Source organism: Oceanospirillum multiglobuliferum, assembly GCF_900167095.1.
GTDB classification, from domain to species: domain Bacteria; phylum Pseudomonadota; class Gammaproteobacteria; order Pseudomonadales; family Halomonadaceae; genus Oceanospirillum; species Oceanospirillum multiglobuliferum.
Genome location: NZ_FUXG01000007.1, coordinates 57,672 through 115,342 on the forward strand (window position 1 = coordinate 57,672; position 57,671 = coordinate 115,342).

At 45.2% G+C, this 57,671-nt stretch carries 39 protein-coding genes, 1 pseudogene and 1 CRISPR repeat array (1 of these 41 only partly in view); of the genes and pseudogenes, 24 read left to right on the plus strand and 16 right to left on the minus strand.

Annotated features, from left to right (window positions below; genetic code table 11):
- Window positions 1-54: 54 nt before the first annotated feature.
- Window positions 55-618 carry an elongation factor P gene (efp, locus tag B5D26_RS06580; protein WP_078745005.1) on the minus strand — a complete coding sequence of 188 codons (564 nt, stop codon included), beginning with the start codon at window positions 616-618 and terminating at the stop codon, window positions 55-57.
- A gap of 55 nt (window positions 619-673) precedes the next feature.
- The gene (gene earP, locus B5D26_RS06585) at window positions 674-1,834 is read right to left on the minus strand and encodes an elongation factor P maturation arginine rhamnosyltransferase EarP (protein ID WP_078744943.1); all 1,161 of its coding nucleotides are present in this window, start codon (window positions 1,832-1,834) and stop codon (window positions 674-676) included.
- A 270-nt stretch (window positions 1,835-2,104) separates the two neighbouring features.
- Between earP and B5D26_RS06590 the strand changes: the two genes are divergently transcribed.
- The 9 genes from B5D26_RS06590 to B5D26_RS06630 all read left to right on the plus strand — a co-directional run bounded on the left by B5D26_RS06590 (window position 2,105) and on the right by B5D26_RS06630 (window position 17,530).
- Window positions 2,105-3,049, plus strand: a complete 945-nt coding sequence (locus tag B5D26_RS06590) for a DMT family transporter (RefSeq protein WP_078744944.1) — start codon at window positions 2,105-2,107, stop codon at window positions 3,047-3,049.
- 320 nt (window positions 3,050-3,369) lie between these two features.
- On the plus strand, window positions 3,370-4,206 hold the full coding sequence (locus B5D26_RS06595; RefSeq protein WP_200810628.1) for a BrxR family transcriptional regulator: 837 nt from the start codon (window positions 3,370-3,372) through the stop codon (window positions 4,204-4,206).
- Window positions 4,207-4,317: 111 nt separating this feature from the next.
- Window positions 4,318-5,295 carry a type I-F CRISPR-associated endonuclease Cas1f gene (cas1f, locus tag B5D26_RS06600; protein ID WP_078744945.1) on the plus strand — a complete coding sequence of 326 codons (978 nt, stop codon included), beginning with the start codon at window positions 4,318-4,320 and terminating at the stop codon, window positions 5,293-5,295.
- The gene (cas3f, locus tag B5D26_RS06605; RefSeq protein WP_078744946.1) at window positions 5,292-8,687 is read left to right on the plus strand and encodes a type I-F CRISPR-associated helicase Cas3f; all 3,396 of its coding nucleotides are present in this window, start codon (window positions 5,292-5,294) and stop codon (window positions 8,685-8,687) included. The genes cas1f and cas3f overlap by 4 nt, the downstream gene beginning before the upstream one ends.
- 19 nt (window positions 8,688-8,706) lie before the next feature.
- On the plus strand, window positions 8,707-9,969 hold the full coding sequence (gene csy1 / locus B5D26_RS06610) for a type I-F CRISPR-associated protein Csy1 (RefSeq protein ID WP_078744947.1): 1,263 nt from the start codon (window positions 8,707-8,709) through the stop codon (window positions 9,967-9,969).
- Complete coding sequence (csy2, locus tag B5D26_RS06615; RefSeq protein ID WP_078744948.1) at window positions 9,966-10,904, plus strand: type I-F CRISPR-associated protein Csy2; 939 nt, start codon at window positions 9,966-9,968, stop codon at window positions 10,902-10,904. Before csy1 ends, csy2 begins: the two co-directional genes overlap by 4 nt.
- Window positions 10,905-10,932: 28 nt before the next feature.
- Entirely contained in the window at window positions 10,933-11,958 is a 1,026-nt protein-coding gene (gene csy3 / locus B5D26_RS06620) for a type I-F CRISPR-associated protein Csy3 (protein ID WP_078744949.1), read from the plus strand.
- A gap of 9 nt (window positions 11,959-11,967) precedes the next feature.
- Window positions 11,968-12,600 carry a type I-F CRISPR-associated endoribonuclease Cas6/Csy4 gene (gene cas6f / locus B5D26_RS06625; RefSeq protein ID WP_078744950.1) on the plus strand — a complete coding sequence of 211 codons (633 nt, stop codon included), beginning with the start codon at window positions 11,968-11,970 and terminating at the stop codon, window positions 12,598-12,600.
- 128 nt (window positions 12,601-12,728) lie between these two features.
- Window positions 12,729-15,817: direct repeats of the CRISPR family, unit length 28 nt; unit sequence GTTCACCGCCACACAGGCGGCTTAGAAA.
- A gap of 234 nt (window positions 15,818-16,051) precedes the next feature.
- The gene (locus tag B5D26_RS06630) at window positions 16,052-17,530 is read left to right on the plus strand and encodes a hypothetical protein (RefSeq protein WP_078744951.1); all 1,479 of its coding nucleotides are present in this window, start codon (window positions 16,052-16,054) and stop codon (window positions 17,528-17,530) included.
- 77 nt (window positions 17,531-17,607) lie between these two features.
- Here the strand turns inward: B5D26_RS06630 and B5D26_RS06635 are convergent, their stop codons facing one another.
- Both B5D26_RS06635 and B5D26_RS06640 read right to left on the minus strand, forming a co-directional pair.
- Window positions 17,608-24,108 carry an AAA family ATPase gene (locus B5D26_RS06635; protein ID WP_078744952.1) on the minus strand — a complete coding sequence of 2,167 codons (6,501 nt, stop codon included), beginning with the start codon at window positions 24,106-24,108 and terminating at the stop codon, window positions 17,608-17,610.
- On the minus strand, window positions 24,071-24,811 hold the full coding sequence (locus tag B5D26_RS06640) for a response regulator (RefSeq protein ID WP_078744953.1): 741 nt from the start codon (window positions 24,809-24,811) through the stop codon (window positions 24,071-24,073). Before B5D26_RS06640 ends, B5D26_RS06635 begins: the two co-directional genes overlap by 38 nt.
- Before the next feature lie 308 nt (window positions 24,812-25,119).
- On the opposite strand from B5D26_RS06640, the gene peaA reads away from it, so the two are divergent.
- The 10 genes from peaA to B5D26_RS06685 all read left to right on the plus strand — a co-directional run bounded on the left by peaA (window position 25,120) and on the right by B5D26_RS06685 (window position 36,667).
- Complete coding sequence (gene peaA / locus B5D26_RS06645; protein WP_078744954.1) at window positions 25,120-26,718, plus strand: quinohemoprotein amine dehydrogenase subunit alpha; 1,599 nt, start codon at window positions 25,120-25,122, stop codon at window positions 26,716-26,718.
- 79 nt (window positions 26,719-26,797) lie between these two features.
- Entirely contained in the window at window positions 26,798-28,228 is a 1,431-nt protein-coding gene (gene peaB / locus B5D26_RS06650) for a quinohemoprotein amine dehydrogenase maturation protein (RefSeq protein ID WP_078744955.1), read from the plus strand.
- Window positions 28,228-28,548: a quinohemoprotein amine dehydrogenase subunit gamma gene (qhpC, locus tag B5D26_RS06655; protein ID WP_078744956.1), complete on the plus strand. Its 321-nt coding sequence runs from the start codon at window positions 28,228-28,230 to the stop codon at window positions 28,546-28,548. The genes peaB and qhpC overlap by 1 nt, the downstream gene beginning before the upstream one ends.
- Before the next feature lie 14 nt (window positions 28,549-28,562).
- Window positions 28,563-29,762, plus strand: coding sequence for a quinohemoprotein amine dehydrogenase subunit beta (peaD, locus tag B5D26_RS06660; protein ID WP_234985212.1), 1,200 nt, complete (start codon window positions 28,563-28,565; stop codon window positions 29,760-29,762).
- Window positions 29,763-29,929: 167 nt separating this feature from the next.
- Entirely contained in the window at window positions 29,930-31,255 is a 1,326-nt protein-coding gene (locus tag B5D26_RS06665) for an alginate export family protein (RefSeq protein ID WP_234985213.1), read from the plus strand.
- Between the two features lie 126 nt (window positions 31,256-31,381).
- A complete protein-coding gene (locus tag B5D26_RS06670; RefSeq protein ID WP_078744958.1) occupies window positions 31,382-33,142 on the plus strand; it encodes an ABC transporter ATP-binding protein in 1,761 nt (586 codons plus the stop codon).
- Window positions 33,139-33,831, plus strand: coding sequence for a subtilisin-like serine protease QhpE (gene qhpE / locus B5D26_RS06675; protein ID WP_078744959.1), 693 nt, complete (start codon window positions 33,139-33,141; stop codon window positions 33,829-33,831). Before B5D26_RS06670 ends, qhpE begins: the two co-directional genes overlap by 4 nt.
- 5 nt (window positions 33,832-33,836) lie before the next feature.
- Window positions 33,837-35,156: a flavin-dependent monooxygenase QhpG gene (qhpG, locus tag B5D26_RS06680; RefSeq protein ID WP_078744960.1), complete on the plus strand. Its 1,320-nt coding sequence runs from the start codon at window positions 33,837-33,839 to the stop codon at window positions 35,154-35,156.
- A gap of 108 nt (window positions 35,157-35,264) precedes the next feature.
- Window positions 35,265-35,450, plus strand: coding sequence for a hypothetical protein (locus B5D26_RS16035; protein ID WP_143833102.1), 186 nt, complete (start codon window positions 35,265-35,267; stop codon window positions 35,448-35,450).
- Between the two features lie 11 nt (window positions 35,451-35,461).
- Entirely contained in the window at window positions 35,462-36,667 is a 1,206-nt protein-coding gene (locus B5D26_RS06685) for a cyclic di-GMP phosphodiesterase (protein ID WP_078744961.1), read from the plus strand.
- Between the two features lie 57 nt (window positions 36,668-36,724).
- Here B5D26_RS06685 and cysS read toward each other — a convergent pair whose 3' ends face one another.
- Complete coding sequence (cysS, locus tag B5D26_RS06690) at window positions 36,725-38,110, minus strand: cysteine--tRNA ligase (protein WP_078744962.1); 1,386 nt, start codon at window positions 38,108-38,110, stop codon at window positions 36,725-36,727.
- Window positions 38,111-38,119: 9 nt separating this feature from the next.
- On the minus strand, window positions 38,120-39,802 hold the full coding sequence (locus B5D26_RS06695; protein ID WP_078744963.1) for a glutamine--tRNA ligase/YqeY domain fusion protein: 1,683 nt from the start codon (window positions 39,800-39,802) through the stop codon (window positions 38,120-38,122).
- 234 nt (window positions 39,803-40,036) lie between these two features.
- On the opposite strand from B5D26_RS06695, the gene B5D26_RS06700 reads away from it, so the two are divergent.
- Together B5D26_RS06700 and B5D26_RS06705 are read left to right on the plus strand one after the other, a co-directional pair.
- Window positions 40,037-40,543 (plus strand): peptidylprolyl isomerase, encoded by a 507-nt coding sequence (locus tag B5D26_RS06700; protein WP_078744964.1) that lies wholly within the window; start codon window positions 40,037-40,039, stop codon window positions 40,541-40,543.
- A gap of 124 nt (window positions 40,544-40,667) precedes the next feature.
- Entirely contained in the window at window positions 40,668-41,393 is a 726-nt protein-coding gene (locus B5D26_RS06705) for a UDP-2,3-diacylglucosamine diphosphatase (RefSeq protein WP_078744965.1), read from the plus strand.
- Between the two features lie 37 nt (window positions 41,394-41,430).
- On the opposite strand, the gene B5D26_RS06710 is transcribed toward B5D26_RS06705, so the two are convergent.
- The 5 genes from B5D26_RS06710 to gcvA form a co-directional block, all read right to left on the minus strand.
- Window positions 41,431-42,201 (minus strand): ABC transporter ATP-binding protein, encoded by a 771-nt coding sequence (locus tag B5D26_RS06710; protein WP_200810629.1) that lies wholly within the window; start codon window positions 42,199-42,201, stop codon window positions 41,431-41,433.
- A complete protein-coding gene (locus B5D26_RS06715) occupies window positions 42,198-43,217 on the minus strand; it encodes a FecCD family ABC transporter permease (RefSeq protein ID WP_078744966.1) in 1,020 nt (339 codons plus the stop codon). Before B5D26_RS06715 ends, B5D26_RS06710 begins: the two co-directional genes overlap by 4 nt.
- Window positions 43,210-44,115, minus strand: a complete 906-nt coding sequence (locus B5D26_RS06720) for a cobalamin-binding protein (protein WP_200810630.1) — start codon at window positions 44,113-44,115, stop codon at window positions 43,210-43,212. The genes B5D26_RS06715 and B5D26_RS06720 overlap by 8 nt, the downstream gene beginning before the upstream one ends.
- A gap of 249 nt (window positions 44,116-44,364) precedes the next feature.
- The gene (locus B5D26_RS06725) at window positions 44,365-45,432 is read right to left on the minus strand and encodes a porin (protein ID WP_078744968.1); all 1,068 of its coding nucleotides are present in this window, start codon (window positions 45,430-45,432) and stop codon (window positions 44,365-44,367) included.
- 194 nt (window positions 45,433-45,626) lie between these two features.
- A complete protein-coding gene (gcvA, locus tag B5D26_RS06730) occupies window positions 45,627-46,517 on the minus strand; it encodes a transcriptional regulator GcvA (RefSeq protein WP_078744969.1) in 891 nt (296 codons plus the stop codon).
- A 207-nt stretch (window positions 46,518-46,724) separates the two neighbouring features.
- Between gcvA and B5D26_RS06735 the strand changes: the two genes are divergently transcribed.
- Together B5D26_RS06735 and B5D26_RS06740 are read left to right on the plus strand one after the other, a co-directional pair.
- On the plus strand, window positions 46,725-46,910 hold the full coding sequence (locus B5D26_RS06735; RefSeq protein WP_078744970.1) for a hypothetical protein: 186 nt from the start codon (window positions 46,725-46,727) through the stop codon (window positions 46,908-46,910).
- A gap of 359 nt (window positions 46,911-47,269) precedes the next feature.
- Window positions 47,270-48,949: a methyl-accepting chemotaxis protein gene (locus B5D26_RS06740; protein WP_078744971.1), complete on the plus strand. Its 1,680-nt coding sequence runs from the start codon at window positions 47,270-47,272 to the stop codon at window positions 48,947-48,949.
- A gap of 53 nt (window positions 48,950-49,002) precedes the next feature.
- Here B5D26_RS06740 and B5D26_RS06745 read toward each other — a convergent pair whose 3' ends face one another.
- Window positions 49,003-50,418 carry an aminotransferase-like domain-containing protein gene (locus B5D26_RS06745; RefSeq protein ID WP_200810631.1) on the minus strand — a complete coding sequence of 472 codons (1,416 nt, stop codon included), beginning with the start codon at window positions 50,416-50,418 and terminating at the stop codon, window positions 49,003-49,005.
- 155 nt (window positions 50,419-50,573) lie between these two features.
- Between B5D26_RS06745 and B5D26_RS06750 the strand changes: the two genes are divergently transcribed.
- Window positions 50,574-51,455 carry an EamA family transporter gene (locus tag B5D26_RS06750; RefSeq protein WP_078744972.1) on the plus strand — a complete coding sequence of 294 codons (882 nt, stop codon included), beginning with the start codon at window positions 50,574-50,576 and terminating at the stop codon, window positions 51,453-51,455.
- Between the two features lie 137 nt (window positions 51,456-51,592).
- Here B5D26_RS06750 and B5D26_RS06755 read toward each other — a convergent pair whose 3' ends face one another.
- The 4 genes and pseudogenes from B5D26_RS06755 to B5D26_RS16725 all read right to left on the minus strand — a co-directional run.
- Window positions 51,593-53,635 (minus strand): methyl-accepting chemotaxis protein, encoded by a 2,043-nt coding sequence (locus B5D26_RS06755; RefSeq protein ID WP_159445606.1) that lies wholly within the window; start codon window positions 53,633-53,635, stop codon window positions 51,593-51,595.
- A gap of 247 nt (window positions 53,636-53,882) precedes the next feature.
- Window positions 53,883-56,135, minus strand: coding sequence for an Orn/Lys/Arg family decarboxylase (locus tag B5D26_RS06760; RefSeq protein ID WP_078744974.1), 2,253 nt, complete (start codon window positions 56,133-56,135; stop codon window positions 53,883-53,885).
- A 203-nt stretch (window positions 56,136-56,338) separates the two neighbouring features.
- Window positions 56,339-56,830 carry a CZB domain-containing protein gene (locus tag B5D26_RS16720; RefSeq protein WP_456152369.1) on the minus strand — a complete coding sequence of 164 codons (492 nt, stop codon included), beginning with the start codon at window positions 56,828-56,830 and terminating at the stop codon, window positions 56,339-56,341.
- Window positions 56,831-56,836: 6 nt separating this feature from the next.
- Window positions 56,837-57,671: pseudogene (locus B5D26_RS16725) on the minus strand (methyl-accepting chemotaxis protein); its annotated part runs 362 nt beyond the window's last position; the annotation flags it as partial.

Consider the following 57,671-nt stretch of genomic DNA (forward strand, 5'->3'; position numbering starts at 1 on the left):
ATTTGGGCTCGTTATGCACTTAGCTAAAAGTGCATAACGCTCATAACCTGAGTCTTACTTAGCGCGAGATTTGTACTCGTGAGTACGAGTATCAATAACAATCTTGTCACCGATCTCTACGAAAGCAGGAATCTGGATCTCTGTACCGTTAGGCAGGCGACCCACTTTCATCACTTTACCTGAAGTATCACCACGAACCGCAGGCTCAGTGTAAGCAATTTCACGCTCAATTGAGTTTGGAGGTGTGATAGAAATAACTTTTCCGTTGTAGAAAACAGCGTTGCAAACGTCTGCCATGCCATCTTCGATGTACATCATCAGATCGCCCAGATCGTCTTTTTCCAACTCATACTGCTCATAATCGCTGTCCATGAACACATACATTGGATCAGCTTGATAAGAATAGGTTACTTCTTTCTGATCCAGAACGATGTCTTCCATTTTATCTTCAGCTTTGAAAGCTGATTCAGTTTGTACGCCGTTTAGCAGGTTTTTCATTTTCATTTTAACAACGGCTGCGTTACGACCTGAACGGCTGAACTCAGACTTCTGAACCACCCAAGGAGAGCCGTTAATCATTACAACCTGACCTGCGCGTACTTCTTGTGCTGTTTTCATGCTTCTATCCAATTGAAAGAATACGGTTAAAATTGGCGCAATAATATACTGTTTTTTAGCCTTTTTCAGTAGCTCTTTTTTGACAAAAGTCGAAGAGCTGGCTTGACAAATCATTCTGCTGCGACAATTGCTTGCACCAGCTTTGGCTTTGCCGCTGCCATTGCGGCCATAATTTAAGACAAGTTTGCCAATGTTCACTGACATCGCCACCTTGATTCCAAACCTGCCAAAGATTAGACAAAGCAGATTGAAGCATAGGTTCTGTCTTTGCGAGGTAATGGGCTAGGAAGGCATTCAACTTAACCATATGGTAATCCTCATCTTGAGGGTAAATATGCCAGACCATAGGTTTTGCAGCCCATTGTGCGCGCACGAATGAATCCTCACCGCGAATAAAGTTAAGGTCACAGGCCCATAGCAAATGGTCATACTCTTGTTGGCTGACAAAAGGTATCGCGATTAACGTGAGTGCACCTATTTGTTGCGCTTGACCTACTTCAAGAGGCTTATTCAATAGAGGATTAAGGCTGGTTAGAATTTTGCCAAAAGGTACAAGGCACATAACTGGTGTTTTTGATTGTTGCCATGTGTGAATTAATGAGGCCACCGCGGTGTTTTCATAAGCAAATAAAGATACCAGCAATGTTTCTTTTGTTCGCTGGTTGACTTGATCTAAACCCAGCTGTGAAAAGAAGGCATCTTGTTTTGAGTAGTCACCCTGAAATGCTGCGCGGTGTTCAAGCAGTGTTTTCTCTCGTAATATGCCGCCTGTCTTTTCAGTAAAGCCAGGAAAGAAAAAGGTTTTATTCATGCCTGTACTAGGGTGCATCGAGAGCATTTTATGGCAACCTTCAACCCAATCCTCTGCGCTCAGATATTCTAAATTTAGCCAGACTGAGGGCTGTGCTTTTACCTGCATAGCAGCCAGATAAGTGGTGGGCAACTCACAGGCAAATGCCTCAATTACCACATCTGCAGGTTTAACCTCTGCTGGAAAGTTTTCGCTCCAAACACAAACCTCGACTTGCTCCAAGTATTGTTGGCTTTGCAACTGAGTCTCAGGCCAAATCTGTTTTAACGCTGCCAGTTCGTCGACCCACAGCCGTACTTTCACAGGATATTCTGCCGCTAACTGACGAGCCAAACGCCAACAGACACCGATATCACCATAGTTGTCGATCACCTGACAGAAAATATCCCAATGTGCTTTGTTCATTTTTTTCCCAAGGTTGGAGTAGTGTTTAGGCTTTGTTCGTGCCCAATGGTAAGTTAGCGCTCTGCTTTAGAAAATAGTTTCAGTGTGTTGCTATGTTGTTATTGGTGTATGAAAAGCAAGCAGCAGAGAATTCATGGTGATTAAATTGCTATATTTCTTTATTTGTAGTGAATTAAGTTAAATTCGCTGATAATCAGTTTGATTTTTGAGCAAAAAAGTTAGCGCCGATTAGCCATAATAGGCTCTGTTACCACCTCAGAGTTTAATATTATGTCGAGCTTCTCCTCTCAGCCTCCCAGCCCTTCTGTATTGCATGTTCAGCATATGATAGTTAACCCTAAAGTTAAGCTATTGGGCATAGGCGCTGCATTGCTGACGGTATTGATATGGTCAAGTTATTTTCTATCTTTGCGCTTTGGTGCACATTCTGCGTTGACTACTTATGAAATTGCACTATTTCGTTTTGCAATTCCAGGGCTTATTTTAGCGCCCCTGTTTTTCCGCAATTTAAATAAAATTGCACAAGTACCTAAACTTTATTTAGTGGGATTGTTAGTAGGAGGCGGTTTACCCTTTTTCCTACTGGGTGCATGGGGGATGCAGACAGGCCAAGTTGCTGAAGGTAGTACATTGATTCCAGGGGTAGCCCCTTTGTTTGTAACCGGTTTAGCGGTGCTTGTTTTTAAGCAACCTTTGTCTAAATGGCGGCTTCTTGGGCTGTTGTTGATTGCATCAGGAGTGTTCGCTTTTGTTGCCAACTCTGTATTAGGTGATGGTAACTTGAAAGCTCAAATGGTGTTTTTGTTGGCGAGTTTGTTTTGGGCGCTATTTGCAATTTCATTGCGCCAGTGTGGTTTAAAACCACTTATTGCAGCCTCTGTTGTAACACTGCCAACGGCTCTAGTTTTAATCTGCTATGGCCTTACTATGCAGCCAGCACTAGGATGGTCTGATGTATCAACCACTGAGTTGGTTGCTCAAATGTTGACGCAAGGTATTGCTGCGGGCTTGGCTTCAAGCTTCTTATTTGCCTTTGCTATTTCAAAGCTAGGTGCAGAAATGACGTCTGCTATAGGCTCATTAACACCTGTAGCAGCTTCTGCTATTGCGCTGGTTTGGTTAGGTGAACTACTAAGCAGTAGTGTTTTGCTGGGTATTACCTTGATTAGTTTTGGAGTGCTATTTGCGAGCGGTTTGGTGACAACAAAACGATAGTTTTAACCCAAATAAGCACTTATAACAGACGTTTTTTACAAATATTTCCCCATCGATAAAAACAGTAAGGGACTCTCATGCTGGAGGGTTTTAGTTATAAAGCGCTCAGGATATTTGCTCCATAAGCTCTGTTTGTAAAGCTGAAGGTAGACCTGCTCAGAACTAGTAGATGCTTAATAAAAGTTCTACTAGTTCTATTAAAATCATTGTGTTGATAGTGACCTGCAACCTGATAGATCAGGCCGAACGAAAGTTTATATTGTACAAATTATCCTAGTCGTTATGCTCAACTAAATAATTGAATTGACCAAGGATGATTAATGGCAACGGCCAATACTTTTGAACGCTATGCTTTTATAGAAATGCTGTGTTATTGGCAATCTTCTATTCGAAATAGCGACTTAATACAGCAGTTTGAAATTACCCGACAGCAGGCTTATAACGACTTAAAGAATTACCAGCAGCTTTATCCTAATCAACTGGTACAAGCTCAAGACAAACGTTATTCCTTCAGTACAGATGCTCTACTACATCACTTTTCCGGTGAAGTTGAACCCTATCTTGATTGGCTACTCACGCAGAACTTCAGCGCAGCCGTCAACCGCTCATCACAACCTATTGCCCATGCCCTTGTTTTGCCAACACGGCAGGTTTGTCGCCATACTATCGCCACACTAACAGACGCGATTAAAAACAAACACCGCATTGAAGTGGGTTACGTTTCACTGTCAAACCCTGAACAAGATGGCCGCATTTTTCACCCCCACAGCTTTATCAAAACGGGCTTACGTTGGCATGTGAGGGGCTATTGCGAAAAATCAGCGGGTTATCGAGACCTTGTGCTGAGCCGCTTCAGAGGTGAGGCAGAGTGTTTAGGGGCTTCACATCATCCCGTGGAGGATGACCTTGCATGGCAAACACCAATCACCCTTATTTTTGCCCCTGATCCTAGATTAACCGCAGCCCAACAAGAGGTGCTGGCACAGGATTACCAAATGGAGGGCGGCCAACTGTTAATCAAAACCCGAGCGGCCTTAGCGCAATACCTTTTAAAAGAGATGCAAGTGAATACTAAGTTTTTAGAAGGCACCCCAGAAGCGCAGCAACTGGTACTGGTCAATAAAAATGACATCAAACCTTGGTTGTTTGGTGATTAAGTCTCGAATTAGCCAGAATCGGTAAAGTTATTTTACCTGAGTGAAACCACAGTATTGGCAAATAAAATCAGGTGCATAGGATGACCTGCAACGAATATAAAGGAATATGTGATGGACGACTTTTCACCTTCAGATCTTAAAACCATTCTGCACTCCAAGCGTGCCAACCTGTATTACCTTGAATATTGCCGTGTGATGCAAAAAGATGGTCGCGTGTTGTATCTCACTGAAGCACAAAAAGAAAACCTCTATTTTAATATTCCCATCGCCAATACCACCGTACTGCTATTAGGTAACGGCACCTCAATTACACAGGCGGCTATGCGAATGCTGGCACAAGCAGGCGTATTAGTGGGCTTTTGTGGCGGTGGTGGTACACCTCTCTACATGGCCTGCGAGGTTGAGTGGCTAACCCCGCAAAGTGAATACCGCCCTACAGAATATCTACAAGGTTGGATGCAGTTCTGGTTTGAAGATGAAAAGCGCCTTGCCGCTGCCAAATATTTTCAGAACGCACGTATTCAATACCTGCAAACCGTCTGGCAAAAAGACCGTGATTTAAAGCAAGAAGGCTTTCAAATTAACACCCCTGAGATTGAAAAAGCCTTAGCAACCTTCCACACCCGCACCGATGCCGCAACCCAGTCCTCTGAGCTGTTGCTAACAGAAGCCCAACTGACCAAGGCGCTGTACAAATACGCAGCGAACAACACCCAGCTAAGTCATTTTAGCCGCCAACATCAATCACAGGACAAAGCCAACAACTTTTTAAACCACGGCAACTACCTTGCCTATGGCTTGGCGGCCAGTTGTTTATGGGTACTGGGCATCCCCCACGGTTTTGCCGTCATGCACGGCAAAACTCGACGTGGCGCTTTGGTGTTTGATGTGGCGGATTTGATTAAAGACGCCCTTGTACTGCCTTGGGCCTTTATCTGTGCCAAAGAAAATGCCACCGAGCAAGAGTTCCGCCAGCAGGTATTGCAAGCCTTTACCGACCATAAAGCGTTGGATTTTATGTTTGATACCGTCAAAGCCATTGCCCTGCAAAACCACTCAGCAGAAGCAATAGAGGCACAGCAACTATGATGGTCACCTTCGTCTCACAATGTGAGAAAAAAGCCCTACCCAGAACTCGCCGCGTGCTGGACGCCTTCGCCAACCGGATCGGCGACAACACTTGGCAAACTTTAATAACTGAAGATGGCCTGCTAACCGTCAAAAAAATGCTGCGCCAAACCGCCAGTAAAAGCACCGCCGTGAGCTGTCACTGGATACGGTCACGGTCAAGAAGCCAGTTGCTTTGGGTGGTGGGTAATAGAAAGAAATTTAATAGCGAGGGCGTAGTGCCTGTGAATAGAACCGAACAAGATCTACCCAGTAACGATAATGCAGACAATTGGCGCTACTTGCCGTTAATCAAAACCTTCACCGGACTAGCGGCGCTACTGCATGATTGGGGCAAAGCCACTAAGTTGTTTCAAGATAAGCTGAAGCCTAAGTCGAATAATAAATTTAAAGGTGATCCGCTACGCCATGAATGGATCTCCAGTTTATTGCTGATGTCACTGATCCGTTCCTGTGAACAACCGGAGCAGGATCAAAGCTGGTTAAAACCTCTAATTGAACAGAGCTTAGATGAAAGCCAATTGAAGGCTTTTTTATCAGCGCAAAAAGATCTACTTCAGCCGTTTTCTGATTTGCCAGACGCGGCAAGTCTAGTGCTTTGGTTGGTATTGTCTCATCACAGGTTGCCAAAGCCAAAAGAGAACGCGGCATATGGCGATAAAACCAATGACTCACCTCAGCAGTTACTCAAGCGGATAACTCAGCAATGGGGCTATGAAAACCGTTTTGACGATGATGAGTTTCAGAAACGTCTGCCAGATTGTTTTGTTTTCCAGAAGGGCTTGTTAAGTGACTCTTCCAAATGGAGGGAGGAGCTTAGCAACCGTGCTCGCCAACTAAGTGAGCAGCTCCCTCTGTTTTCGGCAGCGGTTAAAGATGGTAGCTGGCGCACTATTGCTCATCATGCTCGCCTGTGCCTGATGTTGGGCGACCACTATTATTCCTCAAAAGAGCAGGATAAAGCTTGGGACTCTCCTGTTGATTTGTATGCCAATACTGGGTTGGATCAAGATCACCAACGGCAACTAAAACAGAAACTGGATGAGCATCTGGTCAAAGTGGCTGAAGCAGCCGTTAAAACCTGTTGTTATCTACCAGATTTTGAGACTCAGCCTCCTGTGGCGCAGGATGTGGCGGAGCTTGCACCGAAAAAAGGTTTATCAGAGGAGCTGAAAAGTCAGTTTGGCTGGCAGGATAAAGCGGTAACAGTTCTCGAGAACTACAGGAAAAAAACAGAAGATAAAGTCAGCGGCTATTTTATCGTTAATATGGCCAGTACTGGGCGAGGAAAAACCTTGGCTAACGCCAAAATTATGCAGGCGCTTTCACCAGACCAACAAAGCCTGCGTTTTATTCTGGCATTAGGGTTGAGAACACTGACGCTACAGACGGGTGATGAATACCGGGAACGTATCGGCCTTAAAGATGATGAGCTAGCAGTGTTGATTGGATCGAAAGCGATTTTGGAGCTGCATCAAGGTTCATCGGTTGCTCATGATAAAGACGAGCAGTCATTAAACGAAGAAGACTCGGGTTCTGAATCAACGCAACCACTTTTAGATCCAGAAGAGCAAATCGACTGGTGTAGTGGCGATGAACACTGGCAAAACCTATTGCCGGAAGAAGAGCTAACCACGGTACTAACCGGTGCAAAAGAGCGGGCATTGCTGTACGCACCAGTATTAGCCTGCACCATTGACCATGTTATGGGTGCAACAGAAACCACCCGAGGTGGTCGTTATATTTTGCCTAGCTTACGCTTAATGTCATCAGATCTGGTCATTGATGAGATTGATGATTTTACAGGAGAGGATCTAGTCGCCATTGGCCGCCTGATTTATTTAGCAGGGATGTTGGGGCGGAAAGTGATGATCTCCTCTGCCACTATCCCTCCAGATCTTGCCTTGGGCTATTTTACCGCCTACCAAAAAGGTTGGGCGCTTTTTGCTACCAGCCGTTATCAGAATACTCAAATAGCCTCAGGCTGGGTGGACGAGTTTAAAACAGAGCTAGTTACGATCAATCAGAGCGATCTAGCCGTAAGCAGATATCAGGCTGCACATCAGAGTTTTGTTGAAAAACGTGTCACAAATTTGAGTCACCAACCTGTTAAACGCAGGGCTGATATTCTGACACTGCCTGATAAAAGTAGCGTTGGCTCTTTTGAGCGCAGTTTTTTCTCAGTGGTACAGAAAGGCATTATTGATAAACATCAGCAACATCATGAACAGGATAGTCAGACCGGACGCAAAATTTCTTTTGGTGTGGTGCGCTGCGCCAATATCAAGCCCTGTGTTGAGTTGACAGAATATTTATTAGATGCCGAATGGCCAGAGCATATACAAGTGCGCGTGATGGCTTATCACAGCCAACAGGTGCTGCTGTTACGTCATGCTCAAGAGCAACATTTGGATCAGGTACTGAAGCGCAAAATTCCTGTGAATGATCCAAAAGGCGCTTTCTATAACCCGTTAATCCGCCAACATATTGATAGCTGTGATAATCAAAATTTAATTTTTATTTTAGTCGCAACGCCCGTCGAAGAAGTGGGGCGTGATCATGATTTTGATTGGGCAGTAGTGGAGCCATCTTCATATCGCTCAATTATTCAGCTAGCAGGTCGAGTGCGGCGTCATCGTGCTGCGGCTGAAAACGAAGCGCCCAATATGGCGTTAATGCAATACAACCTAAAAGGCTATCGCGGAGAGAGTAAAGATGTTTTTAGCCGCCCTGGTTATGAACAGGGTAGGTGGCAGTTAACCCCCTCTAAATCTATGGATGATGTGCTGGACGTTAAGGTCATGCTGAACGGTGTTGATGCAGTGCCTCGAATTATGAAAGACACGGCAGCACCTTCTAAAAAGCTGGCTGCACTAGAGCACTTTGTGATCAGTCGTACCTTGGGATGTCATTACCTCACAGGTGAAGCCAAAGGGGAAAACCCTGCTGGCAGTCCAAAAAATATTTGGGGTTATACCGATGATTATTGGTGGATGACTGCATTGCCACAGCAGTTCAACCGCTTCCGTAACAGCGCGCCCAGCCTCAATCTTTATCGAGTGATAGATGATCGTGGCGGTGTGGTATTCAAGATTTATGACCAACGTAGCGGTTGGGTCACTATCGAAAAAACCTTAGGTATTCAGCATCAACCACTGAGCACTGAGAGAAGCGCTCGCCTTTGGCTTCAAAGGGATTATGAAGCGTTGGTTGCTGAACAATGTGAACAGTTAGGGGGCGATTTAGAGTACAGATCAAAGCAACTGGGCGAATTGAGCCTAAGTTTTCATAAAGACGGTAACCGCTATCGCTATAACGATCAGCTGGGGTTGCTTAGAGCAGATAACGTGTAAAGGATATTAGGAGAACACTATGTCAGATCCAGCAATAGAAGCCTTCTTTGCAGAACGCAAAGCAGGTTGGTTAAAGAAAAATCTGAAAGCCACAATGACCGAGGAAGAAGTCAGAAATGCAGAGTTAGAGTGTGAGGAAGTTTTTGCCCTCAAGAACTGGCTACCGAATGCTGCAAAACGTGCGGGGCAGATTTCGCTGTCTACGCACCCTTGCACTTTTAGTCACCCTAGTGCGCGTAAAAATAAAAATGGCTATGTCAGCTCTGTACTTGCACAGGCTGACTATAAGGCAGATGGTTTTTTTCGTAGTGGCAATCTAAAGGTTGAGCCAGATGCATTGGGCAATGCCGCAGCATTGGATGTCCATAAGTTTTTAACACTGGTGATGCATGATGGCAGCACTTTATTAGAGCACCTACAGAAAAACTCTGATCTGGCGGTGAACCTTTTAGCTGCTGCGGGTAATGTCGAGGACTTAAAAGAGGGTTTGCTTGCAATGGTTTCAGCAAGCCATGAAGTTGTCACCAGCTCTAAAATTAAACAAGTTTATTTTCCCGTCAGTGATGGATCTGCAAGTTACCATTTACTCTCTATCCTGAGTCATTCTGGTCATCTGTTTGAGATGCGCAAACGGTTAGATCATCTGCGCTTCTCAGAAGAAACTAAATCTGCTCGAGAACTTAGAAAGCATAATCATTTTTCTGAAAGGAGCTATCAAGAGATCTACAACCTGACGACCATCGGCTACGGTGGCACCAAACCGCAGAATATCAGCGTACTGAACAATCAGAATGCGGGAAAAGCGCATCTGTTACTTTCTATGCCACCTGAGCTGTCACCTAGAAGTGTTCGCTTACCTAGCCACAATTTCTTTGGTGATACGCTTTATCCGAAGCAACTACAGGAAACCTTTCAAGCGTTTCACCGTTTGATGAGTGCTGACTATAACAATCTTAATATTCGTAAAGGTCGAGATTATCGTATTCAGGAATATCTTGATCACCTTATTCTGAAAATGTGGCAAGTGCGTAAGGCATTTGCTGAGCAAACTCACAGTAGACCAGAGACATTGCCCAGCTATCAGAAAACATGGCTGCTCCCTGAATATGAGCAGGAACGGCTGGAAAGTCAGGGGTGGTTGAATGAACTGACTCAAGAGGCTACTCGCTACTTTTATGCTTGTTATAAACGCGTGATAGGTAATTCTGCGATTGTGCTTGGTGACACTGAATATATGGCTTTTGCTCGAATAATTGAACAGAACAAGGAGGCTCTGTTATGAGTACTCGTCGTTTTTTAGTGTTACCGCACTTAAAGGTGCATAACGCTAATGCACTGTCCAGCCCTTTTACCATCGGCTTCCCTGCTATGACCGCTTGGTTGGGGTTTGTCCACGCCTTGCAGCGTAACTTAACAGCCTGCTATCCATCTCTACAACTGATCGCAACAGGGGTTATCAGCCATCAATGTGATCTGCAAACCTATCAGGGGCCGGGAGATTTTGTACATTCTATTATCGGCACAGGTAACCCTTTAGATAAAGAGGGCAATCGATCCGCTTTCATCGAAGAGGCTCGCTGCCATCTGGACGTTTCTTTGTTAATTGAATATCAGGCTAATGAACACACTCAAGACCTAATGAACCAGCCTGATTTTTCGGTTGCTGTTTCGCAGCAGTTGATGCGAATGAAAGTGGCGGGTGGTGATCTACAACGCTTCAACCTCCCCATGTTGCAAGTGTTAGATGATAGTGATGAGCAAGCTCAAAGCAAACTGATGCGCTCATTTATGCCCGGGTTTGCCTTGATTGAACGGCGTGAGCTGCTTCAACACGAAATGGAACAAGGCCTTGATGCACTAGACGGGATACTGGAATACCTGACAGTGCACCATACCTGTACACAGGATGATGACGGCAATATCCATTGGAAAAGCCAACGTAAGGTTGACAGTAACGGTAAAAAGCCCGGCTGGATTGTGCCTATTGCAACAGGTTTTCAGGGTATTAGTGAGTTGGGTCAGGCCAAGAATCAGCGCGATTCAGACCTACCTCATCGATTTGCTGAAAGCATTGTTACCCTTGGTGAGTTTCGTATGGCGCACCGGATTAAACAGCTTGATGAAGTTTTATGGCACTACCACGCCGACCTCAGCCACAACCTTTACCTATGTCAACAAATTCAAACTACAGAAATCGATAACGATGGCTTTTACTAAGCCAGATTAAGGAAAATGGAGAAATAACATGGCTAAAACAAACGATATTGCATCAGTGCTGGCATTTGAGAAAAAACTGGTTCCATCAGATGGTTACTTTTATGGCACCACATGGGCGAATAAAGAAACTTGCATGCCTTTGGCTCTACAAGAGAAATCAGTGCGTGGCACCATTTCGAACCGTCTAAAAACAGCCGTTAAAAATGATCCGGCCAAACTGGATGCAGAAGTGGAGAAACCCAACCTGCAAACAGTAGATGCCTGTGCATTGGGCACCGATCAGGATACGTTGAAACATTACTTCACGCTGAAAGTGCTAGGTGGTGTTGAAACCCCATCGGCCTGCAATAATGCCATTTTCAAAGCTAGCTATCAGCAAGCTGCAAGAGCCTACATTGAAAAAGAGGGCTTTAAAGAACTGGCGCGTCGCTATGCAATCAATATTGCCAACGCTCGATTTTTATGGCGCAACCGAGTAGGTGCAGAACAAATTGAGGTTCAGGTAAAAGCGCTCAACAAAGGTCAGGAGCAAAGCTGGACATTCAATGCCGCAAGTTACAGTACCCGTCACTTTGATTATGGTGATCAACAACTTCAGGAGTTAAGTAATCAGATTGCCCAAGCACTGTCTGGTGGTGATAGTTATTTAATACTAGAAATCACCACCTACGCTCAGTTGGGTAAAGCGCAAGAGGTCTATCCATCGGAAGAGCTGGTGTTAGACAAAGGCAAAAGTAAAAAGAGTAAAGTGCTGTATCAGGTACAGGGATATGCCGCGATGCACTCACAAAAAATTGGCAATGCGCTGCGCTCTATTGATACTTGGTATCCCGCTTTTGACGATGAAACCGTTTCTGCTGGACCTATCGCCATTGAACCCTATGGCGCAGTGACCAACTTGGGCACAGCTTTTCGTACACCAAAAGAGAAGCAGGACTTTTATACCCACTTTGATAAATGGGCACGTGGTGAAGCATTACCACGAGTTGAAGATGAGCATTACGTGATGGCCATTCTGATACGTGGTGGCGTCTTCGGTGAAAGCGACAAGTAGGCGTTAACTATGAACTACTACCAAGACATCACGTTGTTACCCGACACTGATATTGCACTGGGTTTTCTCTGGCAAAAAATCTATCAGCAAGTGCATATTGCTCTGGTTGAAAATAAAGTAGATCAACACCACAGTGTCATTGCGGTTAGCTTTCCAGCTTATGGCGGCAAGGGCTTCCCGTTGGGCAATAAGCTACGAGTGTTGGCTAAAGAAAAAGCGCAACTGGAAAAGCTTAATCTGGCGGGCTTTCTGGCTCGATTTGAAGATTACACCCATCTTAAGTCGATTCAGCCAGTGCCTGAGGACGTGCCTCATATCGCTTTTGTGCGTCAGCGAGTAAAAGGACAGACCCGTATAGATCAAGATATGGCGTCTAAGGCTAAACGCTGGGCAGAAAAGTCTGGGCAAACAGTGGAGGAATGCTTGCAACAGCTTGCAAAAACCAAACCTTTTCCCCACTCAAGCAACGCTTTTATCTGGATGGAAAGCTTACAAACCAAAGCAAGCAACCCAGAAGGTTCTGCCAAGTTTCCGCTTTTTATCGAAAAGGTAGAGGTGAATGCAGCAAATCAGGGGCTTTTTAACTGTTACGGGTTAAGTGCAGCGAAGGGCGACAATATCGCAACAGTACCTAACTTTTGACCTAAAAATTAGCTCTTTAAAAATAATAAATAAAAACAGATAGTTACAACACGGCTAAAAATAAAGGTATTTTTCGATATTTTTATCTAACAGCTTGTTGTAACTATTTTTTATGGTAAATTCTTACTGTTCACCGCCACACAGGCGGCTTAGAAATGCGAGAGCTGTAACATTGTTATTAGCTCCGGGTTCACCGCCACACAGGCGGCTTAGAAATCAATCAGTGCATTAGACTTCCAGACCATTCCGTTCACCGCCACACAGGCGGCTTAGAAAACATAAATAAGTAACATCTGCATACCAGAAGCGTTCACCGCCACACAGGCGGCTTAGAAAGATTGTGTGCTCCGGTGTTTTCATCACGTAAGGTTCACCGCCACACAGGCGGCTTAGAAAAGAAGGCGAAGTAATCGGAGATTGGCGCGACAGTTCACCGCCACACAGGCGGCTTAGAAATAGAGCTTGCCAAGCTTGAGCCGTCAAACCGCGTTCACCGCCACACAGGCGGCTTAGAAAATGACGCAAGCCACGAAATATAAACTCTGTGCGTTCACCGCCACACAGGCGGCTTAGAAAAGCACGAAGTAAAGCGCATCACGCTGCGCGTTGTTCACCGCCACACAGGCGGCTTAGAAACACCAAGCGAACCAAAGTGCAAACCGAAACAAGTTCACCGCCACACAGGCGGCTTAGAAAGGAATGTTACCGACTGACATTGAGTCAGTTTTGTTCACCGCCACACAGGCGGCTTAGAAAAACAGCCTACAGCAGACATGTTCACTTCTGCTGTTCACCGCCACACAGGCGGCTTAGAAATACAACGGTGTGATGAGCAGCGTTAGCGATAAGTTCACCGCCACACAGGCGGCTTAGAAAAGTCGCTCTAGTTTGCCGTCGTGCAGCGTCTCGTTCACCGCCACACAGGCGGCTTAGAAATTAACTCAGGCCAAGTCTGATTTATCTAGACTGTTCACCGCCACACAGGCGGCTTAGAAAATTGACGACAATATTAGACCAACCTTGTGTGAGTTCACCGCCACACAGGCGGCTTAGAAAGAGCGCATCAGACATGGCCACCAGCTCTTTGGGTTCACCGCCACACAGGCGGCTTAGAAATGCTCCAGAAGGCCGCGCAAGTATCGCGGCTCGTTCACCGCCACACAGGCGGCTTAGAAAATCCGTACGCGCAGGTTAGCTGTCTACGCACAGTTCACCGCCACACAGGCGGCTTAGAAAAGATTTGATCTTTTCTATATCTATGTTCATAAGTTCACCGCCACACAGGCGGCTTAGAAACTAGTTGACTAAAATTGAAAACAAAAAAAACCGTTCACCGCCACACAGGCGGCTTAGAAAATAGTCCAGCCATTTTTCTGCGACGCCACCGAGTTCACCGCCACACAGGCGGCTTAGAAATGACGTAGGCGACGGAACGACTTGGCTAAAACGTTCACCGCCACACAGGCGGCTTAGAAAAAGCAAATCAACATCATAGTGCTGTTGTCTAAGTTCACCGCCACACAGGCGGCTTAGAAAGATCAAAGCGGCTCGGATTGCCTGAAAATTCAGTTCACCGCCACACAGGCGGCTTAGAAAAGCTCTTGCGCTCAGGTCGTTCGGTGTCGGATGTTCACCGCCACACAGGCGGCTTAGAAATGAAGGCTGCTATCAGCCTTCTCTCTTCCTCAGTTCACCGCCACACAGGCGGCTTAGAAAGCTTAGATAGTCTTCGATCAGTTCTTGCAGTCGTTCACCGCCACACAGGCGGCTTAGAAACGTTGTAGTCAAGCAATACAAAGCGATTGCAAGTTCACCGCCACACAGGCGGCTTAGAAATATCTCAAGTTAGCGAGCTTACAGGGCAAAGCGTTCACCGCCACACAGGCGGCTTAGAAACATAGAAAGCAAAAGTAAACACATTTTTAGGTGTTCACCGCCACACAGGCGGCTTAGAAAAATTAAAGCCATAATGCCACCTGCTCAAAACTGTTCACCGCCACACAGGCGGCTTAGAAATTCATAAACCATTCAAAAACTTCTTTTGTATCGTTCACCGCCACACAGGCGGCTTAGAAAACCGACCGATTCATGTCGCCAGTTGATCAGGCGTTCACCGCCACACAGGCGGCTTAGAAATCTGCGACTTATAGAAATAAGTTGCCTAAAGAGTTCACCGCCACACAGGCGGCTTAGAAATTAATGTGAACGACCGCAGGTCACAAAAAGAAGTTCACCGCCACACAGGCGGCTTAGAAAGCTTGCTTGTCTCAAATCAAAGGTGGGGCTAAGTTCACCGCCACACAGGCGGCTTAGAAACGAAAAGTCTCATACATAAGACAAAGTAACGGGTTCACCGCCACACAGGCGGCTTAGAAAGCTTGCATCCCATTCTCGAATTACTTCTTTATGTTCACCGCCACACAGGCGGCTTAGAAAAACTCTCGCCGTGCTCACAGATCAAAGCCGTTGTTCACCGCCACACAGGCGGCTTAGAAATCTTGGATCGCCCGGGTAACGCAGCCTTTCACGTTCACCGCCACACAGGCGGCTTAGAAAAGCATGGAGCGCTGGCACTTATAGCAGAGGTTGTTCACCGCCACACAGGCGGCTTAGAAATTAATGTAGTTGAACGGATATTCAGTAGCAGGGTTCACCGCCACACAGGCGGCTTAGAAATATAATACCTTTTTTGTTATCTATACTATCCTGTTCACCGCCACACAGGCGGCTTAGAAAATCAACCTGTCGGCTGTCGGTTGCAGCTTGTCGTTCACCGCCACACAGGCGGCTTAGAAACCTGATGCAGCTAAACAACAAGTGATCAATAACGTTCACCGCCACACAGGCGGCTTAGAAAAGATGATTTTAAAGCTGGGCGCTGCGCTTGAAGTTCACCGCCACACAGGCGGCTTAGAAAGATTATGGTTTCAACTGGCTCAGTTACGCACCGTTCACCGCCACACAGGCGGCTTAGAAATACAGTATTTCAAAGCACCGCAACGAATACTAGTTCACCGCCACACAGGCGGCTTAGAAAATAAAGAAGTTTTCAATAAAAAATAAGGTTGAGTTCACCGCCACACAGGCGGCTTAGAAATTCATGTCCGCGCTCTACAGTCCACTGATCATGTTCACCGCCACACAGGCGGCTTAGAAATTACGATGAAATTCGATACTTAAAGCAGAGCCGTTCACCGCCACACAGGCGGCTTAAGTTCTTAGTGAAACCACTCAAATACCTAGGGTTTTTACTAGTTGTTATGCAAACAAATAATATGTAGTTTTAAGAGCAGTTTGATAATTATCCCAAATATATTTTTGGCAAGTAAACTAGTGTTTTTTTGTATGTTTTTCCATAGAAATGCTGTTCTACAATGCAGGGTTTTTTATTTATTTTTGGTTCTATTTAACTTATTAAGTGAAAGTTGTATTTTAATATAAAGGTGTTGGCATGATTGAAATTGAAATGACTACATTGTCTTCTGCATCAAAAGCTATAGATCATAATGCTGAGCTGTCAACGCAGTTGTTAAGTAAGTGTACAGATATAGAGAAAGCAGTTAAGGCGCTTAAGCCTGGGGCGCTGAGCAAGATAGTAACTGCTATGAAGGGGGTAGGTACAGCAATTAGTATTATTACATTTTTCATGGAGTTAGGGCAGGAAAGTGATACGGACAGAATATTGAAAGAAATTTCTGTGCTCAGTGGGAAAATAGACAGACTTCAAACCCTTATGATTAATAGGTTTGATAGAACTGAAAACTATATTTCTGAGGTTGCTGCCAAACAAACTCTTTCTTCTGCAATAGCTAATATCAGCTCTGCGTACACTGCGGTTGATACTCTCAGAAAGGCAAAAAATAAGCTTGAGAGGGAGTTTGCATTAAGAAATATAATGGAAATTAATTTGCAGTCGATACGAACCTCTGTTCAAGAGATTAATTCGACTATCAATACAAGTAGTACAGGTAATAAAATTTTCAAAAGTATTCTTGCAACATCTTATGGTAACGCTGACACAATCAATGGTATCGGGATGAAAGTTTATAGTGTGTTGCAAGAGGCATATTTGGTTGACATTGTGGTTTCTATACTTAGATCTTGCCATGGAAAAAATGTTTTTTCTAAGCTGGATGTGAATATGAGTATAGAAAGTCAAATAGAAAAGTTAGAGTTAACACCTTTGCTAGAGGCCGCTCATAATAATTCATCAGACCACTATATCCCAACGATTGATATTCTTAATGAAGAGTGGTTTGCTGCACTTAAATCTTGCAAAGACGACTCTAGAAAATATATCTGTAGTTATTTTGAAACAGAGGCATTGAATAATATTGAGCCAAATGAAAAGCAGAAATCGGCTTCTATTCTTGTAGAGTCTCTTAAAAATAGATGGGGTTGGATAGATTTTTTCTCGGTTATATATGAGAATGTTAAAGGGTTTAATAATCATATATTGCATGCATCAAGTAACAATAAGATAGTGTGCTTTAGGAAAAATATTAAAAATGTAGAGTGCAATATTATTGTAGTATGGGTAGAAAGTACAGAAGATGAAAAAGGAAGTCAGTATAGTGACAGGGTTAATTATTCTGTTAAAGAAAGAAAAAAACTTTATGACTTAAGTTATTTTTATAGTCCGGGTTTTATTCATAGTCTTGTTAATAGAATGGAGGCTGAAAAGAAGGATAGGCATACGATCTCAGATACACCTCATTCTGATCTAAGGGATATGGTAAAAGCTCTAGATGGAGCTGTTAGACAAAGTAATAAGTTGTTTATATTTGCATTTAAATCAAAAACATTCAATCCATTATCTCCAGTGAAAAATATGGTGTTCACCCAAAGAGATATAGGTCATTCATGCAGTAATCCAAATCGCTTAAAATGGGAAGATGGGAAATATTTTGCTTATGGCTTATTTGAGTAAAGAATAGGGTTCATAGATAATGAGCCTCTTTAGCTTCTAAAGAGGCTCATTTTTTAGCTTTGTGTGCTGCAATGTGATTACAATCGGGGAGACTTTTTTCGTTCATCAATCTGCTCACTAGGCTTCAATTCAATCACGCTCTGTAAATAGCTTTGTTGTACTTGTAGTTGCAGTGCTTGTAGTTCTGAAACTGAAGTGTTGTTTTGCTCCGCTTGTTCTATGGTTTTACAGCAGCTACTTAGGTTTTCTAAGCCGAAGTTTGCAGCTGAGCCACTCATTCTATGGGCAAGCTCAATAATTTGGCTCCAGTTTTGCGCCTGTATGGCTTGGTCTAGGTTCTGTTGTAGTTGTTGGAATTGTTGCTCAAATCCTTGCACTAATTGGGTAAATTTCTCAGCACCTAACATGCTGACATGCTGTTGAATTAAGCGGTGGTTGATTAAGGCTGTTTGGGGCTGGTTTGCTTCTGTCTCGCTGTTTAAGGCATCAATCTTCAGGCTATCAGTTGCTGCTGTGGTAAAGGCTGTGGATTGGGGGTGATGTCCTGCTAAGGATAAAAGCAGTGCTTGAAGTTGTTCAAACTGCAAGGGTTTAGCCAATATACCGTTAATGCCTGCGTCTTGATATTGCTGCACCTCTTTGGGCGTTAATGCTGCGGTTAATGCGATTATGGGTACGGTGGCCTTTTCAGTTTGGTGATGTTGTCGCATACGGCGTGTGGTTTCCATGCCGTCCATATCGGGCAGGTGGATGTCCATTAATACTAAGTCATAATGATTGTCATGGTGTAGCGACAGTGCGGTATAACCGTCTTCTGCTATGTTGACCTGATGGCCGTCACTTTCTAATAAGCCAGCTGCGACCTGTTGGTTAATTTCGGTGTCTTCAACTAGTAAAATATTAAGGCTTGGCAGTTTGCTGCTTTGTTGGCTAAGAATAGGTAGCATTCGCTCAGGGCTAGCAATAGCCTGATCTATAATCGGATACTGAAGCTCAAACCAAAACAAGCAGCCGATACCTGTATCACTACTGAATCCGATTTGACCGCCTTGTAATTCAACCAACTGCTTGCAGATCGCCAAACCTAAACCTGTGCCACCATAGCGGCGGGTAATTGAGCTATCCGCTTGGCTAAATTGTTGGAAAATGCGTTGATGCAGGGCTTTGTCGATACCAATACCGCTGTCTTCCACTTCAATACGCAGGTAGGCCGTCTGATCGTTATGCCTTTGGCAGAATAGGCGTAAGCTGATAAAACCTTGATGGGTGAATTTAACGGCATTGGCGCAAAGATTCAGTAGTATTTGGTGCAGCACTCGCTGATCACCGAGTATCAGCGCGGGTAAGTTATCTGGTAGTTCAACGCTAAAATGTAGTGCTTTTTCATCGGTTAAAGGTTGAATAACGCCTTGCACAGTGTGCAAGGCTTCGGTAATGGAAAAGGGCTTTTGCTCTAGTTCTACTTGTCCCGTTTCGACCTTGGTGAAGTCGAGCACATCATTCAAAATGGCCAGCAAAGATTGACCTGATTGATAGAGCATTTTGATCTGGCGTTGCTGTTCAGCATTAAGCGAGCTGCGCATCAGCAGTTGTGCCATACCTAAAATACCGTTCATCGGTGTACGAATTTCATGGCTCATAGTGGCTAAGAACTGTGATTTTGCTTCGCTGGAGGCTTCTGCTTTTTCGCGATTTTTACGCTCGCTAATATCTGCGATAGAGCCTTCGTAGTATAAAATTTGCCCTTGTTCATCTAGTACTGGGCGAGCGGATAGGCTCACTTCAACCTGTTGGGCATCTGCCTTTAGCCAAGTGGTTTCAAAGGCTCTAACCTGAGCCTGTTCTACTAAGCTCTGCATAAACTGTTGCTGCTGTGGTTTATACTTGAAGCAGCCTTGTGAAAGCATTTTAACTTGTGCCAAAAAGTCAGCGGCAGACTCATAGCCTAATAGCTGGCTAAACGCAGGGTTGACCGATAGAAACACGCCCTCTGGATTGGTGCGAAAGATGCCTTCTATGGCATTTTCAAACAGTGATCTAAAGGCTTGTTCAGATTTTTGTAAGCTAAGATAAAGCTTGGCATTTTCGATGGAGATAGCCGCCTGTGCCGATAATATCTGCAAAGTTTCAAGGCGCTCTCGGGTAAAAATGTCGCTGCTCTCTTTGTTTTCAAGGTAAAGCACTGCCGTTAGCTCGCCGTGGTACAAAATGGGCATACAAAGCAACGATTTGGGTTGATGCAAGCGTATATAGCTGTCATGCATAAACATTTCATGTTCTAGTGCATTGCTGAGCACAACGGTTTCTTTGGTGCGATAAACATAATGCACAATATTCACAGGCAACTTCTGATTTTCACCTTCTATGGGCAATCCCGTTATAAAGTGCTCTGAACGATGAAGGTCGGCTTCTGCTTCTATAAATAAGGTGCCCTCTCGCTGTAAGGCTAAAATGCCTCTTTGTCCACCTGCATTTTCCAGCGCTAGAGTCATCAAACGGCTTAATAGGCGTTCTAAGACAATTTCATCCGCAATGGCGTGAGAGGCTCGAATAACCGATAGAATGTCTAAGGATTGGTTATTGTGGCGTTGGTCTGTTTTATGGTGATGCTGCTCTGATAGAGAGAGGGGTTCTGCTTTACTTTCTCTTAGCTGATATTGATTAATCAGTTGCTCGGCTTTGGCGTGTGCGCCTAAATTGCGATAACGCTGCAAGGCTATTTTCAGATAGCTTTCGGCGATTAAAGGTTTTTGCCAATCTAAATAGAGCTGGGCGGTTAGTTCATAGGCTAGGGCTTGTTCAAGCACAATTTCAGAGTCTAACGCGGCACTGATTGCTTGCTCAAAAAGTGACATTGCTTTGTGGTAACGCTTTTGCACTCGGGCACTTTCAGCTTGAATCAAGAGTACTCGATGCTGATGATTTTTAGGGCAGTGTTGTGCCCAGCGTTGCACCTGCTTCAAACAGCCTTTCACACGGTGTAAGCGGGTGGGCTGTTGCAAAATACTGGTATTGGGCAGCAGCGCCAGTTGGGTCATGGCCGCAATAAACTGAAACCAAGCAGAGGTATAAGTTGCGCCAATAGAGGGTAAGTCTTTCTCGCAGGCGAAATTGTGGCGCTCTGCACGGTTGTAGTCACCAAAAAGATAGCTCAGCAGGGCTTTATAAAAATGATGAATACAAACCGCAGTGCGGTGGTTGTTGCGAATATGCAGTGCCAACATAGGGGCTTCTTGATTGTAACGACCATCTAACAACAGTGGATTGTGGTTCAGCCCTCTTAAGTTATCTAAGGTTTGTAACGCATAACGTGAGTAGTACTCAGACTGTTTTTGCCCTGTATTGCTGATCTGTTTAAGAAAAGCGTCTAAGCGAGGTTGCGCCTCTTCAAGATTATGTGCCAAAGGGAGCTGATATTGAATATAAGCCGCTAGGCAGTAGGCCGCCCACTCAATATCTCCGCAATCAAGACCTGCATGATAACCTTGTAATAAAGGAGCTAAGGTTGCTGATAATGGCTCCTTCCAGTGCCTAATATAAGTGTTAAACAAAGACAGCGTTTTATGGTGAGTGAGTTTTGACGGTTGCTGTTGGTCAACCGAAAGCGCCACTAATCCAAGCTGATAACCTTGATTGATACGCCCATATTGCCCACAAAGTACACCGCCATAACCTGCAAAGGCCTGTGCTGAGGCAGGCATTAAACCGTATTGCAACGTTAGCTCGACTTGTTTTGCCATCACTAAAGGCCGTAGGCCGGAGCTAGAGAATTTAATCACGCCGAACATACTGGCCATTATAGGTAGGGCTGCTTTGATGTAGGGGTCAGTGATGTCTGCAATTTTACGGCTGCGCTGTACGGAGAGGGGTTTGATCAACCATTGGGTTTTCAAATAGCTGTACCAGCATTTGAGCTTATTGGGCTGCTCAGGCAGATTAATACCTAACAGTGACAGAACTTGCAGTGAGGTTTGCAAGGCCGCCTCAAACTGATTCTGTGATACTTGAGCTTGTATCTGTAGCTCATACACCCTGACTTGATCTAGTAATGAGCGGGCGTTGGTTTTGACCTGCTCAATCATCTGTTCCATCAATGTAAATTCAGACTGAATATAAGCAGCTTCTGCGGCATTTACGGTTAAGGCTAACGTCAGCGCATAGCGCGACTGCCAACCTTGGTTGAGCATCTGCAAACCATTCTGAAAATAATCGAAGGCAGCACCAAAAGCCGCAGAATCCCGAGAACGCTCGCCCGCTTCAAGGTTAAGCTCAGCCAGCGCCTCCCGCTGTTGAGGTGTTTGTAAGCCTGACTGCGCTTGATTGAGGTGGTTGGTAATTTCAAAAATATGCTGATGGCGCTCAGTCGCTGACAAGTGATGTTGTAGCAGTTCGCCTATTTGCAGATGTAGCCCCTGCCGTTCATGAATCGACAATAAGCTATAAGCGGCCTGTTGAACTCGGTCATGAACAAAGCGATATTGAATCAGTGTTGTCTCATCTTCTTGCTCAAGTAGCTGTAAATCAAGCTGTCTTATCAAACGGTAGTTGTCGTTTACAGGTGTAATCAGATGCTCTGAAAGAGCCTGCCACAGATCATTCGCACTTTCTTTAGGGGTTTGTTGATTAACAATGGCAAGGGTGCGCAGACTAAAAATATTACCGATACAAGCGGCCAAACGCAGCACCTGTTGTGTTGCAGGCTTTAATCGCTGAATTTTACTGATCATCAAATCAATCACATCAGCGGATAAGCTTTGTGCTTGAATCGCTGCTAGATCCCAATACCAACCATCTTGATTGAAGTAGATCAAACCATCTTCTTGTAACGTGCGTAAAAACTGGCTTAAGAAAAAAGGATTGCCTTGGGTTTTTTCCAAACAGATCGTTGCCAGATCTAAACAACCATTCTCTGTCGTATGCAAGGTATCAGAAAGTAGTTGTGTTACTTGCGCTAGGTTCAGCGCCTGTAACTGTAGCTCACATAGAGTGCTAGACTGCTGCCTTAACTGATCAATGGTGAAACGCAGCGGATGGTTATTACGCACTTCCTCATCACGATAACTGCCAATCAGCATTAGGTGCGCCAAGCTATTATCATCACCTGTTTTGTTTTGTGCAAAGGACTCTATAAGGGCAAGTGAAGAGAGATCTGCCCACTGTAGATCATCTAGAAACAGCACTAACGGTCGATGATGGGTGGCAAAAACACCGAGCAAACGCTGAAAGAGGCGAGCAAAACGGTTTTTTTCTTCCGCAGGCGATAGCTTGGCTGCCTCTGGTGGCCTGCCAATGATCAGCTCTAGCTCAGGAATCAAACGTGTCATGACCTGTGCATGCCCTGCGAGGGCTTTTAAAATCAAGGTCTTGCAGTGTTTGACATTGGCTTCAGGCTCTGTGAGCAGTTGGCGTACTAAGCTTTGCAGTGCTTGAATGATGGCCGCGTAAGGTCTGTTACGATCAAACTGGCCAAACTTGCCACTGATAAACAGCCCTTTTTTCTCTGTAATATACTGGCGAACCTCATGCACTAAGCTGGATTTTCCAACCCCAGCATAGCCTGAAATCAACAGTATTTGTTGTTGACCTTGTGCCACTTGATCATAGCGTTGTATTAAGGTTTGGATGGTATCTTGCCGTCCGTAAAGCTTTTGCGGTAAGACAAAACGCTCTGCTATATCTGCTTCAGCCAACGTAAAAGTCTTGATGTTGGATTGCTGCTGTAGCTGCACTAAGCACCGCTTTAAATCATGGCTTAAGCCGTAGCTAGATTGATAGCGCTGTGAAGCATCTTTGGCCAATAGCTTTAAAACAACATTGGACACCACCTCTGGAATAGCTGGATTGATCTGGTTCAGTGGTCGTGGCAGTTTGGCAATATGGGCATGAATTAACGCCAGAGGATCCTGTAAACAGAAGGGCGGTTGACTTGTGAATAGCTCGTATAAAGTAGCACCCAAGGTGTAAAAGTCGGTGCGGTAATCAACATTACGGTTAATACGCCCCGTTTGTTCTGGTGCGATATAAGCCAGCTCAGCCAGTTTAAACTGAGGGGGATGCCAACGGGGTTGTTCACTTTCTAGCAAAGTGGCTTGTGTAAAGTCGATCAGCACCACTTTGTTAGTCTCTGTATTTAACAGTATATTACTGGGCGTGATCTGCTTATGAATCACTCTTTTTTGATGCAGCAACCCTAATAAATGGCTCAACTGTTCTGCAATGGCTAAGCCTTGCTGCCAGCTTATGGCTTGTGCCTTAAGCAGTTGATTTAAACTGGTGCTCTGGTCATCTTGAAACAGGCTGATTAGCCCCTCATCCGTTTGTTGTAAAGCGATTGGACGAGGTATGCCTGCGATATCGAGCGACTTTAAAATTTCATATTCATGTTGTAATAGGCGTTGCGCTTCGGTGCTGAGTGTGGAATCTACAGGCTGTTTAATAATAACAGAGCCGACACCGTCTAATTCAGCACGAGTCACCAAATAACGTTCACCATTATGCAACCGCTTCAGCGGTGTTAATCCTTGAATACCCACCACAGGGCTAATCCAACTTGCCAGCGAATAAGTAACCTGCGCCATGCGCGGTCAAAATAAGTCGAGGGTTTGAGGGGTTATCCCGCAGCTTTCGGCGTATTCTACCAATCAGCACATCTACAGAGCGATCGTTGGGAGTCCACTCTCTACCATGAATCTCATCCATCAACTGATCTCGGGATAAAATCTGTCCTGCATGGCGTAACAGCGCATATAGCAAACGATATTCGCCCTCAGGTAGGCGCTCTTGTACTTGGTCAGGGGCTTGTAGTAATCGCTTGTTGCCATCTAACAGCCAACCTTCGAAATGCAACAAGATTCGATCTGGTGTAATTAAAGCCGCACTTTGGCTATGTACATTTTGGTCACGTACTCGCCAAAGTAAATTTTTCGCACGCACCAGTAGCTCACGGGGGTTAAAAGGTTTGGTGACATAGTCATCAGCCCCTAGTTCTAAACCCACAATTTTATCGATCTCATCAACTTTGCTGGTGACTAAGATTATGCCCACCTTTGAGTGCGCCCTTAGTTCTCGAGTCAAGGTCAAGCCATCTTTACCGGGCAGGTTGATATCCAGCAGTACCAGATCAATTTGCTGCGCCTGTACTTGCTGCACAAGATTATCCGCTTGTGCGGTTTCGCTGACCTTGTAGCCCTCTTTTTGCAAATAACTGGCTAACAGTGAGCGCGAAGCCAAATCATCTTCAACGATCAGGATATGTGCATTATTTGTTGTTTTTATAGACATGGTGGTATCACGTAATGGGGATGAGATGAGTCTAGCAAAAAATGCGGTGGAGAAAACTACAAGTGAATAATCTATTTTTACAAGATTAACTCTATGTTTATCAATTGGTTACGCTACATTTTTGCAAGTTTGTTACATCTGAATACAACTTTGCACAAATGATTAGAACTCTATTTACACCTTAGGCGTAGTTTAAAGCTGTCTCTGGTTTTTGCAGTACCTGTTGGGCGACCAAGAATCCCCTATAAAGTAATCCCAGTTATGGCGACCAGTGCAGGTCAATACCTGAAAAGCAAATTGTAGGAGTGATGGCTTTGAAGAAAAAAAATAATATGACACGGGCGCTACTGAGCACAGGTGCCTTGGCCTTTATGGGCATGGCGACCTCTTCTGCACAAGCAGCAAGTGGCGAGTCTATCATTAAAGATCGCTGTTTAATCTGTCACACCGAAACAGGTGATGCCGCTGCGCCATTTTCACGGATCAGCCAGCAGCGTAAAACCCCTGAAGGTTGGTTGATGACCATCAGCCGTATGCAACAACAACGGGGCTTGGTAATTTCACCCGATGAAAAACGCGAGCTGGTGAAATATCTTGCGGACAAGCAAGGTCTAGCACCTTCAGAAACTGAAAACCTGCGCTATGTGCTAGAAAAAGAGCCCAATGTGGTGGAGTCGTTTGAACCTCTGCTACAAGAAACCTGTGTGCGTTGCCACTCTGGTGCGCGTATCGCGTTACAGCGTAGAACAGAGGATGAGTGGAAATGGTTGGTACATTTTCACATGGGACAGCAACCGACCGCAGAACTGCATGCCGGTGCCCGTGATCGTGCTTGGTTTGATATCGCATTAAATCAAGTTGCGCCTTATTTAGGCCAGAAATTCAATTTCGATACCGACGCTTGGCAACAATGGCAGGCACAAGCAAAACAACCACTGTCAGGTCGTTGGGCAGTACATGGCTTCTTACCTGAGAAAGGTAATTTTGACGCCACCATGCAAGTCACTATGCAGAGTAAAGACCACTACCAAATCAGCCTAGAGGGTAACTATGCCGACGGCTCACCTTTAGCTGGTCAAGGTAAAGCAGTGGTTTATACAGGTTATGAGTGGCGCGGTACTGTAACGGTTGGTGGCGTTCAAATGCGTCAGGTGTTTGCAGCCTCTGCCGACGGTCAAAGCCTTGTAGGACGTATGTATCCTAACGAAGATGATGTGATGGGTGGCCAGATCAAAGCGGTTAAAAAAACGGCCATCACTGCGATTACGCCCTCCTATATTAAGCAAGGTGAGCAAGCCCTGTTGACTGTTTCTGGTTATCAGCTGAACGGTAAAGTGAACCTAGGCTCAGGCTTAAAACTGCTTGAGGTGGTTTCTAAAAATGACAACCGTTGGGTGCTGAAAGTTCAAGCCAGCCCTAAAGCCAGTGTGGGTACTCGTCATATTAAGATTGGTAATACCTCTGCATCAGAGCCACTGGCAGTTTACGATCAATTGGCGCGTGTTGAGATTACACCCAATGATTCTATTGCCCGTGTAGGCGGCGGTGGCGGCAAAATTCCAAAACAAAAATCAGTGTATCGAGCAGTCGGTTATGCCGCAGGGGCTGATGGCAAAGTAGGAACTTTAGACGACTTACGTTTGGGCTATATGACGGCTAACTGGTCACTGAAGCCTTTTGATGAAACCGCCGTACATGACAACGACATCCAATACGCAGGCCAGATTGATGCCCGTGGCATCTTTACCCCAGGAGATGCAGGCCCCAATCCTGCGCGCAAAATGTCGACCAATAACGTGGGTAACTTAGGCGTGGTTGGCACTGTGCAGGAAGACGGTAAAAGTATCAGCGGTGAGAGTCACCTATTGGTTACGGTACAGAAGTTTGTACGCGCTGTTATTGAATAGTCTTGATCAGCAATACCTCAAAGCCCGTCACAACAACCTGTGTTGATGGCTGGGAATAACAAAATTAAGTGAGGTGATTATGGGTGCTTTATCTTTGGTAAAACCCAATGTGCATTTGGTGAACGTGGCATCACGGCAGATGATGTTTCACGTTCCAACCAGCAGTTTATTTGAGCTGGAAGGAGTAAGCCGAGAGCTGATTGAGTTATTCAGTACTCAAGGCCAAGTAACGGCTCATATGATTCGTGACCGCTTTCAGGGGCGTTATGCCGCTGACGATGTGATGGAAACCATTGAAGAGTTGAAATCACTGAAAGTGCTATCTGATGGCGGTGTGGTACAAATCAATCACAGCCCGCAAGCGGTGAAAAACTTTCCGTTAACCACCATCGTATTGAATACCAATACAGGGTGTAATTTGAGCTGTACTTACTGCTACAAAGAAGATCTGACTACGCCGTCGAAAGGCGACAAAATGTCTTACGAAACCGCCGTACAGTCGGTGGAGATGCTGTTAAAAGAGTCACCCAATCAACGCCAATACAATGTGGTGTTTTTTGGTGGAGAGCCGCTGACCAATATGCCACTGATTCGTGAAGTGGTGGCCTACTGTGAAGCGCGTTTTGCTGACCTTGAGTCGGATGTCAGCTTCACCATGACCACCAATGCCACGTTGCTGACAGAAGAGTTAATTGAGTGGTTTAACGAACACCGTTTCGGCATCACCATATCGATGGATGGACCAAAGGCGATGCACGATAAAAACCGCATCACCGTGGGCGGCCAAGGCACTTATGAGGTGGTTAAACATAAAGTAGGTTTGCTGCTTTCTCGCTATAACGCGCGCCCTGTGGGTTGTCGAGTCACGCTGACCAGTGGCATTACCGATGTTGAAGCGATTTTTAAGCATTTACACCATGACCTAGGCTTTGCAGAGGTCGGCTTTGGCCCGGTTACTTCTGGTGATATCACGGCCTTCAATCTTAGTGCAGATGAGATGCTTGAAGTTTTTGCAGGCATGAAGCGCTTAGGGCGCGAATACCTAAAAGCGGCGCTTGAACATCGCAACTTTGGCTTTGGCAATATGCATCAGTTGATGACTGACCTGCATGAAGGCAATAAAAAACAGCTGCCCTGTGGTGCCGGAGTGGGCTTGTTAGCGGTTGACACTAAAGGGGGTATTAACCTTTGTCACCGCTTTACAGGTTCAGAGTTACCTACTTTTGGTGATGTAACAGAAGGCATCAACAAACCTCAATTGTCGGCTTTTGTCGAGCAGCGTCTAGATCGCAGTAATACTGGCTGCGAAACCTGTCGTATTCGCAACATCTGCTCAGGTGGCTGCTATCACGAAAGCTATGCCAAATACGGTGATGCTTCAGTGCCGTCTTATCACTACTGTGACTTACTACGTGACTGGATCGATTTTGGCGTTGAAGTCTATTCGCACATTATGCTGGAGAACCCTGCGTTCTTTGATACCTACGTATCTCCCAGAAGGAGTTCCTAATGAAATATCTCAAGTCATTGAATAAAAAAGCCAAAATGTTAGATCAAGCACTCTCCCCAAGTGACGTGGAAGAAGTGGTTGCGATGCAATCTATCGTAGGTTGCACCTCGGTGAATGATCCTGGTTGGGAGGTTGATCCTTTTGGGGGCTTAGGCTCCTTATGTCAACCCATGGAGTCTGATCTGTATGGTTGTGCAGATGCCTGTTGGTGGCCTGCACAAGTGCCCGACACTATGAGCAGCCATTCAACTTGGTCAAGCGATGTTTCAAAAGCTGATGCTGACTGGCGCAAACTTGACAGTATATTCCCTGAAGAGTAACGGAGCAGAGTGTAATGATGATCACGGATAAAATAACAGCACCCCTCTCTCAACTGAGTCAATCGAAGGGCTGGAAAGGTTTAGCCTGTGCAGGCTTGTTAACGGTTGGTGCAGTGTTGGCTGGTTGCTCTGCAAACTCTTCTCAGCCTATGAGCCAAAACGCATTACCTAATGGTATGCAAGGCAATGGGCATGAATATCTACTGACCGTCACGCGGCCTAATCAGCTACATGTGATTGATACAGAAACGAATAAACTACTTAGAAGCTGCGATATTCCCGGTAGTTTTGGTAATGGCAGTATTGCGATCTCTCCAGATGGCCGCACGGCGTTTGTGCTCAGCAACAAGATGGAAGATGTTTATGGTATCGACATCACCAACTGTGAAACCACTTTTTCAGCCTTACAGTCATACGACAATGTACAAGTGAAAACCTTTATCTCTATGGCGATCAGCCCAGATGGTAAAGAGCTGTACACCATACAAAACCCAGTCAGAAAACTGCGTGACCGTTTTGAAACCATGGCACCACGCTTAGCGGCGTTTAATATTGCCGATGGTTTAAATGCAAAGCCGATACGTACCTTTCCTGTCGATCGTCGTATTACCAAAATTGCTACCCAGCAAAATGGTGAGGTGATCTTAGGGGGCGGTGATATTAAAGCCATTAATCCTAAAACAGGTGAAACGCGTTTGATTACAGCGTTGCAAAACTGGGAGCGTGCCCCTGATAAGTGGGTACCGCCTGATGCTTTTGCCATGCACACCATGGGGGAACATATCGGTGAATTTGTGATGCCTTACTTCACTATTCGTTGGAATGGCGAACCGGGTGACGAATCAAAAGCGGATTTTCTCTGGGGACATGTGCGTATTGACCTGAAAACAGGAGCGGTCGAAAACTTTGAGACAGTACCTTTTGAGTTCATCGTTTTCAACTGGGTGACTGATCCGAAAGACAAAGATGTGATGTATGGGTCATTTAACCAACTATCGAAACATAACCTGAAAACGGGTGAAACACTGAATGTACTCGGCATGGACCACACCTACTACAACCTGAATATGACCACTGATGGCAAGAAGCTGTATGTAGGCGGAGCGGGTAACAATATCTCCATTCATGATCCCGACACTTTAGCCAAGCTGGGCAGTATCCCACTGGTAGGCGATATGTCGACTGCTGATCTACGTCTGGCGGTTTTGAAATAACAGCGTCAGACGACAGAAAGTTTTGGGGTTAGTCAATAACCCCATTTTCCCCAACTGAACAATAGAAGCGACAAGGCTTCATAGGTTTTTTGCGCTCAAATTTCGGCTGTTAACCCTTTGAGCAGAACGAATAACAATAAAATTATACGATGAGAGTAGGTGAAAATATGTTCAAAATAACGATCAAACCAATCTGTGCCGCACTCTTTTTGGCAAGCTTACCCGCTGTAAGCCAAGCCGTAATGTTATCTGAAGCAGATAACAGCAGTGTTGCCTTTAACCTTGAGGCTGCCGCCTCTGCTATGTCCTTAGGCGAGAATTACTCTGGTACGCCCGGCTCAAAAAAATGGCAAGAGTTTTATCTTAAAGGCGATTTAGTGGCGACCCGACAGCTGAATGCTGAGCACAGTTTTTACGGCAATTTAGGGTTAATCACTCAAGGTACACTAGGAGATGGAGATGGTGCAGGCTTTACTGATGGCACCGAACGCAAAACTCAGCTTGAAAACGCCTCTATAGGTTGGGTGTATCAAGGCGGTTTGGTTGATCTGTCTATTGGTAAACAAAAGTTTGTACTGGGTGATGGGTTTCTGATTGCTGGAGACTCACTGAATGTAGGTAAAGGGTTTGACAGTTTTTCTAATGGCAGCCTAAACCGAGGTGGTGCCTACTACCTTGCGGCGAGCAAAAGCTTTGAGAATTCAGTGGTGCTGAAAGTTGATCCAGAAGGTCCACTGCGAGGCGACCTATTCTGGTTAAAATCGAATAACCAAATTCAGCAAAATACGGCCTTGGCTGGGGCGAATATTGAGTATGTGAATGAGCAACTAGGCACTGTTGGCCTTTCAGTGTTAAAAGTGACCGACGTTGATCTAGGTGCAGGCTTGGCACTATACGATAACCGCAAAGGTATGGATGTTGTCAGTCTAAGAGGCCAAGGCAGCGCAGGGGTTGAAAATTTATTTCTAAGTTTTGAATACGTCAAAGAAAGTGGTGGCGATCAAACCAAAAAAGATGCCAATGCATGGACTGCTGAGGCAGGCTGGACTTTTGCGGATAGCCCTTGGACACCTATTATCAACTTCCGTCATGCACAGTTCTCTGGCAATAAAACAGGCACGAGCAAAGACGAAAGCTTTGACCCGCTCTTCTTTGGTGTCACGCGCGGTTTCGGTACTTGGTTCCAAGGTGAGATTGCAGCGAACTATGCAGGGCCGTTCAACTCAGGCAATGATGTGAATCGCCTTGATCTGACCTTGTCACCACAAGAAAACATCGCCATTGGTGTGCAATACTGGCAGTTTGGCGCTAAAGACAGCAGCGACTTTAAAGCCACAGAGATGGATATTTATGCGTTCTGGGGGGTGAATGACAATCTAAGTTTGATCCCATTGATCGGTGTTTATAAACCTAAAGGTGTGAATAACCTTGCCAGCCAAGGTAACGACAACAGCAACACCTATTTGCAAATGATGGCCGTGATGACTTACTGAGTTTGATGGCTAAATTGATCTAATGCTGCGTCCACAGCAAGACCGCAACCTGTTTATCTGTTGATACAGATAAACAGGTTGTTGAGTTTTTTATTTTTATGTCCTGTGTCGAGTATGGAGTTTTGAATGATCAAATGGCTTAAGTGGATGATTGATCGCTCTAATGCCAGCCCCGATAATGAGGCGAATCGAGAAGCAGGCTTACGCTGGTTATTCAGTTTTATTCGTCCGCAGCGCAACGCCATTATTCTAGTTCTACTGCTGTCCGTACTGGCTTCGGCTATGGTGTTACTACAGCCTTGGCTGACCAAAATGCTGATTGATGATGGACTGCTGGCAAAAGATTACAGCATGTTGTTACAGCTCTCAGGGTTGATGATCGCCATTGGTATCTTTAACACAGGGCTATCAGGCTTCAATCGCTACTGTCATACCAAATTGTCAGGCCAGATCTTATTTGCCCTGCGTGAAGATCTGTACCAGCATCTGCAAAAACTCTCTCCTACTTTTTACGCACAACGTCGAATCGGTGATTTATTGTCCCGTATGGATGTCGATGTCGCCCAAATTCAACGCTTTGCTGTTGATGCACTGTTTGCCTCGGTTTCCTCTGTTTTGGGTTTGCTAGGCGCGATTAGCATGATGCTAATATTGTCTTGGCAGCTGTCGCTAATGGTTGTGGTGTTAATTCCCTTAGAGGTGATTTGGCTACGCTGGATGCGACGTAAAGTTGAACAGCAGGCGAGGGGATTAAGAGAGCGCTCTGCGGATCTCTCCTCTTTCTTGGTTGAAACGCTACCTGTGATGAAGTTTATTCAATCAGTTGGGCAAGAGCCCCGTGAATCACATCGCTTGCAGCAGTTTGGCGGACAGTACCTAGACCAGCTGTTAATACTACAAGTGGTCGAATTTTTCACCCATGCACTGCCCAGCACTTTAACCTCTTGCGCCCGTGCAGGGGTATTTTTAATCGGTGGTTATTGGGTGATTGAAGGGCAATGGCAGTTAGGGGCTTTAATTGCCTTTTCAACTTATTTGGGCATGGCGCTAGGGCCAGTGCAAAGCCTGTTAGGTTTATATGTGGCGATTCAAAAAATGGTGGTCAGCCTAGATCGGGTGGCCGAGTTAAGACAGCAGCCTGTTGTGGTCGACAGCCTAACCGATACAGTCCCACTGTCTGAACATGGCGTAGGGACATTGAAGTTAGAACAGGTCAGCTTTTGCCATCACAACCGTACAGAGGCGATTCTTAGAGAGGTCTCTCTTGAGATAAAAGCAGGCTTAAAGGTTGCAATTTCTGGAGCATCTGGTGCAGGCAAGTCGACCTTTATTGATTTACTACAGCGCCATTATGACCCTGACACGGGGCGAATCTTATTCGACGGGGTTGATCTGCGACGCTGTCATCTTGCTGAGCTGCGTCGTCGTATTGCTGTGGTCAGCCAAGATATTGTGCTGTTTAGAGGCTCTTTACTCGACAACCTGCGCTATGCCTGCCCAAGCGCTACTGATGAGCAGGTGAAAGCTGCCGCTATTCAAGCCCAATTAGGCGAGTTAATCGCTGCGCTACCTCAAGGCTTGCTTACACCTTTAGGCGAGAGAGGGCAGCAGCTTTCAGGTGGACAAAAGCAACGTATCGCCATTGCTCGGGCGCTATTGCAGCAACCTAAAATCCTTATCTTGGATGAGGCAACCTCTGCCGTTGATGAGCATACAGAGCAAGAGATTATACAAGCCGTTGATCAGCTGTTCTCTGGGCGTACACGCATTTTAATCAGCCACCGTCAAAGCACATTACAAGATGCAGATCTGTACCTAAAATTAGAGCAAGGGCAGTTAACGGAATACCAAAACTGGCCACAGGCCCAGCAAAGGCCAGCTGTATGAGCCAAAAAACAATTAAGGTAGGCGTAGTAGACAGTGGCTTTTCACCCGCTCAACAGGCGCTAGTGCAAGACAGTGCCGCGTTTATCATCGCAGATGGCCAACTTTGGCAGAGTGAAGCCGACTGGGATCAACTCGGTCATGGTAGTCATGTGATCTCCACTATTTATGCCAGTGCACCTGAAGCAAGGTTCTATGTTGCTCAAGTCTTTCATGACCGCTTGAGCACTACTGCCGTACAAGTTGCTGCTGCTATTGACTGGTTAGTTGAGCAAAATGTTGACGTGATCAACCTAAGCCTTGGGCTACGCAGCGATCAAGACAGTTTGAAATCAGCCGTTGCTCGCGCCATCAAGCAAGGAATTGTGCTTTGTGCCGCCTCTCCCGCTAAAGGTGATCCGGTTTATCCTGCAGCTTACTTTGGGGTGTTTCGTATGACGGGAGACGCTCGCTGTACAGCACAACAGTGGTCTTATTTAGAAACTGCCTACGCTGATTTTGGGGCAGAGGTTAAAAGTGCCGATGGTCAGCAAGCAGGCTCTAGCATGGGGTGTGCAAGAATGACCGGACATATTTGTCACTATTTGGCTCAGCATGAAGCCACCGCTGCTAAGCCTGTAGCCTCAATTCTTGCCATACGGCAATATTTACAGCAAAACGCCCACTACTTCGGTGCCGAACACAGAGGATAAACAGTATGCCGCACTCTATTGTCGTTTTAGGGGCAGGGCCTGCGGGCGCTGCTGTGGCATTGGGCTTAAAAGCTTTGGGCTATCAGGTGACTGTGGTGTACACCGCTCGCGCTTTTGCATCGGTAGAAGGTATATCGAGTCGAGTCGTCGAAGGCTTAAAGCATGCAGGCTTTAAACGTGCTTTAACCGCACTGTCCGTTGCATCTCCCAGAAACGCCCATTGGAATAACCAGTTTAACCAAGCGAATACAGAGTATTTGATTGACCGCCAGATATTTGATCAACTGATCATAGAAGACTTACACGCAGCGGGTATCAGGCTTATTAATACATCCGCCAGCCAAGTAAAAACCCCTGATAATGGCGACGTAGTAGGTATCACCTTGCAAGATGGGCAACAGATTGAAGCCGATTTCTTAGTTGAAGCCAGAGGCCGTTCAGCGCCATCTGCTCATCTGCCACGCATTCGAGGCCCCGAGACGCTGTCATTGCTACAGCGCTGGTCGGGTGATCAGAACCTAGAAAACTGCGCGCCCAGTTCAGCCGCTGTCAGTTTGTCAGAGGGCTGGGCATGGATGGCAAAACTCAACAATGGCCAACGCTACTTGCAACTCACCCTAGATGTTGCCAGTACGCAGCTTCCGCCAAAAGCGGAACTCACAGAATATTGCCGTCAAAGGTTTTTAGCCTTAAAACAAGCGCAGCCCTTTACCCACAATGCACAGCCTGTTGGCACCGCTTATGGCCGTACCAGCACGGCTATTTTGTGCCAAAAAACAGTTGGCCCTAACTGGATTCGTGTGGGGGACGCGGCAATGGCCGTTGACCCTTTATCAGGTAACGGTATCTTTCAAGCACTTTCATCTGCTCTGCAAGCACCGGCTGTGATTAATACTTTATTGCAGCACCCTGAACGGCGCGCATTGGCAGAAAGCTTTTATCACAGCCGCGTCGAAGGGCTTTTTTATCGCTTTGCCCGTATCGGGCGTGATTTTTATCGAATGGAAACACAGTGGCCAGAACAAGCGTTTTGGCAACATCGACAAAGCTGGCCAGACGATGAGCCCATGCATCAAACACAGCATCTGCACCAACTGACCATCAAAACCATGCCCGTTGTAAATAATGGGTTTATCGAAGCAAAAGAGGTAGTGGTTAGCCCTGATCAACCTCTAGGGATATGGCATCTCGCGGGGGTTGAACTGGCATCTATAGTTCAGCAGATACAAGCAGGGCAACCTTTGGACAAGGTACTTGAGAGCAAACTATTACCACCTGCTGTACAGCAAATTATTGGCGGTTGGTTTGCGGCGTTTAATTTATAACATAGGGTGTAGCGCTTAAGTTTAACCAGCATTTTTAAAAAGGTAAGATTACAATCGGTAAAACAAGTAGTTACGATAATTGGTTTTACTCGTTTGAAGGTCTTTTTGATGTTATTGTCTATCACTCGTATGGCATATCAATCTGATGCTAAGCTTGTTGTAGTGTGCGGACTGTGCGCACGAAGAAATCGAATGCAGCACCATTATCAAAATGCGATCCAATGGAGTGATCGTTTGATTAACACCTTTACTACACAGGATGATAGCGTGGTACAAAGCGAAGCATTGGGCTGATCTAATCACTTATGAGACAACGGATTCCGGTCAGTGACCTACGAGTAGGAATGCGAGTGGTTGAGCTAGATATCAGCTGGCTTAAATCACCCTTTTGGCGGCATGCATTTACAATTCAAACGCAGAATGAAATTACACTGTTAAGACAGCACTGCCAGCATGTTGAAATTAGTGTCAGCACCAAGATCAAAGGTGCTAAGAGCGCTAAACAGTTACCCAGTTCAACGCAAGGAAATAGCACCCAGAAAGCTGTAGACGTGCCACAGCAAGGTATGTCTAAACCTAATGCATCTATCGTAACACATCAAAAAATAGCGCAAGCACAGCAACACTTACAACAAGTTGCTGGAAAGATCACCGATGTTTTTGATGATGCCAGAACAGGCCATGCGTTAGATGCGCCAAAGCTTCAGAATTCTGTAGAACTGCTCACCCAAGATGTATTAACCGATACCAACTCACTGTTATTACTAAGTCAGCTACAAAATAAAGATCAGTCTCTATCAGAGAAATCAATTAACGTCTGTATTTTAACCTTAACTTTTGCAAAACATCTAGGGATTAAAAAAGACCAACTTCATCAGTTGGGCCTAGGTGCGCTGCTGCATGATATTGGAATGTTACGGGTTCCAGCTTCTTTATTGAACCATAAAGGCACTTTGAACGCTTCTCAGAAAGCTATTATTCAGCAGCATGTTATTGATGGTGTTAGCATGGTTGCTCACCACGATAATCTTGCTGATATCAAAGATATGATTGCTTACCACCACGAACGTTATGATGGCTCTGGCTACCCATACGGTTTGAAAGGGCGCGCGATACCACTTTTTGCCCGTATTCTTGGTATTACAACCACTTATGAAGCGATGACTCGCGAACGTTTTTTTAGCTCAAAAACAACACCAACCCATGCATTATCAAAACTCTATGCATGGCGACATCAGCTTTTTGATGGGCGTTTGGTTGAAAAGTTTATACAGGCACTCGGCGTTTATCCTCCAGGCTGTATAGTTCAGCTCAATACAGGGCAAATCGCAATAGTGACAGAGATAAACCCTGAAAAACGCACTCGTCCTGTGGTAAGACTTTTAATGTCTGAAGATAAGGTGTTGTTAAAAGAGCAGCCAGAGATCAATCTGATTATGAGTGAATATGAGTGGATCAAAGTTCAAAAAATTCTAGACACCCAAGAACTTGAACTCACCAAGCTAATCTAAATCTGCCAACTCGTTAGTACCTGAAAGGGGCACTAAGACCCTTTCAGGCACTAGAGGTTATTCACGCACCCAAGAAGTCCCTTCACGGGTGTCTTTCAAGGTGATGCCTTGGCTGAGCAGCTCATCACGAATGCGATCAGACTCTGCAAAGTCTTTATTTAAACGCGCTTGTTTACGCGCCTCAATCATCGCCTCGATCTGATCTGCTGTTAAAGCGCCTTCTTGTTCAACCCCTTTTAGGAACTCTGTAGGGTCTTGGTCGAATAAGCCCAGCACTGAACCAAACAGTTTTAAGTAACCTGCCAACTGTGCAGCTAAGCCGGTATAACCCTCTTTTTTGGCGATATTCAGTTGCTTGGCAAGGTCAAACAGCATGGCGAAGGCTTCAGCAGTGTTGAAGTCGTCATCCATTGCGGTTTTAAAGCGTTCAACCCATTCACCTTCTGCAACCACTTCCGCCGCTTGCACACCTTCTAAAGCCGTATAAAAACGCTCTAAAGATTGGCGTGCCGCTTTAAGGCCATCTTCTGAATAGTTGATTGGGCTACGGTATTGGCTGGCGAGTAGGAAATAACGCACCACCTCTGGGTTATACTTTTCCAGTACATCACGAATGGTGAAGAAGTTGCCCAAAGATTTTGACATCTTCTCTTGGTCAACCCGTACTGCACCTGCGTGCATCCAAGTGTTAACGTATTTCTCACCAGTTGCGGCTTCTGATTGGGCAATCTCGTTTTCATGGTGTGGGAAAGGCAGATCTGGCCCACCGCCATGAATATCAAAGGTGTTGCCTAAGCAGCAAGTCGACATGGCAGAGCACTCAATATGCCAGCCCGGACGACCTGCACCCCAAGGGGATTCCCAACTGACTTCGTCGGCTTTTGCTGATTTCCACAGCACGAAATCCATTGGGTTTTCTTTGGCTTCTTCAATGCCAATACGCGCACCCGCTTGCATATCTTCAAGGTTGCGATTGGTCAGTGCGCCGTAGTTTTCAAACTTGGTGACGCGGTAATACACATCGCCATTGCTGGCAACGTAGGCATAGCCTTTGTCGATCAACGTTTGCACCATATTGATAATGTCTTGAATATGGTGTGTGGCACGCGGCTCATGGTCTGGACGTAATACGTTCAGCGAGGCTTCGTCGTCGTGCATCGCTTGAATCATACGCTCGGTGAGTGCATCAACAGGTTCGTTGTTTTCTGCGGCACGGCGGATAATTTTGTCGTCTACGTCGGTGATGTTGCGAATGTAGTTCACCTCATACCCGCGATGGCGCAGGTAACGGGTGATCACATCAAAGGCCACCATGACACGCGCATGGCCGATGTGGCAAAGGTCATAAACCGTTACCCCACAGACATACATTTTGATCTTACCCGCTTCTATAGGTGTAAAGACCTCTTTCTTACGCGTCATTGTGTTGTAAATATGAAGCATGGCTTTGGCTTATCCTTTGTTCTGAATCTTGGCCCAGCTGTCTTTCAGACCTACTGTTTTGTTGAATACTAATTTGCCGTCAACACCGTGATCATAACGGTCTGCACAGAAGTAACCGATGCGCTCAAACTGGAACACCGTTTCAGGTGCTGCGGTTAATAGGCTAGGCTCACAGTAACCAGTGGTCACGGCCAGAGACTCAGGGTTGATGTGCGCTAAAAAGTTCACTTCTTTGTTTGAGTCTGGGTTTGGATCAGTAAACAGATTTTCATACAAGCGCACTTCAGCTGGCACTGCATGAGGCTCAGACACCCAGTGAATCACGCCTTTCACTTTGCGACCTTCAGGGTTTTTACCCAGTGTGTCGGCATCATAAGTGCAGAGTAACTCAATGATTTTGCCGTTGGCGTCTTTGATCACTTCTTCGCACTTGATCACATATGAGTTACGCAGGCGCACTTCACCACCGTTGGTCAGGCGGAAGAATTTCTTCGGTGCATCTTCCATAAAGTCTTCCGCTTCAATCAGCAGGTTTTTGCTGAACGGAATCACACGCTCACCCATGCTTTCATCGGCAGGGTGCGAAGGCACTACGTACTCTTCAACCTGATCATCTGGGTAGTTAGTGATGGTGACTTTAATCGGGTCTAGCACGCACATGGCTCGTGGCGCATTTTGCTCAAGATCTGCACGCAGTGCGTGATACAGCATACCCACATCCACCACGCCATCACTACGGGTTACACCCACCAAGTCACAAAAGTGGCGCAAAGAAGCTGGCGTGTAGCCACGACGACGCATACCGGAAATAGTCGGCATACGAGGATCATCCCAACCTGACACAAAACCTTCATCAACCAGTTGCTTCAGCTTACGCTTGCTGGTCACGGTGTAGTTCAAGTTCAAACGTGAAAACTCAATCTGTTTAGGTTTTGCAGGTACTGGCAAGTTGTCAATAAACCAGTTGTACAGCGGGCGGTGATCTTCAAACTCTAAAGTACAAACAGAGTGCGTAATACCTTCAAGGGCATCAGACTGACCATGTGCAAAGTCATAGCTCGGGTAGATGCACCATTTGTCGCCCGTTTGGTGGTGTGGCACGCTGCGAATACGATACAAAATTGGGTCACGCAGATTGATATTCGGCGCAGACATGTCAATTTTAGCGCGCAGCACCTTAGTGCCATCGGCAAATTCACCCGCACGCATACGGTTAAACTGGTCGAGGTTTTCTTCTACGCTACGGTCACGGAATGGACTGTTTTTGCCCGCTTCAGTTAAAGTGCCACGATATTCGCGCATCTGCTCGGCATTTAATTCGCAGACATAAGCTTTGCCAGCCTTGATCAATTCAACCGCATAATCAAAGAGTTGATCGAAATACTCAGAGGTGTAGCGCACCTTGCCAGACCACTCGAAGCCCAACCAACGCACATCTTCTTGAATAGAATCAATGTACTCTTGGCTCTCTTTCTCTGGATTAGTGTCATCAAAGCGTAGGTTACATTCGCCGTTGAAATATTCCGCTAAGCCAAAGTTCAAACAGATAGACTTAGCATGACCAATGTGCAAATAACCGTTTGGTTCTGGCGGAAAACGGGTGATGACCTGCTGAACCTGGCCTTCAGCCAGTTCCTCTTTAATCAGGTTACGGATAAAATTCGGGGCAACAGTTGCTTCGGTATTGCTCATAGTCTTTGGCAAATCTCTAAAAAGTAATCGTGTGAATTTAAGCAGGCTTTAGCCCATCCACTGGGGTATTTGGCGAATATTAAAAAAGCAAAATAGCACTCAACTATTTGAGTCCTCTCCCTTTTCTTTTGCCAAGCACACAAAAGCGGTATTATAGCGCGAGGGCAGCCCATTAAGCCATCCTGTATATCATTAACTCTCACTGACTTTTCAGTTTATATTTGAGGATCACTCATGATCGTTTTACACACCAACCACGGCGACATCAAGATCGAACTGAACTACGAAAAAGCGCCGGTTACTGCGAAAAACTTTGAAGAATATGTCACAAGTGGTCACTACAACGGCACTATTTTTCACCGTGTAATTGGTAATTTCATGATTCAAGGCGGTGGCTTTGATGCGGGCATGAACCAAAAGCCAACCCGTGATCCAATTGAAAACGAAGCAGATAACGGCCTTTCAAACGAAATCGGCACCATTGCAATGGCACGTACAATGGACCCACACTCTGCAAGCGCGCAGTTCTTCATCAACGTGGCAAACAACGCATTCCTAGACCACTCTGGCAAAAACATGCAAGGTTGGGGCTACTGCGTATTTGGTAAAGTAGTAGATGGCATGGATGTGGTGAACATCATCAAAGAAGTGAAAACCACTTCTAAAGCAGGTCATCAGGATGTACCTGTTGAAGATGTGATCATCGAGTCAGCAGAAGTGGTAGCCGCAGAAGCAGAATAAGCTTAACTGCTTATTGAGCGTTACCATATCGTCAAAAAGGTCGGTTATCCGGCCTTTTTATTGCCTTTAGCTTATTAATCACTGTCGACCTGCGTGTTGGCGATAGCGATTGTTGCCGTGATTTATGAAACAGATTTTTATCTCAGACCTGCATCTTAAAACCTTAGACGATCCTATTACCGAGCGCTTTTTCACTTTTCTAGACCAAGTGGCGATCCGTGCCGATCAGCTGTATATCTTGGGCGATTTCTTTGAATATTGGCTGGGTGACGATTACCAAACACCCCTCAGTATTGCGGTTGCTGAACGCCTGTCTTATTTGAGTCAACAGGGTGTCGCGCTGTTTTTTATGGCAGGTAACCGAGATTTTCTATTAAAAGACGACTACGCCAAGCAATGTGGCATGACTTTATTGCCCGATCCTTACGCGTTACCCGCCCCGCAGCAGCACATTTTACTCAGTCATGGTGATCGCTTATGTACGGATGATGTTGAGTATCAAAAGATTCGTCCGATGCTACGCAACCCCCAGTGGCAAAGTGAGTTTATTGCCAAGTCGATCCCTGAGCGAATCGCTTTTGCCTCTCAAGCGCGTCAACAAAGCCAAAGTAGCCAACAGCAAGCACAAGACAGTGGCTATGGTTTGGTGGATGTTAATTTAGAGGCGGTAGATCAACTCATGCGTGAATATCAGTGCAACCTTTTAATTCACGGTCATACCCATAGACCAAAACAGCACACTGCTTGTGATGGACAAGCTTTGCGATTGGTTTTAAGCGACTGGGATAATCAAGTGTTCTATATAGAAATCAATGCCAACCAAACACCAGAACTTAAGCACTGGCATTAATAAAGTCTGCAGTATTAGAGAGAGAGAAGGCTTGCAGCTAGCCTGCAATAAAAACACGCCCAGCATCTGTTTCTAAGCAACGAATAGGATGCTGATAAAGCTGGCTGAGTTTTTCTTCGACTAATAGGTCAGCGACACAACCTTGCTCAGGGGGTTGATCGGGATACAGCAGAATCAGTTTATCGCAGAAACGCTGCGCTAAATTCAGATCGTGCAAACTCATTAATAAACAACCTTGCACCACTTTGATCTGAGCAGTAAGTAGGCTTAAGAGTTCTATTTGGTGATGTAGATCAAGATGGTTTGCAGGTTCATCTAATAACCAAACTTTAGGTTGCTGCACCAATAGGGTCGCAATTTTTAGGCGTTGGCGCTCCCCCCCTGAAAGTTGCTCTATGGGCCTGTGAGCATAGTCAGCCAACCCAACTTTAAGTAGTGCTTGTTCAGCTAGCAGATAGTCTTCTGGGGACTCCCATTGCCAAAAACCTAAGTGAGGATGACGCCCTTGCAACACGGTTTCTAATACCGTAGCAGGGAATTGCGCTTGATCATCTTGCAGTAAGAACCCCATCTGCTGAGCGCGTGTACGCGGTTTAAGCTGAGCAATGGCTTGGTCAAAAAGCCTGATTTCTCCCTGATCAGCTGCTCGAAAACCCGCTAAAGTGTGCAGCAATGTTGTTTTGCCTGCACCATTACCACCTAGAATGCCCCAGACTTCACCTGCATTCAGCTGAAGATCAAACTGCTGGCAGATAGTTTTGCCACTGATACTGATTTTGAGTTGTTTTGCCGTTAAACAGTTCATCATAACTGGCCTCGATTACTCTTTTGCAGTACCCACAAAAACATTGGCACGCCGATAAAAGCTGTAATAACCCCTACAGGTAACTGCTGCGGTGCTATTAAGGTACGCGCCAGTGTGTCTGCCAGTAGCAATAAAGTACCTCCGGCGAGAGCCGCAGCAGGCAGTAAAACACGATGATCTGTTCCTATACTCAAGCGTAAAATATGCGGCACAACCAAGCCTAAAAACCCTACGCTACCCGCCTGAGTAACCGCCGATGCTGTTAAAGCAGAGGCTAATAGATAGAGTGTTAGTTGTATTGGATAAACCGAAACGCCTAAAGCCTTAGCCTGCAACTCGCCCCGTAGCATTAAGTTTAAAGGGCGAGCTAATGCCCAACTCAGCGCCAAACAGATCAGTAAAACCGTTAAATTCACACCCGCTAAACTGGCACGCGATAGGTCACCCATTAACCAGAACAACATGCCACGGAGATGGCTATCCTCACCTATTGATAGTAAAAAGCTTACTACAGCTCCCCAACCTGAAGCGGTGACAACCCCCGTTAATAACAAACGTGTGGGCGACCAACTGCCTTGCCCATGCGCCAAACCAAAAACGAGTAACAGGTTTACCAACGCCCCTACAAAAGCACTGCCTGATATCCAAAAAGCTCCCAAACCTAATGAGATACTGCACAGCGCACCCACCGCAGCGCCACCAGAAACCCCTAAGACATAAGGGTCTGCCAGTGGATTACGCAATAACACCTGCATTAAACAGCCTGCTACAGCCAGCTCTGCGCCTACAATCAGTGCAGCTAAGGTTCGTGGCAAACGCAACTCCATCACCACTGTGCGCGTTAACGTCGGCTGATCATGGCTCAGTAGTTGCCACAAATCGGCAAAAGTCACTGAAATACTGCCTGACAGCAACGAGAGTGCCACGCTTCCCATGGCAGCCACACTAAGTAAGAGCAACACATAAAGTGCTTGTTTACGCTGTAAAGCAGGTTTAAATGTGGGCTGCTGGTTACTCATTAGATGCCTTAGATAAACGTTGGCGGGTTTGCGCCAACTGCTGACACATCAAAATGGCTCCCTGAAGCACTCTTGGCGTTTGACGTTGAATTAAATCAGGTGGAATAAAGTGCAGCTGTTGCTGTTTTACCGCGTTTAAACTCGGCCAATACTGCCAAGCATCTAGCCACTCGGGTCGCTGCTCTTCCATACCACTGGCGATAATTACATCGGGATTGGCTTGTAATACCGCCTCAACACTGATACGAGGGGCTATGCTATTCAAATCGGCAAAGACATTTTGACCACCACAAAGCTCTATCACTTGTGATATCAAGTTTTCCTGATTGATGGTAATTAAAGGCTCATCCCAGACTTGATAAAACACCCGCACAGGTCGCTGTTGACTATACTGCTGTTTGAGCGTGACAAGACCTTGATGAAGCTGTTCAGCTATTTTTTCTGCACTATCAGCATGCCCTGTTAGCAGTCCTAGCTTTCGCACCGTAACAGGTAGCTGCTCTAAATACCGGGTTTCAGTCAGATAAACAGGCATGCCTAAACGCTTTAATTGCTCAATAGCTGCTGGACTATTACCACTATACCATGCCACAACAAGATCAGGGTTAAGTGCCAATACAGACTCTAGATCAACTTGATTATAGCTTCCAACCGATGTGATTCTCTGCGCTTCTTCTGGGAAGTTACTATAACTCACCACCCCTACCACTTGCTTGCCAGCGCCAGCACTAAACAGTAGCTCAGTCGTACTGGGCGCTAAGCTAACAATACGCTGCGCGGGTTGACTGAGTTTAACCTTATGCCCCCTATCATCTTGCACCTCTATCACAACAGTGCTTGCAATCGCCTGCGTGATGGACAAATAAGCAAGCAGAAAAGCGGATAAAAGATGATTCAAGGCTGGCATTCTCTTTTAAAGCAGATGTTATGAGTGAACATTTCTGTCATACAGTAATGTTTGGGGTGGCAAATTCTGAGTGCTCAAGATAGGTTTGTAAAGCTAAAGGGTGTCTGCTTTGAATACAAAATAATATCTGAGACACAGCACTATTTGCACTGCGCCCCAGATACTTGGTTTCTCACCAAGGTAGAATGCGATTGACCTTGGTGAGTAGTACGCAGAGAGAGAAATCTATTTCAATGTAACTTACCAGCTAAATGAAGCACCTAGTGCTAACTGTGTTGTATCTTTAGATGCTGTTAATGACATCACGTCATACTCAGCAACTAATTTTAGGCTTTCGTTAACATCATAGAATACTGCCGCCGCATCCAACTCTTTCTTAGAACCGCTAAAGTCAGTCTCACCGTGAGACAGCACTAATTTTGTTGCCCCCATAACATAAGAGCCTTGAACTAACATGCCATCACTTTTAGCTTCTGTTGCCAAAACCTGATCAGCAAGCGCAGTGCTGATACCTTTTTGATCGAAGCCTGAAACTGTGACTTGGAAACCAGACATCGCCACACGCACACCATAAGCAACACCTGATGCGTCAACATCTGTCGCATCATTTTTCCCTGATGCTACACCTACCCATGCAGATAGCTTCGCACCTTCAATCTCTTTTGCATAAGTTGCTTCTGCTTCTACGCGCAGTGAGTTATCGGTATTGGCTGCAGTCTGTTCTCCCGATTGAGGGTCTAACAGAGATACCGCAACCTTTAAGCCACTCATATCGTTAGTACGGTAAGTCAACTGCGCTTTAGGCACAGCATAAGGGTAACCTGTTGAAATATTACCAAAAGTCACGCCGCCTGTGTTCTGCATAGGTAGACCTGTGCCAAACAACAGTTCATCATTGAAGACATTAGAGCGCGCATAGATACCAAAATCTTTACCAAATAGTACCTGACCAAAGCTGCCATCAACTGTTGCGTAGAACTGGCGAACATCAATCGCTGTATCGGTAACATTATTGCTACCATCATTAATGGTCACCCAGAATGAAGAACGACCACCCAATGTTAGGTCGCCCGCTTGCTTGCTGACATTAAAGCCGATGTAGTTAGGCAAAAAACCCATACGCACTCGGGTTTGCGTTTCTTGAGTCTGCTTATCATCAGTGTGTGTCAGAAAAGTGTTGAAATGGCCATCTGCAGAAAAGCTAGTGCCATTTTGATCATACAGAGACACCGCAGCCTGAGCCTGAGAGGCAACCGCGATGGATAAGGCGATAGGAGATAGTGCTAAAAGGATTCTGTTACGTTGCATAATACGCTCACTGTATATTGTTATTTTTGTTCACATTGCCCTGAGGCAAGATGATTATTTGCAATAACCGTTGGGCGGCATATCAAGCTTTGAGTCTAATTATCTTGTACTTTACGATATAGCTATTTAGGTGATAAAAGGACTACATCTAATAGCCATAGTAAGTGGCTTCTCGGCCTATTTTCCTGAAATAACTACAGTCCACTTTGCATTTCAGCAATCATCCAGTCTTTGAACACCTTCATACCATAAGAGAGTGGGCGCTGCTTTTGATACACCAAATAAAAAGATTTATGTGTATCCAGCTTAATATCAAATGGCATGATCAATTTCCCCTGCTCAATTTCACGAGAGGTCAGTGTACTGTCTGCTAGCGCAACACCTAAACTTTCCTGAGCGGCACCTGTTGCAAGCTGGCTACTAGATAACTGCAATCCTCTGCTGAAGCCTTTATATTCTACCCCTGCCAGTTGCAGCCATTCCGGCCATTCATAGGCCCGCTTGCTAACATGGATTAATGTATGGTGGCGTAAATCTGCAGGCTCGTTCAGTGGATGTCGCCCTTTTAATAACGCTGGACTACAGACAGGCACTAGCCAAACATTTCTCAGAAAATGTACTTCAATGTCATGCCAATCACCATGACCAAAATACACTGCCATATCGGTATTTTGCTTATTGAAGTCGATCAAGCCAGAAGATGCACTGATTTGCAGCTCAACATCTGGATAGAGTGCCTGAAATCTTGTCATACGAGGCATCAACCAACGAATCAAAAAGTTGGGTGCAACGCTAATGGTCACAGTATCGCGCTCAGGATTCGCTGTTAACCTATAAGTAGCGGCTTCAATTTCATCTAAAGCACTTCGTACAGATTGTAAGTATTGAGCGCCTGCCGCGGTTAGCTCAACTTTGCGTTTATTACGGCGAAATAAACTTAAGCCCAGATAAGTTTCTAAGCTTTTTATTTGATGACTGACAGCTGACGCAGTGAGAAATAGCTCTTCAGCAGCTATTGCAAAGCTTTCATTGCGGGCTGCGGCTTCAAAGATACGAATGGCATTCATTGGGGGGAGTCGGCGCATACTAGTCTGTCGCTTTTAGGGTCAGGCTTAATAGTAAATGACAAATTAATGATTGGTTAGTTTTTTTCATCAATCAGGTTAAAAAAGGTCGTTTGTTTCCCTATAAGAATCGCTCTACCATAGCGACATACTTTAGATCGACCACAAATAAGTAAGTGCTCGAAACTAGCTAAAGCCCTTATTCTATCGGATATACAGGACAATATTATGAACCACGAAATCAAAAAAGACAGCCTTGGCAATGTTGATGTTGAATTTTATATTGCAAAGGCAAAAGCAGAGCGTGATGCTGCCATTTCAACTTTTTTCACCAATCTGCAAGCGGATATTATGCGCAAAGTGAGCTTTAAACTGCCTAAAATCAACTTGAACTTTGGCCGTCATGCACACTAATTATTAAGCTAGACAATAACGGCAATGCAGTAAAATATTTCTAGAAGAGTGTACCGCCTGATGGCAGAGCAATAACAAGCAAGATACTTCTGTCAGATACAACCGCTATACTTACAGCTGTAAATGGGTTGCTTTCTTTTGATACAAGCAACCCATCATGTTCTATCCCTCACTATGATTCCTTTTCCCCATCCTTTTTCATCTTGAAATTACTATTCTAGCTTGAAAAAACTAGGGTTTACCCTAGTAACGAAAATCATTTCCATTGTCTATGTTTACTTCAGATGCGCCATAAATAGTATTTTTACTCTAACCATGGCTGCATATTTCTAGAATTTGTCATTAACAGGAGTAATGTGATGACAACCCAAACATCAGACTCGCACTATGATGAAACACTAAAAGAAACTCCCTTCAAACTCCGGCTATCGCTAGGATTTATGGTACCACTAGCCACTTTATTGATATTAGGCATTATTGCGCTTTGGGGCATTAAGGAGGTCTCCGCAGGTTTAGAAACCGTTTACAAAGATCGTGTTGTGCCGCTAAGCAGCCTCAAAGTTATCTCAGATGATTATGCGGTATTGATCATTGACAGTATCAATAAAGCAGATAACGGTATGATCACCGCTGAGAACGCTTATCAGAAAATTCAGCAGGCTGAACAACGTATACAAGGAATATGGGCAGCATACCTTAAAACAGAACTCACTCCCGAAGAAAGCCAGCTGGCGACAGAGGCAGAAATTCTTTTTGCTGTCGCAGACGCAGCTGTTCAGCAAGCGTCAACACAGTTGAAAAACCTCTCTGGTATCACGACTCATCAACTAAGTGAGCTTAATGGCCCAATGTATCTTGCGGTAGATCCTGTCAGCGAGAAAATCAACCAATTAGTTGCATTACAATTAAAGGTTGCAAAACAAGAATATTTGAAAGCAAACGCTCACTACGCAGAAGTTCGTAACATTATCATTGCACTACTATCCACTGCATTTTTAGGCAGTTTAGCCGCAGGCATTTATATTATTACCTGTGTTTCCCGCCAGCTAGGGGAGGAGCCAGAGCGAGTTCGGGTACTAACATCAAGAGTTGCCAAGGGCGACCTAACAATACCAACTGATCACAATAGCCATCCAGATAGTATCATGGTCGCTGTGAGCGCAATGGCTAAAGACCTTGAACAAGTTGTGCAAAATGTCAAAAACTCTACCCAGGAAATTGCAACCCTAGGCACTCAACTACACCAAAGAACAGAAGCAACCCGACAGCTCTTGCAAATACAAAGTGATGAAACACAGCAGATATCTAGCGCGATGACAGAGATGAATGCCACAGTTCATGAAGTTGCCAGCAGCGCCACAATGGCTGCTCAGGCAAGCCACAAGGTAGAACATGAGATGGAAAAAGGGCTTGTTGTAATCGAAAAAAGTATAAACAGCGTACACCATCTCGCTGCAGAGGTTAACCAATCAGCTTTAGTGATTAGTAAGCTTGCTGAAGATAGTGAGCAGGTTGAAACTATTCTAAGTGTTATTGGAGGCATTGCGGAACAAACAAATTTGCTTGCCTTAAATGCTGCAATTGAGGCAGCAAGGGCCGGAGAGCAAGGTCGAGGATTTGCAGTTGTAGCGGATGAGGTGCGCACATTAGCAAGCCGTACACACCAATCAACAGAGCAGATTCATACTATGATTTGTCGCATACAAGAGGGTGTCGCGAGCGCTGTTAAGGTGATGCGCAATAATGAAGCAGTTGCCAAACAATCTGTACTATTGACAGAGTCTACTCGGCAAAGCCTGTATGAAATTAACCTTTCCGTAAAAACTGTTAATGATATGAATACCCAAATTGCGAGTGCAGCTGAAGAGCAAAGCTTAGTCTCTGAAGAGATTCACCGTAATATTGCTGCGATTAATGATATTACATTACAAAGTAACGAAGCGTTCAATGAGGTTTGGCAAGCAGCGAGCAACTTAATGTCAATGGCTGAAAACTTAGAAGCTCAAGTCAGCTATTTCAAGTTAAAGCCTAACCAGTGATAGCGCCTATGATTACACCTGCTGTTTGATAATGAACAAAAAGCACCTCAAAGTTAGTGCCTAATATTCATGCAGTTAGGCATTAACTTTACAAGCAGTTCAAGCTGCTGTTTTGCAATATTAACCTCATCTACCCCTGTAGTAAGCGACCAGCCCGCATTCACTCGAAAACAGTCTTGATAGAGTGGTAAGGTAGAAAATGCGGGCCCTATACGAATATCTAAACTCTGCTCACAAGCTGCCCGCCATAAAGCTTGGCTATTGAGGTTTGGAACTTGAAGCCACAAAACCAAACCGCCAGTGGGACTACTAATTGCCGTTTCTATTGGTAAGCGCTCTGATAGAAAGGCTCGGTATTCTCTAATATTTTGCTGAAGCCTCAAGCGAGTTTTCTGTAAATGGCTGTGATACTGCCCGCTATTAATAAAGTCTGCTAAACCTGCCTGCACAGGCGCGCTAACACCAAAATGGCTAATCCCATGTTGCTTAAGATAAACTGGAAGGTGACGCCCCGCTAAACACCAGCCCAACCGAAAGCCAGCAGTTAGCGTCTTAGAAACAGAGCCACACCACAATACATAACCACCTTTATCCCAATACTTAGCAGGCAATGGCATAACCTTGCCATGCCCAAGCTCCATATAAATATCATCTTCAATAATGGGTATTTGATAGCGATTGGCTAATGCTGCCAGCGCCTGCTTTTGCGAAGGCGACATACTGATTCCTTGGGGGTTCATATGAGAGGTGCTAAATAAACCTGCAACAACAGTACCTTGAGCCAAGTGTTGCTCTAATTGCTCTAGGTCGATACCTTCAGAGGTACTCGGAATCTCAACCACTCTTCGCCCCAATCCCCCTAGCAACTCTAATAAACCACTGAAACAGGGGGAGCTGATTGCAATAGCATCACCTGTACTAGAAATGGCCTCTAATGCAATCCGCACGGCATCAATACATCCATTAGCAATCACTAACTCATTGGCAGAAAAAGGAAAACCATAGTGTGCAAAGTGCTGTTCTAATGAGCGTCTCAGTGCAAGATCTCCTTGGCGATCAGGGTAACGGTGTATCTCATGACCGAGCCGCTTAAGGCCACGCTTCATACTATTGTGCAAGGCATTAGTCGGCATATCGCTAGGATTCAGTTGTGAGATACCAAGCGGCCCAGAGTATTTTGGGTGGTGCAGATCAGATTCTTGAATGGCGACATGAGTGGGACGGCTGAGAAACTGTGGTAAACAAGGTGTACGCTGTTCAGACAGCGGCAGTGCCACATAAAAACCAGACTGCGGTTTAGCAATAATCCAGCCCAGCTCCTCTAAAAGATGGTAGCAATTCAATGCGGTCGTCATGCTAACACTGAACAAACGGGAAAGGTTTCGAAGAGAGGGCATCCTAGCCCCCAGACTGAGCTTACCTTCTCTAATATCCTCGATAATCTGCTCTGCGATTACTTTGTAACGCACTTGCCACCTCTGCCATCTTAAGTAGGTACTTATTTTCATACTCAAGCTTTAAATTGTATACTTTTTTATTTAAAAAATTGCATCTGTGTCTCTTTTTAAATCCTCTACATACTCTACTTGTCTTAACGAGAATCAGCTCAAGCAGGAGAGAGGCAATGCGCACAAAAGATTTGTTACTGGGTATATCTATTATGTGTTTATGGGGGTTTAACTTTTCAGTGATCAAACTAGGTGCTGATCAAATCAACCCCATTTTATTAACTGCACTAAGATTTACCTTTGCCACAATTCCAGCGGTCTTTTTTGTCAGACGCCCTAAAGTGGCGCTGAAGTACTTAATCGCTTACGGATTTACTTTTGGTGTGGGTGTTTGGGGTATGATGACATCGGCTATTACTGCTGGCGTATCGGCGGGGATGGCAGGTGTTTTGATGCAACTCAGTATAGTCTCAAGCTTATTCTTAGGTTGGTTCTACTTGAAAGAGCGAATCAGCTTTCAGAAAAAGATAGGAGCTTTACTGGCACTACTGGGATTACTCGTCAGCTTTCAATTACAAGATGGATCAGTTAACCCTACGGGCTTAGTGCTTGTGCTGATAGGCGCTTTTAGCTGGAGTCTTATCGGCTTGATTGTGAAAAAAGCGAACACTAAAGAGATATTTGCATTTAGTGTTTGGGGGATGTTATTTGCGCCCGTGCCGCTTTTCGCACTGGCATTGCTTAATTATGGTAGCGAGGTGTTCTTACAACTGCCTGAACAAATAAATGCGTCTGTGTGGTTTTCAGTATTGTTCCAAGCCTACCCGACTACACTTCTGGGTTACTGGTTATGGAACCGATTGATAGTACAGTACCCACTGACAACAACGGCACAACTGACCATGTTAACCCCTGTTTTTGGCATGATTGGCAGCATGATTTTTTATCAAGAAGACATTGATTCTGTTAAGTTTGCAGCTGCACTTTTAATTCTGTCTGGCCTTCTGGTTAGCCAATGGCAAAACCGCTGGTTTGGATCAAGTGTAAAACAGGCTTGAATACAGACATTAAGAGACAGTTTACAGATGAGGTTATAAGATTTTTTTTGAAGATTAAGCTAAGAGCGCTGCTGAATTAAAACTATCAGAGACATAAGTTAGTCTCTGATAGTTTTAGCAAGGGCTTTTATGGGCTTTTAGTATTTAAAGCGCTGCACGCTCTTTGTAAGATGCTGGGCAACCTCTTGAATTTGCTGGCTACTGCTAGCTGTTTCTTTAGCGCCTTGCAGTGCTTGTTCCGCAACATCATTAATTTGCTGAATATTGCGTAGCAGCTCTTCAGTTGTTGCTGACTGCTCTTCAGTTGCAGAGGCGATCTGCATATTCATCCCTGTAATTTGCTTCATCTCATCTTCGATTTGTAGCAATGCTTGGCGAGACTTTTCAACCTCACTCACACTTTCTGTTGATCGACCTTGGCTGCGTCGCATCTGCTGAACAGCTGTTTCGGTTTGTTGCTGCAATTTGGCAATGGTGTCTTCAATTTCCTGTGTCGAGCTATGGGTTCTAGTCGCAAGTGTTCTAACTTCGTCAGCTACAACCGCAAAGCCACGACCATGCTCACCTGCGCGGGCAGCTTCAATCGCAGCATTCAGTGCTAATAGGTTGGTTTGATCCGCAATCTCTCGAATAACATGAATAACAGCGCCAATCTCTTGGCTTCCTTTTTCCAGTTCAGCAATTGCATCTGCGGCACTTTGAATATCTTGTGCTTGTAGTTGGATGCTTTTCACTACGCCATCAACAATTTTTAAGCCATCTGAAACTTGACGATTACCTTTTTGCGCTGAGTCAGAAGCTTGCTGTGCACTGCCAGCAACCTCTAGTACTGTCGCATTCATCTCATTCATTGCCGAGGCTACCATATCTACTTCTCGACGTTGAGACTCTGAGCCTGATTTTGCATCTTGGCTGTGCTGCTCCAGCTGGGTTGAAATGCTGGCCATTAACTCACTACGTTGCGCGATATCTGAGACCAAGGTTCTAATTTTCTCGGCAAAGGTATTAAAAGCTCGGCTTAGTGTTGCCACTTCATCTTTACCGTTAACCTCTAATCGACGAGTCAAATCACCATCACCATTGGCAATATCATCCAGTGCTTTAGCCAAATGACCCAATGGGCTAGAGATGCTTTTTGCAACTGCAACAATCACAACCACAAGCAATACTAAGGCACCCAAACAGATAAGAAGAATATGATTGACTAACTCGTCAGCTTCCTCTGTTACCTTACTCATTGGCACTGCAACCGCTAAGTTCCAATGGTAGCCAGTATCAGCCAAGTCAATTCGATCGTTAAGAATTAAAGTACTGCCGTCAAATAGAGGCGTATTAGTTTCAACGTCAAAAGATGTGCCAGAACGGATGGAAGCTAATAAATCAGGCAATGCACTACCTGAAATATCACCTTCTGTATCAGCTGCATTTTTACCCAGACGCTTACCATCAGGATGCGCAACTATAATGCCATTATTAGTAAATAGAGCCGCTACGCCACTTCCGTAAGGATGAATTTTAGAGACTTCTTTTTGAATATTATCGACCAACAGGTCAACACCAACAACGCCAACAAAACGGCCATTTTCTATAATAGGTACAACGATAGAAGTAATTAAACGCTGCTGCCCTGATATTTCATAAAGATAGGGATCTAGTATCGTGGCTTTGTTACTTTTTTTCGAAAGTAAGTAATAATCGCCAGCACCCGGTGTTTCGTAATCAATGGAAGCCTCTGCAACTATTTTACCTTCAGTATCAGGGTGCCAATAAGGTACAAAGCGTCCTGTTGCATCATGTAGTGGACTATTTTTGAAACGATCATCTAAGCCATCAAACGCATTTGGTTCCCAAATAGTCCAGCTACCAATCAGCTCTGGCCGATCAATAAGGTACTGTTTAAGCAAGTTGTTGAAATACTCTCTTCTATTTGCGGGGGAAATTTGTAAACGTGCCTTAGCAACACTTGCCAAACCTTTAAGTTGTTGCAATTGCTGGTTCAGAGGTGCCACTACCTTCTGCCCTTCTTCAGTCGCCAGTAAGTGTGCCGTATTAACGGCTTGAGCAGTACTAGTTTCCGTTACATCAGTTTTCAGAATAAGTGTAATGGCAAGCAAAATAGCCACTATTAGCGGTACTAATGTCACCATCATTTTTTTGGTCATCGACAGAGAATTCAGCATTCCCCTACCTCCATGCATATTGACTTAATGTTGCCAAAAATTTATTGGCAATAAACGGAACTTTTTTACATATATTCCTTACATAAGATAATACGCCTAAAACGAAGGATATTGTTGTAATATGAGTGACGAAAAAATGACAAAAAGTCACCTAAAATAACCATAACTGACTATTAGGGCTATTTTAAGTGTAGAAAGCAGAAAGCCACGTCTCTCAACGTGGCTTCTGGTTTTCAATTGCTTGGTATCAGTTGATAACTGCATCAACAAAGTAGTGATCAACCCCATCAATCTTCTCACGTACGAGACCATGTACATCAGTCTCAAAACCTGGGAAGCGGGAGTTAAAGTCACGTACAAACTGCAAATAGCGGACAATCGTTTTGTTAAACAGCTCTCCCGGAATCAGCAATGGAATACCCGGTGGATAAGGCGTCACCAACATTGCGGTGATGCGCCCCTCTAGATCATCAATTGCAACACGCTCAATTTGACGGTGAGCCATTTTCGACCAAGCATCCGCAGGTGTCATCGCAGGTTGAATTTCTGACAGGTACATCTCTGTTGTAATACGCGCCAAATCATACTCTTTATAGACATTATGAATGTCTGTACAAAGATCTCGCAGGCCCGTTTTGCTGTACTTAGGATGACGGGCTGCAAACTCAGGCATTACACGCCAAATCGGTAAGTTCTGATCATAGTCATCTTTAAACTGTTGTAACTCGGTCACCAGTGAGTTCCAGCGGCCTTTGGTAATACCGATGGTAAACATGATAAAGAACGAGTACAGACCTGTTTTCTCGATGATAATCCCATGCTCAGCCAGATATTTGCTGACAATAGACGCTGGAATACCAATTTCATCAAAGTTACCATCAACATCCAAACCAGGGTTGATGATAGTCGCTTTGATTGGATCTAACATATTGAAGCCAGAGTCGATCTGACCAAAGCCATGCCACTTGTCGTTGGTATGAATCACCCAGTCATCGCGCTCACCAATACCTTCATCAACAAGGCTATCTGGCCCCCAGACTTTGAACCACCAATCTTCGCCAAACTCCTCATCCACTTTGCGCATCGCACGGCGGAAATCAATCGCTTCAAGGATAGACTCTTCAACCAATGCAGTACCACCCGGTGGCTCCATCATAGCCGCAGCAACATCGCAGGATGCGATAATGGCGTACTGAGGGCTAGTAGAGGAGTGCATCAAGTAAGATTCATTGAAGCGGTGCGTATCTAATTTACGCGTTTGGCTATCTTGCACCAGAATCTGAGAGGCTTGCGAAAGACCTGCCAACAGTTTATGGGTCGACTGAGTAGCAAACACCAGCGTTTCCTCTGAGCGAGGACGGTCTGCCGCAATCGCATGCATATTGTGATAAAACTCATGGAATGCCGCATGTGGCAGCCAAGCTTCATCAAAGTGCAGTGTATCAATCGTGGAACCCAACATACCTTTAATCTCTTCCACGTTATACAAAACACCATCATAGGTGCTTTGTGTAATGGTCAAGATACGAGGTTTTTTGTTGGCCGCTTTGCTGGCAAAGGGATGCTTCTCAATCTTCTTACGGATCGCCTCAGGGTCAAACTCCTGTTTTGGAATAGGCCCGATAATACCGTAATGGTTGCGCGTAGGAGTCAAGAAGATTGGAATTGCACCCGTCATAATAATCGAATGTAAAATCGACTTATGACAGTTGCGGTCTACCACCACCACATCACCCGGTGCAACAGTTGAGTGCCATACTACTTTGTTAGAGGTTGACGTACCATTGGTGACAAAGAACAAGTGGTCACAACCAAAGATACGGGCTGCATTTTCTTCACTGTCGGACACAGGGCCTGTGTGATCAAGCAGCTGACCTAACTCTTCAACTGCGTTACAAACGTCTGCACGCAGCATGTTTTCACCAAAAAATTGGTGGAACATTTGGCCAACAGGGCTTTTCAGGAACGCAACACCACCTGAGTGACCTGGGCAGTGCCATGAATAAGAACTGTCGCTAGCATAATCCATCAGCGCATTGAAAAATGGAGGCGCTAGAGAATCTAGGTACTTATTGGCTTCACGAATAATATGACGCGCCACAAACTCTGGCGTGTCTTCAAACATATGAATAAAGCCGTGCAGTTCACGCAAAATATCATTAGGGATATGGCGTGATGTGCGGGTTTCACCATACAAAAACACCGGAATATCCCGATTGCGCTTACGCACTTCATTTAAGAAATTACGAACAGCAGTTAAGGCAATATTCGCATCATTCTCGTCATTGGTGTCAAACTCTTCATCATCGATCGACACAATAAAACAGGAAGCACGGCTGGCCTGCTGTGCGAAGGCTGTCAGATCACCATAGCTGGTTAAACCTACAACCTCCATGCCTTCCTTGCTGATAGCCTCAGCAAGGTCCCTGATACCAGATCCTGAAATGTTTTCAGAACGAAAATCTTCATCAATGATGATGACGGGAAAGCGAAATTTCATCTATTTAAATGCCAGTTGTTAGAGGAATGGGTACCGATTGGCGGCGGTTCTGCAAAGGGCCGATATAATTTAAACTCAGTTCACCTTTCAATGCGGATATTAACAGCAACTGAAAAATGCGAAAGAGTTTAAATTTATTTTTTCACTCCGCCTCGAGCTAAAGCATATCTGACGTTGATGAACAGATTATTGCTGCTCTAGTCTTAACTGACGCTGTTTTTAAAAGTGCTATGCTTCTCTTCAACCATCTGATCAAGTAGTGCCATCACTTGATCACTAGCTGATTCAGCGCGCTTAACTGCCGCAACAATTTCAGTGCGTGCTTCAGCATTGTTCAGCCAATCACCTTCAGCCAGCTCCACCGCATAGCGAGCACATTTATGCACTGCCTCATGAGGCACCTGCAATTGCTTAAAGCTTTTCAAGTGCCGGAACTGTTCGTAACCAACACCCTCGTCATACCAACGACCTAAACGACAGTTATGGTGATCTACATTTACGGCTGTCACTTCTTGTTGATGCAGGTTGGTATCCTGTATCCCCAAATAGGTGCGCTGTTTATAAACGATATGGTCAACCTTGGCTAAAATTGTGAAGTTTTTATCACTGGCATGTGCTAATCGTTTATGAGTATCAATAGCTGAGTGGGCCAAACGAGAAAAGGTCTGATGAAAGCCATCGATATCACTATTCAAGGTGGCAGCCTCATGACCTGCTTTTTCAGAGGCAGACTTCATCTGTAAAGAACGCTGTCCAAATGTTTCTATAATACGGCCAATGTTGTCAGCGGCGGTTTTAGAGCGTCCAGCGAGTGTTCTAACCTCATCGGCGACAACAGCAAAACCTCGGCCATGCTCTCCAGCTCTAGCGGCTTCAATGGAAGCATTCAATGCCAACAAGTTGGTTTGTTCTGAAATATCTGAAATAAGCGCCAGTGCCTCTACTACTCGCTTACCATCTAAATCAAGCTGTTCAACTAAGGTTTGCATATTACTGAGCACCAAAGTGATATTGCCAAGCTGTGCCAGCATACTGTCAATCACTCTTTCGCTGGCTTGTACGTCATGACGGTTTTCACTGGCGGTGTTCAGTGCAATTTTAATTTCATCAATAACGCCTGTTAGGTCACTCTGGATAGTCGTTAGATTGGGAACCAAACAACCGACATTAACGCGACTGAGTTGAGACATTAACTCATTCTGTGAAACAGACTTTTGCACCTCTAACATTGCGCTTAACCCCTGATTTAGCTGCTCCAGAGAGCGCTTCGGTAAACCAGAAACGGCTGTGGTTAGGGCGTAACGATGATGCTTTCCTGCTTTTACATCCTGAAAGGCACAATCTGCTTCCAAGTAGAAACTGTGCATTTGGTCTAACAACTCATTCATTTCCCATGCAACCTGTCCAACCTCCCCCAAGCCTGCAACATCATTAACACGGTGGTGCAGCTCGCCCATTTTTGAGCGCTTTACCGTGTGATGGATTCGGTGCAAAACGCTCAGGGCCTTGAAGATAGTGCGACGGATATACAACACC

Bases quoted from the DNA above. Each gene is read 5' to 3' on its own strand.
- cas3f (WP_078744946.1), top strand. From the start codon at position 5,292: ATGATGGTCACCTTCGTCTCACAATGTGAGAAAAAAGCCCTACCCAGA.
- B5D26_RS06665 (WP_234985213.1), top strand. From the start codon at position 29,930: ATGTTCAAAATAACGATCAAACCAATCTGTGCCGCACTCTTTTTGGCA.
- peaD (WP_234985212.1), top strand. From the start codon at position 28,563: ATGATGATCACGGATAAAATAACAGCACCCCTCTCTCAACTGAGTCAA.
- csy2 (WP_078744948.1), top strand. From the start codon at position 9,966: ATGAGTACTCGTCGTTTTTTAGTGTTACCGCACTTAAAGGTGCATAAC.
- B5D26_RS06740 (WP_078744971.1), top strand. From the start codon at position 47,270: ATGACAACCCAAACATCAGACTCGCACTATGATGAAACACTAAAAGAA.
- csy1 (WP_078744947.1), top strand. From the start codon at position 8,707: ATGTCAGATCCAGCAATAGAAGCCTTCTTTGCAGAACGCAAAGCAGGT.
- B5D26_RS06710 (WP_200810629.1), bottom strand. From the start codon at position 42,201: ATGATGAACTGTTTAACGGCAAAACAACTCAAAATCAGTATCAGTGGC.
- peaA (WP_078744954.1), top strand. From the start codon at position 25,120: ATGGCTTTGAAGAAAAAAAATAATATGACACGGGCGCTACTGAGCACA.
- B5D26_RS06750 (WP_078744972.1), top strand. From the start codon at position 50,574: ATGCGCACAAAAGATTTGTTACTGGGTATATCTATTATGTGTTTATGG.
- csy3 (WP_078744949.1), top strand. From the start codon at position 10,933: ATGGCTAAAACAAACGATATTGCATCAGTGCTGGCATTTGAGAAAAAA.
- B5D26_RS06755 (WP_159445606.1), bottom strand. From the start codon at position 53,635: ATGCTGAATTCTCTGTCGATGACCAAAAAAATGATGGTGACATTAGTA.
- B5D26_RS16035 (WP_143833102.1), top strand. From the start codon at position 35,265: ATGTTATTGTCTATCACTCGTATGGCATATCAATCTGATGCTAAGCTT.
- B5D26_RS06670 (WP_078744958.1), top strand. From the start codon at position 31,382: ATGATCAAATGGCTTAAGTGGATGATTGATCGCTCTAATGCCAGCCCC.
- B5D26_RS06595 (WP_200810628.1), top strand. From the start codon at position 3,370: ATGGCAACGGCCAATACTTTTGAACGCTATGCTTTTATAGAAATGCTG.
- cas6f (WP_078744950.1), top strand. From the start codon at position 11,968: ATGAACTACTACCAAGACATCACGTTGTTACCCGACACTGATATTGCA.
- B5D26_RS06695 (WP_078744963.1), bottom strand. From the start codon at position 39,802: ATGAGCAATACCGAAGCAACTGTTGCCCCGAATTTTATCCGTAACCTG.
- B5D26_RS06685 (WP_078744961.1), top strand. From the start codon at position 35,462: ATGAGACAACGGATTCCGGTCAGTGACCTACGAGTAGGAATGCGAGTG.
- qhpC (WP_078744956.1), top strand. From the start codon at position 28,228: ATGAAATATCTCAAGTCATTGAATAAAAAAGCCAAAATGTTAGATCAA.
- B5D26_RS06725 (WP_078744968.1), bottom strand. From the start codon at position 45,432: ATGCAACGTAACAGAATCCTTTTAGCACTATCTCCTATCGCCTTATCC.
- cas1f (WP_078744945.1), top strand. From the start codon at position 4,318: ATGGACGACTTTTCACCTTCAGATCTTAAAACCATTCTGCACTCCAAG.
- gcvA (WP_078744969.1), bottom strand. From the start codon at position 46,517: ATGCGCCGACTCCCCCCAATGAATGCCATTCGTATCTTTGAAGCCGCA.
- qhpE (WP_078744959.1), top strand. From the start codon at position 33,139: ATGAGCCAAAAAACAATTAAGGTAGGCGTAGTAGACAGTGGCTTTTCA.
- B5D26_RS06640 (WP_078744953.1), bottom strand. From the start codon at position 24,811: ATGTCTATAAAAACAACAAATAATGCACATATCCTGATCGTTGAAGAT.
- earP (WP_078744943.1), bottom strand. From the start codon at position 1,834: ATGAACAAAGCACATTGGGATATTTTCTGTCAGGTGATCGACAACTAT.
- B5D26_RS06735 (WP_078744970.1), top strand. From the start codon at position 46,725: ATGAACCACGAAATCAAAAAAGACAGCCTTGGCAATGTTGATGTTGAA.
- B5D26_RS06590 (WP_078744944.1), top strand. From the start codon at position 2,105: ATGTCGAGCTTCTCCTCTCAGCCTCCCAGCCCTTCTGTATTGCATGTT.
- B5D26_RS06630 (WP_078744951.1), top strand. From the start codon at position 16,052: ATGATTGAAATTGAAATGACTACATTGTCTTCTGCATCAAAAGCTATA.
- B5D26_RS06705 (WP_078744965.1), top strand. From the start codon at position 40,668: ATGAAACAGATTTTTATCTCAGACCTGCATCTTAAAACCTTAGACGAT.
- efp (WP_078745005.1), bottom strand. From the start codon at position 618: ATGAAAACAGCACAAGAAGTACGCGCAGGTCAGGTTGTAATGATTAAC.
- peaB (WP_078744955.1), top strand. From the start codon at position 26,798: ATGGGTGCTTTATCTTTGGTAAAACCCAATGTGCATTTGGTGAACGTG.
- qhpG (WP_078744960.1), top strand. From the start codon at position 33,837: ATGCCGCACTCTATTGTCGTTTTAGGGGCAGGGCCTGCGGGCGCTGCT.
- cysS (WP_078744962.1), bottom strand. From the start codon at position 38,110: ATGCTTCATATTTACAACACAATGACGCGTAAGAAAGAGGTCTTTACA.
- B5D26_RS06700 (WP_078744964.1), top strand. From the start codon at position 40,037: ATGATCGTTTTACACACCAACCACGGCGACATCAAGATCGAACTGAAC.
- B5D26_RS06635 (WP_078744952.1), bottom strand. From the start codon at position 24,108: ATGGCGCAGGTTACTTATTCGCTGGCAAGTTGGATTAGCCCTGTGGTG.
- B5D26_RS06760 (WP_078744974.1), bottom strand. From the start codon at position 56,135: ATGAAATTTCGCTTTCCCGTCATCATCATTGATGAAGATTTTCGTTCT.
- B5D26_RS06715 (WP_078744966.1), bottom strand. From the start codon at position 43,217: ATGAGTAACCAGCAGCCCACATTTAAACCTGCTTTACAGCGTAAACAA.